This is a genomic window from Herbaspirillum sp. Her2 (genome assembly GCF_057961375.1).
Genome location: NZ_CM176331.1, coordinates 1,598,736 through 1,656,406, shown reverse-complemented (window position 1 = coordinate 1,656,406; position 57,671 = coordinate 1,598,736). Strand labels below are relative to the sequence as shown.

Below are 57,671 nucleotides of genomic sequence, written 5' to 3'. Positions count from 1 at the left end.
AAGGCTGGCAGTGGCTTCCATGGTGATGAGATCCCCCCGAATCGTTGGATGGTCAGAACAGTTCCAGCTCGCCCGTGGTATCGGCCTCTTCGCCCGGTGCCACGGCAAAGTCCAGCCGGTCGTAAGTGGAAAGAGCCAGTGAAACGTGCAGGCGCGGCGCGTCCGCCATGTCGATGGCGAAATGCCGCACGTGCGCGCAGTTGAGTTTTTGCAGGTAGGCCACGCACTGCGTATCGATCACGTTGGGCGTGGACATGCCCAGGTGCGGGAAGAAGCGCCCCAGTTCGCGGTTGAAAATGCCACAGCAAAGATTGCCGCATTCGGCAATCGCATCCATCAAGGCCTGCTCGCCCATCTCCCCTGCAGACACCCGCGTCAGGCGCGCAAAGTGGCCGCGCGTGGCGGCGTCCGGGGTGAAGTGGAACATCACCATCAGGCGGAACAGATAAGACGAGATGGTCAGCACCACCATCTTCTTCCCGGTGAGGGCGGCGATGTCTTCCACCACCGAGATCTCCGCACTGGCGTCCGACGGCACCAGGCTGCTGCGCAGCGCCTGCTGCAGGAGGGTATCGAAACCGTCGCGCGCGCTGGCGCTGATGCGCTCGTCGGCCACGACCTCGGCTACCGCCTGCAGCTCGTCCATGTCGTTGGCGCTCATGCCGCTTCGGCCAGGGCTTGCCGGGTCTTCTTGTTGATCAGGTCGAGGCCGATGACGGCGCCCATGATCATCTTGCCGCCGGCCTGCAGGTCCTGGAAGGTGGTGGTGGTGATCAGGTCGTTCTGGTACAGGTTGGCGCGATAGCTCTTGGAAAGCTTCTCGGCCCGCTGCGCCAGATCGCGCACTTCCTGCGCCACCACGGCAAAGCCACGGCCATGCACACCGGCACGCGCAGCTTCGATGGACGCATTCAGGGCCACGATGATGACCTGATTCACGATCAGCGCGAACTCGTCGTTCTTGCGATGCATCTCGCGGTTGTGCGCGATCAGCTCGTTCATGTCGTCATGCCAGCGCTCGAAGGTGCGCACCAGTCCCAGCAGCTTGCTGATGGTGTCCTGCGACTCGTCGCAACTCTGGCGCACGCGCGACACGTGATCGGACTGCTCGCTGGACAGGCGCGCCAGCATGGCCTCGCTCTCGCGGCGCATCTCGGCCATATGCTGCTGCGCGGCCAGCCGATCCTGTTCCAGCTGTTGCTGGTGCGCGCTCCATTGCTGCTGTTGCTCGGCGAGTGCGGCCTGTGCCTGGTCACGCACGCGTTCCAGCTGACCGGCATCGATCAGCTGGCGCGCGCGACGCTTCTGGCGCAGCCACAGCGCGGCCATCGGCAGGCCGGCCAGGGCAGCGCCCAGCGCCACCAGAAGAAGTGATTGAAACATGGCGTGCTATTCCTGCTGTCTTGATGAGATTGCGTGATCGCGCCAGGTGAATCAGGCGACCTGTGCATCGCCGCCCGGCGGCAGCACCGCCGGTGCAGCGATTTCCTGTCCCGCCACCCGATACGGCACGTCGATGCCATCGACTTCCACCGCCACGTTTTCCGGCAGCATCACGATGATCTGGAAGGCACGGAAGGCAGCCCCCTCTTCGCTATCCATGAAGCGGATCTCGATCTTGCCGTGTTCACGGGTGACGAAGTCCAGCACCGCATCCATGCCCACGCCGCGTCCCGACACCTCGGTCACTTCGCTGCGGGTGGAGAAGCCCGGCTGCAGGATCAGGCGCGCGATCTCGGCATCGGTGAGTACCTGGTCCACGCTGATGAGCTGCTTCTCGATAGCGATCTGGCGCACCTTGTGCAGCGCCAGGCCACGGCCATCGTCGGACAGGGCCATCTGGAACATGTCTTCCATCACGCCCATTTCCAGCTTGATGGTACCGGCTTCGGGCTTGCCTTTGGCCAGTCGCTCTTCGCCCGATTCCAGACCGTGATCCATCGCATTGCGGATCAGGTGCATGAATACGTTCTGCAGCAGCGGCGAAGCAAAACTGTGGACCACGTAGCCGTTGTCGTCGATCTGCACCAACGGGGCCGACTTGCCGAGGTCGCTGGCCAGCGCCGGCAGCGAATCGATGACCGGGGCCAGTACTTCCTCGATGGTCTCGGTGCCCAGCAGGCGCAGGGTACGGCGCACGTCGTTGCGCACGGCCACCAGCTCGTGCAGGTTGGCGGTATTGACGTTCTCCAGACGCAGCAGGCTTTCCTGGATGTGCTTGCGGTCGATGGTCAGGACATGGCGTTGGTAGCCCGGCAGCACCTGGTCGCCGCCGGCACTGGCGCTGGCACCGCGGCCCAGCGTGACGTCGTTGATGCGAGCGTAGCGGTCGATGATCTCGCGTACCTGGGCCAGTTGCAGCAGCAGCTCTTCCTGGTTCCAGACGGCACCGCTGTCCTGATGGCGCAGGTCGTCATAATGCTGCTCGGTGTGGTGGACCACGTTGGCCAGGTGCAGCAGGCCATAGGTACGGCCGTTGCCCTTGATGGTGTGCATGTTGCGGAACAGCTTGGCGATGGCGAAGGCCGTGGCTTGCGGGTTCTGGTGCACGATCTGCTCGTTCTCGTCCAGGAAGCGGCGGGCGCTGACGATGAATTCGGCGAACTTGGCCGGGGCCACGGCGAGGATTTCGCCGATCATTTCCAGTTCGCGCTTCTGCTCGTTGGCTTCGGCAGCCAGGTGGCGCAGCTCGGTCACATCGCGCACGCACAGCATCAGGCGGATCACCATGTCCTGCTCATCGGCGATGGGCGACCACGAGAGATCGAGAATCTTCACGCTACCATCGGCCATGGTCTTTTCGATTTCGCCGACCATCAGGTGTTCGTTGAAGCTGAAGTTCATCACGTCTTCGCCGATGCAGGCGCCGCCGATGACTTCGATCTGCGACAGCGTGTCGGCGCCGAGATTGGTGTTGGAGAAGACCAGTTCCATCAGGTCGCGGCCGGCGATGTCGGTGGTATCGAACACCGTTTCCAGGAAGGCCGAATACTCCGGATGCACCTTGTTGCCATCGACGATGGTGAGAATGCCCTGCGGAATGTTCTGCAACATGGCCTGCATGTCGGCAGTTTTCTGGCGCACCTGGGCCGAAGCTTCCTCGATCTTCTCGACCATGCCGTTGAAAGCGACGATGGAATGGCCCACTTCGTCCATGCGCTGCACCGGCAGGCGGCGGGTGAAGTCCTGGCTGGTGGCGATCTCGCCCATCATGGCCGCCATGCGGCTGATCGGACCGGTGATCTGGCGATACAGCAGGAAGCCCAGGCCACCCAGCAGCAATACTGCCACCACGGTGACAATGCTGATGGTGGTAGTGGTCTGCGCCAGCTTGCCGTTCAGCGAGGCAATTGCGTTGTCCTTGAAGCGGTTCTTCTCGATGCGCAGGGTGTTGACGATGCCTTCCAGCTCGGTCTGGTACTGCATCACGCCGCCGAAGAACTGCGCTTGCGCGATCTCGTTCTTGCCGGCCAGCTTGAACTTGGCGGTGGTATCGATGGCACCGAAGTAGTTGTCCAGGCTTTCCTTGGCCTGCTCGATCAGCCCGCGCTGCGCTACGCCCTCAGCCTGCTGCGCCTGCAGGGCCAGTGCCTTTTCCAGCACGGCCTTCTTCTCGGCCAGCTTGTCGTTTTCCTGCGCGACCAGTTGATTGTCGGTCTCGTTGACCATCACCATGGCGGCCAACTGCACATCCTTCAACTGCCCCATGAGATCGGCCGAGGCCAGCACGCTGGGCATCACGCCCTCGGTCACCGAACGCACCTCCACGGCGCTGCTGCGGGATTGCATCATCGCGTAGCCGCCGATACCGGCGATCGCGACAAAGGTAAGTATCACCAATAGCGTGATACGCATGCGGATGGTCATGGAATTCCCCTTGAGGTGGCGGTGAACCGGCGCGGGTTTGGTCATTTGCTTCAGCTTCTTCCCTGGAAACTGAACGAATGAACAGCCGGTCTGGATGCGGGGCGCATTGTTGCACTGAAGTATTACTGCTCCATGACAACAAAAAATTACACTTTTGCGTTTATCGGAGACTCGCATTTGCCCTCCCGAGGGCGATCTGCGACAGCATCTTCCTACATCAGCTTGGGGAGCTGTCCGATGGGCTGCCGCCGAGGAAGGGCCTAATGTGAAGCTTTTGGCGGCTTGGCCCTATGCGCCCTGCTGTCCTCACGCTTACCCATTTGCTTTGCCAGTTGAACAGGAGCCTCCCATGCCCAGCCTCAATCCCTCCCAATTGCAACGTTTCAAGGACAAGGTCGTCATCGTTACCGGGGCTGCCTCCGGTATCGGCGAAGCGACTGCGCGCCGCTTTTCGGACGAAGGCGCGAAGGTATTGCTGGCCGACCGCAATGCTGCCGCACTGACCAAGGTCTTCGATTCCCTGCCGGCCGAGCGCAGCGCCGCGCGCGAAACCGATGTGTCGCACCATGAAGACGTGCGCCAGATGGTGGCATTCGCCATCGAACGCTTTGGCCGCATCGACGTCCTGGTCAGCGACGCCGGCATCTTCGCCGAAGGCGACATCACCCAGGTCAGCCCGGAAGACTGGCACCACGTCCAGGCCACCAATGTCAACGGCGTGTTCTACGGGGCGCGCGAAGCCATGCCCCATCTGGAGAAGACGCGCGGCTGCATCGTCAACGTGGCCTCGGTCTCGGGACTGGGCGCCGACTGGAATCTGGCGGCCTACAACACCTCCAAGGGTGCCGTCGTCAACCTCACCCGCGCCATGGCCTTGGATTTCGGCCGCAAAGGCATACGCGTGAACGCCGTCTGCCCCAGCCTTACCTTCACCGGCATGACCGCCGATGTGGCGGAGGACCAGGAACAGCTGGCCAAGTTCGCCGAACGCATTCCGCTCGGACGCGGTGCGGACCCGGTGGAGATTGCTTCCGTGATCGCCTTCCTGGCCAGCCCTGATGCCGGCTTCGTGACCGGTGTGAACCTGCCGGTCGACGGTGGCGTCACCGCCTCCAACGGCCAGCCGCCGCAATGAACCACAAGTGATTGAAAGTGAAGAGGAGCCCATCGTGAGCGACAAGATTCCCCTGCCCGAAGAAACCACGGAATCCACCGAGACCGGCCTGGATCAGCGCAAGCCCAAGCCTCTGCCGCACCAGGCGGTGCAAGAGCGCAGCAACGGCGCGACGGATCCGTCCCGGCAATCGACCGACACGGATGAACATCCGATGTCTGTTGGCAAGCCCTGATCCCATTCATACCACAACGATCACAAAACTCACGTGTCGCCGGAGGCCATGATGTCGTCCACCCCTGTCCAGGAATCCCCCGCAGCGGGGCTGCTGCAGCCCGGCCGCAATTGCTGGCGGGTGGAACATGCGCAGCGTTTCAAGCTGCTCATCGACGCCGCCGATTATTTCCGCGCCTTGCGCATGGCCCTGCTCAACGCCCGGCGCAGCGTCTTCATTCTCGGCTGGGATATCGACAGCCGTACCGTCCTGGTACCCGATATCAATGACACCGACGATGGCTTGCCGCCGCAGCTGGGTGACCTGCTGCATGCGCTGGTCGAGCGCCAGCCCGATCTGCACATCCGCGTGCTGAACTGGGACTACGCCATGCTCTACGCGCTGGAACGTGAATGGATGATTGCCCGCAAGCCGGGCCGTGCGCGTAACAAGCGGCTGCATTTCCGTACCGATGCGCGCCATCCGGTCGGCGCTTCGCATCATCAGAAGATCGTGGTGATCGATGACAAGCTGGCGTTCGTGGGCGGCCTTGACCTGACCCGCTGCCGCTGGGATACGCCGGAACATCTCCCAGAGAACCCGCTGCGGCGCGATCCCGACGACAAGCCTTACGCCCCTTTCCATGACGTGCAGGCCATGGTCGACGGCGATGTCGCCCGTGCCTTGGGCGAACTGGCGCGTCGGCGCTGGAGCCTGGCCGGCTATGCCGAACGCCGTACCGCGTTGATGCAAGCCACCAGCTTGCCTGCCGATGATCCATGGCCACAGGGATTCGAGCCCGATCTGTGCGATCTGCGGGTCGGCATCTCGCGCACCGAACCTGCCTACGAAGATCGTCCGGGGGTGTTTGAAGTGCGCGAACTCTATCTTGATGCCATCGCCGGTGCGCAGCATCACCTGTTCTTCGAAAACCAGTACTTCACCTCGAACGTGCTGTCCGAAGCGATTGGCGCGCGCCTGCGCGAACCGCAAGGCCCCGAAGTGGCCGTCATATCTCCGCAGACCCAGAGCGGCTGGCTGGAGCAGGCCACCATGGGCGCGCTGCGCGCCCGCATCCATCACCGTCTCAAAAGCGCCCTGGAAAACCAGGGCGAGCAGGCCGCTACGCGCTACCAGATGTATTGCCCGCATCTGCCCGGGCTGGAGGATGGCTGCTGCCTGAACGTCCACAGCAAGGTCTTCAGCATGGATGACCGGCTGTTCTCGGTCGGCTCGGCCAACATGAGCAATCGCTCCATGGCCTTCGACACCGAATGCAACCTGACCATCGAATTGCAGGGCGATGCCGCCAAGCAGGACGAAATCCGCGCGGCCATCGCGCTCATGCGCAACCGCCTGCTGGCCGAGCATCTGGACGTCGCAGCTGCCGATGTGCAAGCTGCCCTTCAGCAGGACCAGAGCCTGCATGGCGCCATCGCCCGCTTGCGCAAGGCAGAACGGCGCGAACTGCGCCCCATGGATCCGCGCCTCATCCCGGAGCTGGATGCCTTGACCCAGGACAATGCCGTCTTCGATCCGGAACGCCCCATCAGCCCCGATGAAATCGTCGATGCCTATGTGCCGCACAGTGCCAGAAAGCCGGTCCCGCGCCGCATGATCGGCCTGGGCGTGCTGGCCGTGGCACTGGTGGTCTTTGCATTGGCCTGGCGCTTCACACCGCTGCGCGAATGGATCAATCTGAGCTCGCTGATTGCGCTGGCGCGCAGCGTCGACCAGATGCCCTTCACGCCGGCCATCGTGATTGCGGCCTTCGTGGTGGCGGGCATGCTGATGGTACCCATCACGGTGTTGATCGCGGTCGCGGGGGTAGTGTTCGGGCCGGTGAATGGCGGCCTGTATGCCACGGCGGGCGTGGGCTTGAGCGCCCTGCTCGGCTTCGGCCTGGGCCATTGGCTGGGGCATGACGCGCTGCGCGACATGCTGGGTCCGCGCATCAACAACCTGAGCCGACGCTTTGCCCAGCGCGGCATCGCTGCCATGGCCGTGGTGCGGCTGCTGCCGATTGCGCCCTTCACGGTCGTCAACGTGGTGGCGGGTGCGTCGCACCTTGGATTGCGCGATTACCTGCTGGGCACCCTGATCGGCATGGCCCCGGGTATCGCGTTGACGGTGGTGTTCTCGCACAATCTGGCCGAAGCCATTCGCCATCCGAGTTTGCAGACTGTGCTGATTCTGGTCGGCGTGACTGCCGCGCTGATGTTGATGGCGTTTGGCTTGCAGAAGCTGCTCAAGCCGCGCGTCGGGAAAAAATCGAAATCGTCCGCACCGTCCACCCGCAAGAGCCCTGCGCCGCACACTCCGGGCGATGAGGACATGGCGCGCGTCAGCGCCGAGCATGGCGTGGAGGCGAGGCAGGCCTGATGCGCTCCGGTAGCCTGTCCCATCGTGCCGCCGAGTACCAGCCGGCATCGACGGCGGAGGCGCGTTCCGATACGGAACTCGTCCTCACCGGCGATGTGCCCTTGCGCGACCTCGACCCATGGCCGCTCACCGTGGCGACGTACAACATCCATGGGGCGATCGGCACCGATGACGTATTCTCCCCGCAGCGCATTGTCCAGGTGCTCAAGGAAATCAATGCGGATGTGGTGGCCCTGCAGGAAGTGCCCCTGGGCGGCTCCTCGCAGCCGGATGTGCTGTCCTTGCTAAGGAAAGAGACTGGATTTTTCGCGGTCGAGGGACCGACCATGGAGAGTGCCGAACGCCGTTATGGCAATGCCGTCCTGAGCCGCTACCCCATTCTGGCCAAACAGAGCATCGACTTGTCCTTCGGCAGCCGCGAACCGCGCGGCGCACTGGATGCGGATATCGATTGCCACGGCCACATGCTGCGCGTGATCGCCACCCATCTGGGACTCAAGCCCGCTGAGCGGCGTGCCCAGATCAAACGGCTGCTGCAGGCCTTCGATACCGACCAGGCGCCGGTGATCCTCATGGGAGACGTCAATGAATGGTTCATGTGGGGGCGTGCCCTGCGCTGGCTGGTTTCCCACTTCGAGGCCGCACCCGCGCCGCGCACGTTCCCATCACGCTGGCCGCTGTTTGCGCTGGACCGCATCTGGATCAGCCCGCGTCAACGCCTGCTGCAGGTGCAGGTCCACCGCACCGCCCTGTCACGCGTGGCCTCTGACCATTTGCCGCTGGTGGCCCATATCGATGGCTGACCAGCTGATGACGCGGAGGATCAGCCTGCGCTGCGCTTGCCGCTCCACAGCTTGACTGCCAACGCGATCCAGATCAGCAGGAACAGCATGTTGCCCGGCAGCCAGATCATCTGCGTCCATACATAATCGCGTACCCACATCGAGACTGCCTCACGGCAATCGCAGACGTGATCGGCATAGAACAACTCGCCGCCGCTGCGCGCGGCGACGAACTGCAGCCAGAGAAATCCCAGCAAAAACGGAATGCCGACGAAGCCGGTGAGACACCAGCGCCGCATCTTGCGATAGCGGCGGCAGAATTCCTGGCCATCGCCGGAAGCATCACCGCCCCGGCATGACTGCATAGCGTTGCTGTGCATATTTCCCCCTTGCACTGGCATATGTTGCATGTGTGGTCTGCCCCTGGGTTGCCCACGCGCCGTCGTGACGACGCCCAAATGCGCGGCGGCAACCATGCGCCAGTCTCCCGTGAGGGATGCTGGCAATGTCTGTTCGGATCAACGTCGTCTGGAATTGCCCCGGCCTGCACCGGTGCATGGGAAGAAGCAGGTCACCCGCTGAACAGGTGGCTCGCATTTCCCGAGGGCTGTCCTCCGCGCCCTCTGCGGAGGAAGAGATGGATTCTTGTCGTCGAAAGCCGCCGTCTGCTGGCGCTTTCAGCGTATCCCGGTGGCCCGGAATGGCTGATTTTTGACGCAAAAGTTCACTTGCCCAGAACCAATACGATACGTTTCGTCTCGGATTCTAGGTGCAATCGGGGTACTGCTCAATAAAATTTACGTTTGTTGGCTCGAAATTTTACTTGGCGTCAAAAGGGGTTGGGACAGCGCAATGCTGCCCAGGACCAGTTTCAGTTGGGACTGGATCTGGCGTTCATCGATGTCGGCGCTGCCGGTCAGCAGACGCTGCAGTACGGGGGCGTACAGCAGGTCGAAGACCAGGTTGAGGTCGGCATCTTCCCGGAATTCGCCGCGCTGGGCGCCACGGCGCAGCACGTTGACCAGCGCCAGGCGGCGCGGCTCCAGGTAGTTGTCGTTGAAAATGCGGCGGCTCTCGGGCTCGAACTGAGCCAGCGCGATCATCTCGCGCACCACCCGGCCGGACTTGCCACGCAACAGTTGGGACAGTTGCAGCATGTGCTGTTCGATATCGTCGCGGGCCGAACCGCTGTCGCCCAGCGGCGGCAAGGGTTCGACCGCGCGCAGCAGGGCTTCCATGGCCAGTGCGCTCTTGTTGGGCCACCAGCGGTAGATGGTGGCCTTGCCTACGCCAGCGCGCGCCGCCACGCCCTCCAGGGAGAGCTTGTCGAAACCGATCTCCTCGAGCATCACATAAGTGGCATCGAGGATGGCGTCATGACTGACGGCATTCCTGCGGCGACCGGTGGCCGGATCGGAGATGAAGGTGAGAGAAATGATGTGCTCCAGATGACAAAGGCATGTTTTCCGTCATTGATAACGGCATGCTTTTGGACAACTTGAGCGATTGACAGCAAAAAAACGAAGATTTTTGTGACAAAAATCCCGGAAATCTCATTACCGCATCGTCACCGCGTCCAAGGGACGGCCGAAACGCTCCAGACGCGGCTTGTAGAACTGGTCGGCATCCAGTGAGAAGGCGATGCGACGGGTGCGCCCCATCAGCTCGCTGCGGGCAAAGAAGCCGAAGTAGCGCGAATCCATGCTGTTGTCCCGATTGTCGCCCAGCATCATGTAATGATCGGCCGGCACCACCACCGGGCCGAAGCTGCTGTGCAGGCTGGGATGGGCCTCCGACAGGCGCACCAGGTGATTCATCCCGTCCAGCTTTTCATCGCGGTAGCGCGCCTGGTCGACGCCATCTCCGCTTTCGGGACGCGCGTGCGCCGGGCCGTAGCTGGCGGGCTGGCCATTGATGAAGAGCACGTTGTCACGCAGCTCCACCACATCGCCCGGCAGCCCGATGATGCGCTTGAGCAGCAGTTCGCCGGCCTGCCGCGAATCGATGGTGACGATATCGCCACGCTGCGGTTCACCCAGGCGCAGCAGGCTGATGTGGGTGAGCGGCAGACGCAGGTCATAGGCCAGCTTGTCGACCAGGATGCGGTCGCCCACCATCACGGTCGGCAGCATGGAGCCGCTGGGCACCACGTTGTAGTCGGCGATGGCGCTGCGAAACACCACCATCAGCGCGATGAAGGCCAGCAGGCCCTTGTTGGCTGCTGCCAGTTGTTTGAGGGGGAAGCTCATGTTGCCGTCTCGTTGTTTGTTTTCACGAAGACCACCATGCTAAATGAAATCAGCTCCATGCGGGCTGGACGCTGCGCAAGGGCGAGGCCGGCCGGTCCCACGCCATCTCGGCCGCCCCCACGCTGAGCGGGCCTCGCAGGCGCCGGGCCGGGCCCCAGACGGTCATTTCCAGATGCGGATGCACATCGGCCATCGTTTCGGGGGCCAGCGGCGATTGGCCTGAGGCGGCCGGATAATCGGCCAGCAGGCGGGCAGTACGGGCCAGCGACAAGCGGTATTGGCTGCCGCCACCGGTCTGGCGCCGGGTGAGCCCGCGCACGGCGGCCGCCGCCATCAGATAACCGGTCGCATGGTCCAGCGCCTGCACCGGCAGCGGTACCGGCTTGTCGCTGCCGGCGGCGCGCATGCCGGCCTCGGCAATGCCGCTGCTCATCTGCACCAGGCTGTCGAAGCCGCGCCGCGACGACCACGGACCGCTCCAGCCGTAGGCATTGAGGGCCACATCGACCAGCCCGGGGTTCAGTTCGCGCCGCCGAGGCGCACCCAGCCCCAGGCGCTCCAGGGCATCGGCACGATACCCGTGCACCATCACGTCGGCCTGCCGCACCAGCGCTTCCAGCACGGCGCGCCCGGCTGGCTGGCGCAGGTCCAGTCCGGCGCAACGCTTGCCGAGCGTCATGTCGGGAACCACGCCGGGCTCCTCCCACGAGGCCGGGTCGATGCGCAGCACATCGGCCCCGAAAGCGGCGAGCAAACGCGTGGCAGTCGGGCCGGCCAGCACCCGCGTCAGATCCAGTACCCGCACCCCGGCCAGTGGCCGCACCGGGTCCACCGGGCGCGGCGCGGCCGCAGCCGCATCGAAGTAACGGCAGGCCACCAGCGGCTCGGCCGCCACGGCCGCGCCTTGCGGATGGCTTGCCCATTGCACCTGGCTGCGCATTTCGGCGGCGCAGCCACCGTGGGCTACCACGGCGCTTTCCAGTTCGCTGGCGCGCCAGCCCGAGACGGCACGACCCACGTCCTCGCGCGTGGCCTGCCCTGCATCCAGGCCCAGCGCTGCCAGGGCTGCAGCACGGTGATGGCTGGCGTTGGTGTGGAGGCGGATCCAGCCATCGGCGGCGCGGTAATCGCCCGCTACCGCATCCCACAAAGGCGGCGGCGCCCAGCCCTCGGGCCGCAGGCTGCTGCTGAACCACATTGCTGCAAGGCGGCGATCGCAGTTCACTTCGGGGAAGGCCCCGCCGGCACCGCTGACCAGCCCGGCCAACGCGAGTCCGGATGCCGCCACCGATGCCTGGGCCAGGTCGGTGGTGGCAAACACCGACGGCAAACCGCCCTCGCCCGTCAGGCCCACGGCGGCAAGAGCGTCAGGATCGCCGTCGAGGGCGTTCCACATCGTGGCAAGCATGGCTTGCGAGGGGGAAAGGGATGTCATGGCAATCCTCGGAATGAAAGGGCGATGACTGCAGGATACTAGCCTTGAATTAATCGTCAATATTGATTAATTTAATCAACTTGTCTGTCTTTCAGGGCCCCCATGAGCCGCTATCTTTCCTCTTCCGAGGCCGCCACCTTGCTCGGCGTATCCCGCCAGACGCTCTACGCCTACGTCAGCCGCGGCCTGCTGCACGCCCATCCCGGCGGGCAGGCCCGCGACCGCCGCTACCTGGCCACCGAGGTCGAGCGGCTGGCCGCCAGCCGTTCCCGTGGACGCAAGCCGCGCGAGGTGGCGCGGGCAGCACTGGACTGGGGCTTGCCGGTGCTGGAATCGGCGCTCACGCTGATCGAAGACGGCCGGCTCTATTACCGGGGCCATGATGCCGTGACCCTGAGCGCCGAGGCCAGCGTCGAAGAGGTTGCCGCCCTGCTCTGGGATTGCACGGTGGAGGATGCCTTTGGCCCGGTGGCGCCGGCCCGGCCGCCACGGATGGAGAGCTTCCAGTCCGAGTGGAGCGCAGGCCGCGCCGAGCAGACCTTGCTGCCGCTGTTTGCCCTGGCCTGCGCCGAAGACATCGGCGCCCAATGGCACCTGCCGCTGCCGCGCCAGCTGGCCAGCTGCGGCTTGCTGGTACGCCGCCTGGCGGCCTGCCTGCTTGGAACGGCGCCTTCCACCGCGCCCCTGCACCAGCAATGTGCCAGCGCCTGGGGACTGGATGCGGCCGGTGCGCAGCTGATACGCCGTGCCCTGGTGCTGTGCGCCGACCATGAACTCAATGCCTCGGGTTTTACTGCCCGATGCATCGCCTCGACCGGCGCCAACCTGCAGGCGGCCGTCATCGGCGGGCTGGCCGCGCTGTCCGGGCCGCTGCATGGCGGCACCACGGCGCGTGTCGAAGCCCTGCTCGAGACGCTGGATGAACAGGACGATCCCGCCGCCAGCCTGCGCCAGCGGCTGGCGCGCGGCGAAGAGCTGCCCGGCTTTGGCCACCATCTCTATCCACAGGGTGACGTGCGCGCTTCCGCCCTGCTGGCACCGCTGCTGCCGGTCCATCCGCGCTGGCAGCAAACCATCGACGTGGTCCGCGAACTGACCGGCCATCCCCCCTCGGTGGACTTTGCCCTGGCCGCAGTGCGGCGCCATCTGCACCTGCCGCCCGGCAGTGCCTTCGGCCTGTTTGCGCTGGGGCGTTCGCTGGGCTGGATCGCCCATGCGCTGGAACAGGGCCGCAGCGGCAGCCTGATCCGGCCGCGGGCTGCCTATGTCGGTGTACGTCCTGGCTGACAAAATTGTCATGTTGATGTCAGCCTCGCGTTGAGCGGCCGAGCTTACATTAGCGTCGTAAGCAGGGGTCGGCCTCGGGTGCTGAGGGGTGCCGCGTGGCCGGCCAGTCCTTCATCCGCAAGCCATCATCGTGAGCCCTATGGTCGTCCCGTTTCGCCGCGTCGCAGCCAGCGCCCGTCTTCGTCATTTCACTCATCCCCCACAACACTCCCCCTTCCGCGCCAAGAAGGGAATGACGGTACTGGTGCTGGCAGCGCTGCTGGGCGGCTGCGCGGTCGGGCCCGATTACGTGCGCCCGGCCATGGATCTGCCCCAGGCCTACAAGGAACAAGGCCCCTGGAAAGTGGCCGCGCCGCGCCAGGCCGATGACCATCAACGCTGGTGGGAAGCCTATGGCGATCCCATCCTCAACGACCTGATCAATCAGGCCAACGCCGCCAACCAAACCATCCAGCAAGCCGCTGCCCAGTATCGCCAGGCCCAGGCCACAGCCGCCGTGGCGCGCGCCAGCCTGTGGCCGACCGTCGGCGCGCAGGCCGGTGCGGCCCGGGCGCAGACCAATACCAACGGCGTGCAACGCCTGGGCGACAGCTACACCGTGGGCCTGAATGCCTCGTGGGAAGCGGACGTCTGGGGCCGCATCCGGCGCGGTGCCGAGGCCGGCGATGCCAGCGCCCAGGCCAGCGCCGCCAGCCTGGCCGCGGCCCGCCTGGCGATCCAGGCCACGCTGGCGCAGAACTACCTGCAACTGCGCGTGACGGACCTGCAAAAGGATTTGTACCGCCGCACGGTCGAGGCCTATACCCGCTCGCTGCAACTGACCACCCATCAATACGAAGCCGGTACCGCCCTGCGTTCCGACGTCGCCCAGGCGGAGACGCAGCTGCGCTCGGCCCAGGCCCAACTGATCGACCTGGACGCCACCCGCAACCAGCTGGAACACGCCATCGCCATGCTGATCGGCAAGGCACCGGCGGCCTTCAGCCTGGCTCCCCTGCCAGCGGCGGCGGCCACCGACAGCGGCATGGATGCCAATGCCCTGCGCCTGCAGGCCAGCCTGCCGCAGATTCCGGCAGGTTTGCCCTCCGACCTGCTGGAGCGCCGCCCCGACATCGCCAATGCCGAACGCCTGGCCGCTGCCGCCAACGCCAATATCGGCGTGGCCCGTGCGGCTTACTTCCCGACCCTGACCCTGTCGACCACCGGCGGCTACAACAGCGCCTCGTTCGCCGACCTGTTCAACACGCCCAGCCGCGTCTGGTCGCTGGGTGCAGCGCTGGCCGAGACGCTCTTCGATGGCGGCGCGCGCACTGCCCGCAACGACGCCGCGATGGCCGCCTATGACGCTGCCGCTGCGCAATACAAGCAGACCGTCCTGGCCGGCTTGCAGGACGTGGAAGACAACCTCTCCACCCTGCGCGTGCTGGATCAGGAAAGCGCGGCCCAGGCCCAGGCCGTCAGATCGGCGCAGCTGGCCGAACGGCTGGCGATGAGCCAGTACCAGGCCGGTACCGTGACTTATCTGTCGGTCGTCACCACCCAGGCCACCTCCCTGACCAACCAGCGCAGCGCAGTCACCCTGCTGGGCCGCCAGCTGGTCGCCAGCGTGGCGCTGATCAAGGCCACCGGCGGCGGCTGGCAGGTCGGACAGACCGATCCGGCCAGCGTGCAGGCACCGATGGCAGCGCGCTGATGTGCGCGGCCCATCTTCCGAATCCCATGTGCATTTTCCAGGACGAGTTTCAGGCATGACCACCTCACCCAACTCCCCCAAGACTTCCCCGACTCCGCAACGCTCCCCGCTGGCCATCGTCGTGGCGACGGCCCTGATCCTGGCCGCCGGCGTCGGCGGCTGGAGCGCGATGCAACGCGCCGCCGCAGCCGATCAGCCCGCAGCCAAGACAGCACCACCGGTATCGGTCTCGGTGGCCCGCGTGCAGGAGCGCGATCTGCCGCTGTATCTGGCCGGCGTGGGCACGGTCACCGCCAATGCCAGCGTGGTCGTCAAGACCCGCATCGACGGCCAGCTGGACAAGGTCGGCTTCGAGGAAGGCCAGGAGGTCAAGAAGGGACAACTGCTGGCGCAGATCGATCCGCGTGCGCTGCAGGCGCAGCTTGCGCAGGCCGAGGCGCAACGGGCAAAGGATGCCGCCACCCTCATGAATGCACGCCTGGACCTGCAGCGCTATACCACCCTGCGCAGCCAGGATGCGGCCACCCAGCAGCAGCTGGATACGCAGAAGGCGCTGGTGGCGCAGCTGGAGGCAGCGGTCAAGACCGATGAGGCGCAGGTGGCCTATGCCAAGGTGCAACTGAGCTACACCACCATCAATGCGCCACTCTCGGGTCGTGTCGGTGCGCGCCTGGTCGATCCGGGCAATATCGTACATGCGGCCGATGCCAATGGCCTGGTGGTCATCAACCAGATCGATCCGATCACGCTGGTCTTCACCCTGCCGGAAGAAGCCGTGGTCGGCATCAACCGGGCCCAGCGCAACAGCCAGCAGCCGCTGAAGGTGGTCGCCTATGCGCGCGACTCTCAGGAAGTACTGGCCACCGGCAAGCTGATCCTGCTGGACAACCAGATCAACACCACCAACGGCACTGTGCAGTTGAAGGCACGCTTCGACAATGCCGAACACAAGCTGTGGCCGGGCCAGTACGTCAATGCCCGCCTGCAGATGAACAGCCACGGCAACGCCCTGACCGTGCCCGCTGCCGCCATCCAGCGCAACCAGCAAGGCACTTATGTCTATGCCATCGACCAGGACGACAAGGCCAACATGCAGCCGGTCAAGGTCGACCGCATCCAGGACGGCGTCGCCGTCCTGGCCGCCGACAGCGGCCTGACGGCAGACCAGCGCGTCGTCATCGACGGCCAGTACAAGCTCAAGCCGGGCAGCCGCATCGTGGAAAGCAAGCCGCAGCCGGCCAAGGGCGCTGTTGCTGCTGCGCCTGCCGCCAACGCTGACGCGAAAGGAAGCACCAAGTGAGCGTCTCCGCCGCCTTCATCAAGCGCCCCATCGGCACCACGCTGCTGGCCATCGCCATCCTGCTGGTGGGCATCGCGGTGTGGCCGCTGTTGCCGGTCGCGCCCTTGCCTCAGGTCGATTTCCCGACCATCCAGGTGACCGCGCAATTGCCCGGAGGCAGTCCCGAGACCATGGCCTCCAACGTGGCACAGCCGCTGGAACGCCAGTTTTCGCTGATCGCGGGTCTCTCGCAGATGACCTCGCAGAGCACCCTGGGCAGTACCCAGATCACCCTGCAGTTCGACCTCAACCGCAACATCGATGCCGCCGCGCTGGACGTGCAGGCCGCCATCAACGCCTCCACCGGCCAGTTGCCGGCCAACCTGCCCAATCCGCCGACCTTCCGCAAGATCAATCCGGCCGATTCGCCCATCATGATCATGTCGGTGCAGTCCGATGCACTGCCGCTGACCGTGGTCAACGACTATGCCGACAACATCCTGGCCCAGCAGATCTCGCAGATCTCGGGCGTGGGCCTGGTGAGCGTGAACGGCCAGCAGAAACCGGCCGTGCGCATCCAGGTCGATCCGGCCAAGATCGCTACGCTGGGCATCAGCCTGGAAGACATTCGCGGCGTCATCGCCACCATCACGGTGAACCAGCCCAAGGGCACGGTCGATGGCGCGCGCCAGGCCTTCACCGTCTATACCAACGACCAGCTGCTCAAGGCCGAGCAGTGGAATGACATGGTCCTGGCCTGGCGCAATGGCGCGCCGATCCGCGTCAAGGACATCGGCATCGCCATCGACGGCCCGGAGAACAACAAGATCGCCGCCTGGGCCTTCGCCGGTGCGGCCAATACGGCCGATCACACCATCAGCAATGGCCGCTCCATCGTGCTGGCCATCACCAAGCAGCCCGGTGCCAACGTGATCGAGACCGTGGGCCGCATCAAGGCCGCCATGCCACGCCTGCGCGCGGCCATCCCGGCGGCGATCAACGTCAACACCCTGATCGACCGCACCCAGACCATCCGCGCCTCCGTGGAGGATGTGGAATTCACCCTGGTGCTCACCATCGCGCTGGTGGTGATGGTGATCTTCGTGTTCCTGCGCAATGTGGCGGCCACGCTGATCCCGTCGGTCACGGTGCCGCTGGCCATCATGGGCACGGCCGGGGTCATGTACGTGGTCGGCTACAGCCTCGACAACCTCTCGCTGATGGCGCTGACCATTGCGGTCGGTTTCGTGGTGGACGACGCCATCGTCATGCTGGAAAACATCTACCGCTACGTCGAGGAGGGCATGTCGCCGCTGGAAGCGGCCCTCAAGGGCGCGGGCGAGATCGGCTTCACCATCATCTCGATCTCGGTGTCGCTGGTGGCGGTGTTCATTCCGCTGCTGCTGATGGGTGGCATCGTCGGGCGGCTGTTCCGCGAATTTGCGGTGACGGTCACGCTGACCATTGCGGTCTCGGTCATCATCTCGCTCACGCTCACGCCCATGCTGTGCTCGCGCTTCCTCAAGAACGAGCATGGCCGTCAGCACGGCAAGCTGTATCAATGGTTCGAACGCTGCTTCGATGCCATGCTCAATGGCTACAAGCGCGGGCTCGACGTGGTGATGAAGCACCAGTTCATCACGCTGATGAGCTTCATCGCCACGGTGGCCCTGACGGTGGTGCTGTTCATCTTCATCCCCAAGGGTTTCTTCCCGCAGCAGGACAATGGCGTCATCGTCGGCTTTGCCGAGTCGGCCCAGGATACGTCTTCGGCGGCCATGCAGGAACGGCTGCTGAAGGTGGCCGAGGTGGTGCGCAAGGATCCGGACGTAATCGGCTTTGCCATGAGCGCCGGTTCCACCACCTTCAATACCGGACAATTCTTCATCGCACTGAAACCCAAGGATGAAGGCCGCACCACCAATGCCGACGAAGTCATCGCGCGCCTGCGTCCGCAGGTGGCCAAGGTGCAAGGCGTGAACCTGTTCATGCAGGCCAGCCAGGACATCAACGTCGGTGGCCGTCTCTCGCGCACCCAGTACCAGTACACCATCACCGACACCGACCTCGATGAACTGAACGTCTGGGCACCGCGCATGCTGGATCGCTTCCGCCAATTGCCGCAGCTGACCGACGTGGCCTCCGACCAGCAGAACCAGGCAGCAGCAGCGGTCATCACCATCGACCGCGCACGCGCCTCCAGCTTCGGCATTTCGCCTTCGCTCATCGATGCCACCATCTATGACGCCATCGGCCAGCGCCAAGTGGCGCAATACTTCACGCAGATCAACAGCTATCGCGTGATCATGGAGGTGACGCCACAGTTGCAGAAGGATCCTTCACTCTTCGACAAACTCTACCTGACCTCGCCCCTGACCGGCCAGCAGGTGCCGCTGTCGACCTTCGTGAAGGTCGATACCACCAAGACCTCTTACCTGTCGATCAGCCACCAGAGCCAGTTCCCGGCGGTGACGATTTCCTTCAACCTGGCCAAGGGCGTCTCGCTGGGCGAGGCGGTGGACATCATCCAGAAGACCAAGGACGAGATGGGCGTGCCGCAGACCCTGGTGGGCAACTTCCAGGGAACGGCCAAGGCCTTCGGTGATTCGCTGGCCTCGCAGCCTTATCTCATCGCGGCCGCCCTGATCGCGGTCTACATCGTGCTGGGCCTGCTCTACGAGAGCTACATCCATCCGCTGACCATTCTCTCCACGCTTCCCTCGGCCGGCGTGGGGGCACTGCTGATCCTGATGATCGGCGGTTACGACCTGTCGGTGATCGCCCTGATCGGCATCATCCTGCTGATCGGCATCGTCAAGAAGAACGGCATCATGATGATCGACTTCGCCCTCACCGCCGAGCGCACCCAGGGCCTGAAGCCGGAAGAAGCGATCTACCAGGCCTGCCTGCTGCGCTTCCGTCCCATCATGATGACCACCATGTGCGCCCTGCTCTCGGGCCTGCCGCTCATGCTCGGCCATGGTGCCGGCTCCGAGCTGCGCCGTCCGCTGGGTTATGCCATGGTCGGCGGCCTGGTGCTGTCGCAGGCGCTCACGCTCTTCACCACGCCGGTGGTCTACCTTTACCTGGACCGTGCGCACTACTGGTACGAACGCAAGAAGAAGGCAAGGCAGGAACGCAAAGCCGCGCGCCTGGCGCAGGAACATTGACTCCGTAGCCTGTTCATCAACAAGGGGAGCCGGGAAGGTAGAATCCGGCATGGGCCGGCGCCGGGGAATGTTCCCGGCGCGGCCAGTGGAGACCGAATGAAGATCCTGATAGTCGAAGACGAGCAAAAGATGTCCGAATACCTCTGCAAGGGCCTCACCGAGCAGGGATGCGCGGTGGATGTGGCCAGCAACGGCATCGACGGGCAGCACCTGGCGATCCAGCATGACTACGACGTCATCGTGCTGGACGTGATGCTGCCGGGCCTGGATGGCTTTGCCGTGCTGCGTTCGCTGCGTACCGTCAAGCAGACGCCGGTCATCATGCTGACCGCGCGCGACAGCGTGGAAGACCGCATCAAGGGCTTGCATGATGGCGCCGATGATTACCTCATCAAGCCGTTCTCCTTCCTGGAACTGCTGGCCCGCCTGCAGGCCCTGACCCGCCGTGGCCGCGTGCAGGAAGCGCCGCAGCTGCGCATCGGCGACCTGCAGATCGACCTGATCTCGCGCAAGGCCTTCCGGGGCGGGCTGCGCATCGACCTCACCGCCAAGGAGTTCGCCCTGCTGGCCGTGATGGCACGCAGACAGGGCGAGATCCTCTCCAAGACCGCCATCGCCGAACTGGTCTGGGACATGAATTTCGACAGCAATACCAACGTGGTGGAAGTCGCCATCAAGCGCCTGCGCGCCAAGATCGACGCGCCTTTCGAACAGAAGCTGCTGCATACCGTGCGCGGCATGGGCTACGTGCTGGAGCCGCGCGCCACCTCCGAAGCCGGCGATGAGTGAGACCGCTGCCACGCCGGTCAAGAAGCGCCGCCTGCCGCTGCGCCAATCCATCACCGCGCGGCTGGTGCTGATGTCGGCGGCGTCGGCCCTGTTGATCTTCGCGGTGGCCGGCGTGGTGCTCTACACTGTCCTGAAGGGGGAACTGCTGCGCCATGAGCGCGATGCCCTCTTCACCACCCTCAACGACATCAGCTACCAGATCGAGCGCGCCGGCAATACCGAGCGCTGGGCCCGCGTACAGTTGAAACTGTCGACGCTCTCGCAGGCCGACCAGCACGTGTTCTTCTGGATCGCCAGCGATGATCCCCGCTACACCTATGGCGACCTGACGCGGCTCGCGCCCTCGGCCATCAATCATGCCGACGGCAAACAGGTCGGCCGCCTGCACCTGCCGGGCCGCGCCTATCCACTGCACATCATGACGCGCACCCTGCCGGCCTTCGAGGATCGTCCTGAAGTGCGCGTGACGGTCGGTGTCGATGGGGCTCCCTACTTCGAGATGCGCCGCACCTTCCTGCTGGCCACCAGCATTTCCTCGCTGCTGGGCATCGTGCTGGCGGTCATCTCCAGCTACTGGATCGCCCGCGCCGGGCTGGCCCCGCTGCGCCGCATGTCAGCGCGCGCGCAGAGCTTTTCCCCGCGCAAGCTGTCGGCCCGCATGCCGGTGGAAGCCTTGCCGGAAGAATTGTCGGTGCTGGCCGATGCCTTCAACGGCGCGCTGGAACGCATCGAGCAGGCCTACACCCAGCTCGAGGCCTTCAATGCGGATGTGGCCCATGAGTTGCGCACGCCGCTGGCCAACCTGATCGGCGAGACCCAGGTGGCGCTGGCGCGCGAACGCAGTGCGGGGGAATTCAAGGACGTGCTGCAATCGAACCTGGAAGAGCTGGACCGCATCCGCTCCATCGTCAACGACATGCTGTTCCTGGCGCGCTCCGACCAGGGCGAAGCGGCCACTGCCCGGGTGCCGGTGCGGGTCGCCGAAGCGGTGCAGAAGACCGTGGATTTCTTCGAGTTCGTGCTGGATGACACCGGCATGTCCATCACCGTGGCGGGCGATCTGGAGGCCACGGCCACCATGGAAACGGCGCTCTTCAAACGCGCCCTCACCAACCTGATCCAGAACGCCATCCAGCATTCGCCGCAGGGCGCGCAATTGCGCATCGACATTTCCTGCGGCGAAGAGATGGTGCGCGTGGCCGTGACCAATCCCGGCCCGGCCATCGACGAGCAACACCTGCCACGCCTGTTCGACCGCTTCTACCGCGTCGACAGCGCGCGCCAGGACATCAACGGCAGCCACGGCCACGGCCTGGGGCTGGCCATCGTCAAGGCAGTGGCCCGCATGCATGGCGGGCGCGCTTTTGCCAGCAGCAGTGGCGGGCACAATACCATCGGCTTTACCATCGCGCGCCAGTGAACGCGCCGGTTGCACTCAATGGCGCGATGGCTCAATGGCTCAATAACCGCGCTTGAGATCGACATTGGCAGCGATCTCGCCGGTGTTGCGATAGCGGCGGATATTGGCGGCCACGATGGCTGAAGCGGTACCCGAATCGGTCGGTGCCGAACAATGCGGCAGCACCGTCACTGCAGGATGCGACCAGGGCCACGCCTCCGGCGGCAAGGGCTCGGTGGCGAACACGTCCAGCACCGCGTGACGCAATCTGCCTGCATCCAGCGCCTGGCGCAGCGCCTCATCATCGATGATCGGCCCGCGTGCGAAATTGATGAGCTGTGCCTGAGGAGGTAGCAGTGCCAGCCGCGCTGCATCCAGCAGTCCGTGCGTTTCGGCCGTCAAAGGCAGCAGGCAAACCAGAATGTCAGTCTGAGCCAGCATCTCCGCCAGCCCGTCCATGCCGCTGCAGGTCCGCACGTCCGGCACGTTGCGCGCACTGCGGCTCCAGCCCAGCACCGGGAATCGCGCTTGGCGCAATGCCACGGCTGCCGCTTCACCCAGCGCGCCCAGGCCGAGGATGCCGACGCGGCGCTGCTCCGGCAGCACATAGTCCAACGGCCTCCATTGCCGCGCCTGTTGCTGGCGCGCGTAATGCGGCATGTCGCGATGCAGATAGAGCGTCCAGGCCAGCACGGCTTCGGCCATGGTGGCGGCCAGGCGCGGATCGACCAGGCGCGTGATCTGCAAGTCGCTCTGTCCGAGATCGGCCACCAGCCGCTCGACTCCGGCCCAGACGCTATGCACCCACTGCAGTTGCGGCAGCAATTTCAGCTGCGCCGGATCAGGATTGGCGACGATGGCCACGCGGCATTGCGCGCGTTGGTCTTCGTCCAGCTCGCTGAAGGCGATGATCTCTTCCTCCGGCATGGCCGCGCGCAAAGCTTGCAACCACGACGCTACCGCAGCGGGATCACTCTGGCTGACGAAGGGGATCGGCGCGGGCGCACTCATTTCGCGTACACCGTCGCCAGATCGCGGAAGCCCTTGACTTCGATGGGGTTGCCCGAGGGATCGAGGAAGAACATCGTGGCCTGCTCGCCCGGTTCGCCCGCAAAGCGGATCTGCGGGGCCAGCACGAATTGCACCTCCCCGCTGGCGCTGAGGCGATCCGCCAGTTGCTGCCATTCATCCAGTTGCAGGATCACGCCCAGGTGCGGCATCGGCACCAGATGATGGCCGACATGGCCGGTGTTGCTCACGGCAAACGGCTCACCCAGGTGCAGCGAAAGTTGATGGCCGAAGAAATCGATGTCGACCCAGGTTTCGGTGCTGCGCCCTTCGGCGCAACCCAGCAGGTCGCAATAGAAGTGGCGCGACTGGTCGAGGTCGCGCACGTGGTAGGCCAGGTGGAAGATGGATGGCATGGACAGTCCCGGATCGGCAGGCAGGTTGCGAAAGCCGACAAGCATACCGCAACCATCGTGCTTGTATGGAAACAAGCCAAGGATGCTTCCCTACAAGAGGAGCGGGCTACGATTGACATGCGTCAAGCAGCCCGGGATTTGCGCTGGACGCATGGAGGTGCCCGGCCTAATCTGCCTGCATGGCATCCCGCCCCGGATGTCTTCCCCCACGAATTTCCGAGGAGCCACCATGAGCTACAAGTCCATCCTGGTCCACGTCGACCAGTCGCGCCACGCCGCCCAGCGCATCCGCATTGCCGCCGAGCTGGCCCGCGCACAGCAGGCGCACCTGATCGGCAGCGCCGTCAGCGGCATCTCCAGCTTCATCACCATGGAAGGCGCGGCCTACATCGCGGCGCAGATGGATGGTTTCCGCGACCGCGCGCTGGCCGCGCTGGAAAATTTCGACAAGATCGCCAACAGCGTGGGCGTGCCCTCCTGCGAAAAGCGTTTCGTCGATGACGACGCCGAGGGTGGACTGGCCCTGCAGGCGCGCTATGCCGACCTGGTAGTGGTGAGCCAGGCCGACCTGGACGATGCCGATGACAGTTTCCTCACCGACCTGCCCGAGTACGTCATGCTCAATTCACCGCGCCCGGTGCTCATCATCCCCAGCGCCGGTGAATTCAAGCAGGTAGGCAAGAATGCCCTGATCGCCTGGGATGGCAGCATGGAATCGACCCGCGCCATCACGGCCGCCCTGCCCCTGCTGCGCCAGGCCGACAACGTGACGGTGGTGCTGTTCAACTCCGACAAGCGCCTGGGCACCCACGGTGAACAGCCCGGTGCCGACATCGCGCTCTATCTCGCGCGCCATGGCGTGAAGGTGGAAGTGGCACAGGAACAGACCACGCTCGATATCGGCAATGCCCTGCTCTCGCTGGCTGCCGACAAGGGCTCCGACCTGCTGGTCATGGGCGGCTACGGACACACCCGCTTCCGCGAAGTGCTGCTGGGCGGCGTGACGCTGACCATCCTCAAGACCATGACCCTGCCGGTGCTGATGGCGCACTGACCCCGTCAGGATGCCTTGCGCGGCGTCAGCGCGCTTCCACCACCGGCCCCTCGCGGGCCGGTGTCTTTTGAGCGGCCAGGCGCTCGCGCTGCTGCAGGCGGGCACGGCGCTTGCGCACCCAGATGATCACCCCGGTCACCGACAACATCGCCACCAGCACGCCCATCAAGGAAATCAGCACGCGTCCCGTCAGCCCGAGGATACGGCCGGAATGCAGCGGGAATTGCGCCTGCAGGAAGATATCGCCTGCACTGCCGCGTCCCGGAATCTTGCCGCCTTCATAGGCGCCGCTCATGGCATCGAAATACAGCCAGGCATTGCCGAGGCCCACATCACCATGGTCATTGCCAGGCTGGAAGAAGCCCACGCCATAGACCCCGAACATTCCCGAGTAGAAGACCCCGCCGACCGGCTCCGTCAGGCCCAGCTTCTCGCCTTGCGCGCGTCCCAGCGCCACCGCTTCCTCGCGTGAAATACGCGGTTCCGGCACCTTCTCGGGCGCAATCGGCGTACGCGTGTCGAAGGGGCCCGCAGTCAGGGTGGAAACGCTTTGCAGAATCGGACGCATGACCTGCCGCTCCAGATTCATCGACACCGACGTCACCGCCAACACCAGCAGCAAGCCCCAGATCCAGACCCCGCCCGAGCGGTGCAGGTCGAAGTTGAGCTTGTGCCCGCCCTCGCGCCAGCGGAAGGCCAGCGACTTGCGCCAGCTGCGCCAGTTGGGGAAGGACAGATAGAGCGCAATGAAGCAATCCAGCGCCCACACGATCCCGATGATGCCCATCAGCCAGATGCCGGTCTCGATCCCGCCCATGTCCGGCAGGTGCATCGTGTAATGCAGTTTGTAGAGGAAAGGCAGCAGGTTTTCACGCGCCAGCGAAATCGCGCCCCACATGCGGCGGCCCTGTATTTCACCGGTCACCGGATCGACCGCGATCTGGTTGTAATCCAGGACCGGCAGCTTGCCGGTAGCCGGATCCAGGCGCGGTTCGACCATCATGCTGATGGTATGGCCGGGCTCGGCTTCGGTGAGCACATAGGTCACGCGCAGCTTGGGCTCGGCCGCTTCCACGCGCTGCGCCAGTTCCAGCCCGGGCATGGGCTGCCCGGCGTCCGGACGGTCGGCGCTGCGGGCATGGAACAGTTGCGGATTGAGCCAGGCATCCAGTTCGTGATCCCAGGAGATCAGCGCACCGGTCACGCCGGCGATGAACAGGAACACGGCCACGGCCAGGCCGAACCAGCGATGGAGGAGGACGAGAAGTGCGCGCATGGGCTGGATTACCTGGCTAATTGGCGGAGTGATTCAGAGACTGCCGGGAGGGCGACCATGACCACATCAGAAATCGACCTTGGCCGACACGCTGAAGGTACGCGGGTCACCCGGCTTGATGTAGTTCTCGTACTGGTATTGCCAGTAACGCTTGTCCAGCAGGTTGTTCACCGAGGCCCGGAAAGTCGTGTCGTGCTGGCCAATGCGCGTGGTGTAGCTGGCACCGAGGTTGAACAGCGTATAGCTGGCCAGCTCGATGTCGTTGGCCGCGCGCGCCATGGTGCTGCCGGTGAACTTGGCATCGGCCGAGAGCTTCAGGCCAGCGACTTGCGGCACCAGATAGGCGACCGATGCGGTCGCCATGTTGCGCGGCGCACCGGCCACGCGATTGCCATTGTAGGTATTGCCCTTGTCGTACTTGGCATCCAGCAGCATGAGGCTGCCGGCCACTTGCCACTGCGCCGTCGGACGATAGGCTGCGCCCAGTTCCAGCCCCTGGTAGTTGGACTGGCCATCCTGCACCAGCGCCCCGTTGAGCGTGTATTCCGAGGCGCGTTCGATACGGAACAGCGCAGCGGTGGCACTCCAGTTCTGCTGATCGGTCTTGGCCCCGACCTCGTACTGCTTGCTCTTGAGCGGCTTCAGCTGGCTGCCGTAGTTGGTGTTGGTCACGCCCGGTACGCCGCCCTGCTCCAGCGATTCCACATAGCTGGTGTAGACGGTGGTATTGCGCTCAGGCTTGAACATCAAGGCTACCGTAGGCGTCAAGGCCGACTTGTCGTAGCGCGAACTGAGGGTGCCGCTGGTGCTGAAATTATCCTGGCGGAACTGGTTGTAGCGGCCACCGGCCAGCAGCGACCAGCGCTCCGAGAAGTTCAGCGTATCGCTGGCGAAGACCGCCTGCTGGGTGATGATGGCGTTGTGATAGGTCTGCAGCTCGGTGCTGCTGTAATACGCATTGGTGTTCTGCGTATAGAGATTGCCGGTACCGATCTGCTTGTACACCGAGCTGATCGAGTAATCATTGACCTGCTTCTGCCACGAGGCCCCCAGCACCAGCTGATGATCGATGCTGCCGGTGCGGGCATTGCCTTCCAGCATGGCCTGCCACTGGTCGAAGGTGTGGCCTTCGCGGCTGTCCGAGCGCCAGTCGGTGTAGTTGCCGGCGGCATCCGAGAGCATCGCGATGTCCTCATTGCGGAAGCGCTTGGAGGTGCTGTGGCTGTAGCTGAGGTTGGCCTTCCAGTCCGGGTTGATGCGATAGGTCAGCCCGGTCTGGTAGAGCTGGAAGTTGGTATCGAGATGCTGGCCCGGACCGACCAGGGTCTTGTCGGCCCCGCTGACCACCGACGGCAGGCGGCTGCCGGTCAGGCTGCTGGTGACGACCGACGGCGTCTGGTCGGTGGAATTGCTGTTCTGCCAGATGGCCTGGAAATCCCAGGTCAGGTCGCGCGTGAGGCGTCCGTCCAGCGCCAGCGAAGCGGAATTGCGGCGGATGTGGCCTTCATTGAAGGTCTCGCCCTGGTCATGCGTGACATTGAGGCGATAGCCGAACATGTTGTCGTTGCCGAAGCGCCCGCCGAGATCGACGTGCTCGCTCCAGATGCTGTTGCTGGTATAGCCCACCGAGACGCTGCGCACCGGGGTGTCGGTCGGCTTCTTGGTGACGTAGTTGAGCACCCCGCCCGGCGAGCCGAAGCCATACATGAAACCGGCCGAGCCCTTGAGCAGGTCGACGCGCTCGAAGTGATCGTAGGGCAGCGTGATCCCATAGCCGAGGAAGGGCTTGCCATCGATGCGGAAGGAATTCTGCCAGTCCGCCGGCAAGCCGCGAATGGTGATGTACGAAGCCCAGGCACTGTAGCCACCGCTGTTGTCGCTGACCGAGGCCTCGTTGTAGAACAGATCGCCGAGCTTGTTGACCTGCTTGTCGGCCAGATCCGCAGCCGTGATGCTGGTAACGGAAAAGGGTGTATCCAGCAGCGAACGCGATCCGAGCGCACCGGCGCTGGACTGGCTTTGCAGGTGCTGCGTTCCCTCGCCTGCAGCAGGGGCCGAGACGGTCACGGTCGGCAATTGGCCGGCGCTACTGTCATTGGCGGCAGCGGCCGCGCTGTCGGTGGCGGACTGCGCCAGCACCAGCGCAGGAGAGCCGGCCAGCGCCATGCTGATGAATACCGGACGGAGAGCACGGGACATGGCGCTGGGGCGGGCGCGCAGGGACGACTGGAGCAAGGGATTCCTCTTCATATTCATTTTATTTAATACGAACGATAATAGTTCTTATTTATTTTATGGAATATGACAGAAAAAGGAAACCTTCCTTACAAAGTTTCTGAAGTCCCTGCCCTGACTTCTCGAAATGATTCGACGCAGTGCTGCAAAAATTACTGATTGTGATTGATCTCTTGCCGCCTATGCGCCACAGGCTGAGCGATGGCTTTATCTTCCCTGCTTTTCCTCCTGTGAAAGAGAGTGCATATGACCAGGGCCATCATCCGCCTCGACGATCCGACCTCGCATGGCGGCGTTGTCCAGCAAGGATTTGACAATGTGAAGCTGTACGGCAAGCCCATGGCCGGGGTGGGCCATCGCGGCTACTGTCCGAAATGCCGATGTGAATTCATCATCCTGCCAGGTGAAGAAAACTACGAATACCTGGGCCGACGGGTGGCCGTGGAAGGGATGAAAACTTCATGTGGTGCCCTGCTCATCGCGACCCAGCAGTTGGCCAGGATCGCGCCAACCAAAGACGACGAATGATCGCCACGAAAAAATGGCCCGCTCACCGGGATGAGCAGGCCATGTTCTGCGCGCGGCAGCAGGAAGGAACCCGCCCTGCCCCACGCGCTCTCGCCGGGCATCACGCTGCAGACATCACGCCGTCGCGATCTTCTTGAGTATCTCCTGCAGCTGGTCGATATCGTAGGGCTTGGGCAGCGCATGCGAGGCGAAGCCGACATTGCGCGCCACCATCGCGCCATAGCCAGAGGCGAAGATCACCGCCATTTCCGGGAAGCGCTCCAGCGCGCTCCTGGCCAGGTCCACGCCGGACATGCCGGGCAGATTGACGTCGGTGAAGAGCACATCGAAACTCTGCTCGCCCAGCGCCTGCTGCGCATCCTCCGCGCTGATCACGCCGCGTGCCTGGTGGCCCAGCGTTTCCAGCAATTCGCACACCAGTTGCTGGGAGTCGATGTTGTCTTCCACCACCAGCAGGCGCAGGCCGCTTGCTGACGCGGAGACGGATTCTGCCTCCGGCACCGTCACTACGCTGGCCCCGCTGCCTGCCTGGTCGAAATGCGCATCCTGACCGTCAGCCTGGCGATGGCTGCCGCCCACCGGAAGGACATGAAGCATGGCATTGGCGTCTGCACTGGCATTGGCCTGGTCGCGCTCGCGCGTCATCTGTGCCAGTTCGATGCGATGCGCCCGGCCCGACAGCATCTGCCGGATGCGCTGCGCCAGCTGGTTGATGCGATATGGTTTGGACAGCAGCTCCACGCCCGCATCCAGCCGCCCTTCATGGACGATGGCGTCGCGCGGATAGCCGGAGGTGAACAGGATCTCGATCTCCGGCAACAACTGCCGTGCCTGGCGCGCCAGTTCGGTCACCGGCACGCTACCGGGCATGACCACATCGGTGAACATCAGGTCGACCGGAATGCCGCTCTGCAGGATGGCCAGCGCGCGTTCGCCATTGTCCGCCTTGAGCACACGGTAGCCCAGCGAGGACAGGGTATCGATCACCGTCAGTTGCAGGTTGGGATCGTCTTCCACCACCAGGATGGTTTCGTCGCCGCCGCGCACTTCCATGTCGCGGTTGTCGTCGATCACCACTTCCTGATCGATGCAGCGCGGGAAGTAGATGCGGATCGTGGTGCCCTTGCCCGCTTCGCTGTGCAGGCTGATGTGGCCCTTGCTCTGCTTGACGAAACCGTAGGCCATGGACAGACCCAGACCCGTGCCCTCACCTTCGCGCTTGGTCGTGAAGAAGGGCTCGAAGGCACGCTCGCGGACCTCGGGCGACATGCCGGCCCCGTTGTCGGAGATCTGCAGTTCCACGTAATCGCCCGGCGGCAGGTCGGCCTGCGAGAGGAAGGCGGGATCGCTCAGTTGCACATTGTCGATCTGCAGCGTGAGCCGTCCGCCATTGGGCATCGCATCGCGCGAATTGATGGCGGTGTTGATGATGAGGTTCTCGACCTGATTGGGGTCGAGCATGGTATTCCACTGATCATGCGTGATGACGGTGGAGATTTCGATGTTCTCGCCCACGGCCCGGCGCAGCAGGTCATCCATGTTCAGCACCACGCGTTCCAGATTGATGCTGCGCGGCTGCAGCGGCTGGCGGCGGGCAAAGGCCAGCAACTGCGAAGACAGCTTGGCACCGCGATCGACCGCGCCAATGGCGATGCGCACGCGCTGGCGGCTGCGGTCATCCAGGCGCGGATCGGTCTGCAGCAACTGCAGGTTGCCGCCGATGATCTGCAGCACGTTGTTGAAGTCGTGCGCCACGCCGCCGGTCAGCTGCCCCACGGCTTCCATCTTCTGCATCTGGCGCAGCGCCGCCTCGGCGCGGCTGCGTTCAAGGATCTCCTCGACCACGCGCTGCTCCAGCGTGTCATTGAGTTCGCGCAGGGCGTCTTCGGCGCGACGCCGTTCGGTGATGTCGGTAGAGACCGCGATCATGGCCTGTGGCCTGCCCTCACCGTCGACGATGCGGCTGATGTCGCTGGAGACCCAGAACGCGCTGCCATCAGGACGCAGGTAGCGCTTTTCCAGCGTGAAGGAACTGCCGTCGGCAATGCAACGCTTGAACAGCGTCATGTTCATCGGCACGTCATCAGGATGGGTGACGTCGGCCAGGGTCATCTGCAGCATCTCGGCCTCGGTGCGGCCCAGCATGCGGCACAGCGCCTGGTTCACGCGCAGATAGCGGCCCTCCAGGTCCAGTTCGGAGAAGCACACCGAGGCCTGGTTGAAGATGGCGGTCAGGCGATTCTCGCTCCACGACAGCGCCTGCATGCCGCGCCGCCGTTCGGTCAGATCGATGAAGGTGCACAACGCACCTTGCAGCTCACCATCCTGCCAGACCGGATGGGCCTGGTATTGCACCGGGAAACTGCTGCCATCAACGCGCAGGAAATCTTCGCTCTCCACGTGCGTGGTCACGCCGTCACGGGCGGCCTTGAGCACGGCACATTCGCCGCGCGCGCCGCTGCCATCGTCGGCTGAGGTCAGGATCACCTGGTGGATCGAGCGGCCCAGCACATCCTTCTCGCCGGCATAGCCGAGCAATTTCAGGAAGGCCGCATTGCACAGCGTGACGATGCCCTCGCGGTCGATCGAGAAGAAGCCCTGGTGGGTGGAATCCAGCAGTTGGCGCACGAAGGCATTGTTGGCCCGCACGCTGGCTTCGGAAGCGGCTAGTGCCTGCTCCATCAGCTTGCGCGAGGTGACGTCGAACACCACCCCTACATAACGCGAACCGGCACGCGGATCGTCTTGCACCACCTCGCCTTTGCGCGCCAGCCAGCGCTGTTCGCCGTCGGGGCGGGTGATGTGGTATTCGGTATATTCCAGCGGATTGCGCGGACCGCCTTCCTTGATGCGCGAGGTGCCCAGGTTCGGGTGGAATTCTTCATCGATCATGTCCACCAGTTGCTGCGAGGTGACCTCGCCTTCGGCCGGCAGACCCCACAAGCGGCGGAATCGATCCGAGACCGCCAGCTTGCCGGAGACCGGGAACCATTCAAAGATGCCGATCCCGCCCGCGCGGTCGACGATGCGCAGGCGCTCTTCGGCCACGAAGCGTTCGGTGACGTCACTGCCCTCGATGAAGATCCCGGCCACCTGGCCATCGGCGCCCTTGATGGGCTGGAACACGAAATCCAGCACGGCCCCCTCGAAACCGGTCTCATGCGCGCGCCGCAGGAACAGGCGCGCACCGCGTTCGGTATAGGTCTGCCCGGTCTGGTAGACGCGGTCCAGCAATTCGTAGAGGTTTTCGTCCAGCAGCTCGGGCAGCGCTTCCCGCGCCGGCAGGCCCAACACCGGCCGGTCACCGAAGAGCTTGAAGTAGGCCCCATTGACGCGTTCGAATACGTGCTGCGGACCGCGCACCACGGCCTTGAAACTGGGCGACTGCTCCATCAGGTCGCGCAGCATGTCGGTGTGCGCCAGCGCGGCATCCAGACCGGTAGAGCGCACCAGCGTGCAGAGCACGCCGGCCACTTGCGCGGGCTGATCATCGGCCGCGTCTTCCCACACCGGCACGCAAGTCAGGTCCCATTGATCGGGTGTGCCCGCTGCTGCCGCGGTATCGGCAAACAGCGATACCCGGCCCAGTTGCTGTTGCTGGCCCTTGAAGGCCGCACCGATCGCCGCTTCGCAGAGGCGCGCGGCACCCCGCCACAGCGCGGACTCGCTCAGGCGCGCACCGAAGGCCGCCGGATGGGCCGTACCGATACAGGCCGCGAAGGCATCGTTGTAAAGCATCTGGCGTGCTGTGCCCCAGACCAGCAGACTCGGCAGGGGTGAATGCAGTGCGATGTTGAGAGAGGTGCGCAGGGTCGGCGACCATTGCGCCGGCGCACCCAGGGGACTTGTGGTCCAGTCGGTTGCCGTGACGATCTGCGCGGCCAGGCCTGTGCCGCGCAACCAAGAAATGTCTGCCATGTCGTGAAACTTACCTTTAAGCCTAGCTTTGAGCACCGAGGTCGGTCTCGCGAGAGACGAGGCTTGCGCCGTCATGCTCCCGCGGGTCCCTTCATTGTTGTTCGCATCCGCTTGGAGCAGGCCCGTGAAGACGGGCGCAAGCACCCGGCGCGCCTGCTGCGTGCCGCCGATGATTATACGGGAAGCCGGTGCCGCTTCCGGGGCCGCTCTCAGCCCACGGAAAAACATCCACCGGCCGCAACGGCGCATGGCACAGGCATCTGCGCAGTCTTCCTGTTTTCCTACATGAAATTGCGCCGCGCACCTACGCGCAACCCTCCCGCAGGACGGCGCGCGAAGGGAATATTCAACTGATGCAATTGGCGCAAGGCGCGCTCAGCTGTCGGGCTGGCTTTTCTTTTTCAACGCCCGCTCCTCACGCAGCAGGCGGTTGAGTTCGGCCAGTTCCTGTACCGCTTCCTGGGTCAGGATCACGGGCTCGTTGGGCCGGTAGGCACGGCCGCCGAGACGGCCGTTCATGCCGATGTAAGCCCGCGCACAGCGCCGCCGGTAGGCGAGGATATCTTCCTCGCCGTGCAGTGGCTGTCCGGCGGTGTCCTGCGCCGGTTCGGGGTAAGCCGGCATCGCCAGTGGTTCGGGCTCGGCATCCGCCGCGGCGTGGCCCTGCGAGGCGATATGGTTGCGGTAGGCCGTCCAGTCGCCTTGGGCAATGGCGATCAGCGGATCATAAGGATGGGTGGAATCAGACTTGTCCATGAGGCTACCCTGCTCAAAGATCCGGCGCTGACCACTTGCGCCGGGCTGGTTGCAACGTCAGCTTGTCCTGTGCGGCATCGCGAAGGACCTGCGCATGCAGGCGCTCGCGCTGCCACTGATCGACCAATCGTGTCGTCTGGCCGACACTGCGATCGATTTTTTCCCTGTGTTTCATCGACAGCATGGGGTGTTCGCTCCCTGATGGTTCACCGGCTGCCCTGCTGCCTCCCGCTTCCGATGACAATTCATTTTAGCCGCGTCCGCCCAAACTGGAAGAGGCTGATGCAGCCGTTGTCCACGAATTGTCACTGCAAAAGTGCTCACAGCGCAGGACCGGAATTTTCTTTTCCCATGTGGCATCAATCGGATCCGATCATCCTGCAGGAAGACCGACCTTGCCGCGTTGTTTCTGCGAGTTTTGAGGATCTTAGAACCTCGCACGGATGAGTCCTATCGGACTGCGCCCGATTGATTTGTAGGACAAAGTGGAAGAACCCCCTTGACGGCGATACTGCCCGGATCGACACTTGTCGCGCGGTGGAATTAAATGTTGTTCAGCCTGCACGCAACTTTGCGATGACGCCTATAATTGGGATTTCCCGAAGCCAAGAATGCGCATCATTTGCCATCGCAGCCACTGGTCATGAGCCAGCATCTGCCGGACGTGAGACCGGGGTCTCCCGGATGCCCTTGCTTTCGCCCCCCCACCTTGCCGACGCGCGCGCATCGGCAGTTCGACGTCCTGCAGTGCAGGCATCGAGAAAGTAGTGAATGAGCAATCCGTATCACGCAAGCCGCCGGCGACCGGTCGACCTGAGCAATTGTGATCAGGAGCCGATCCACATCCCCGGATCCATCCAGAATCATGGTGCCCTCCTGTGCTTTACGCCCGAGGGCAAGCTTGCCACGCGCAGCGCCAATGCCGCTGCCTTGCTGGGCGACTTGCCGGAGGTGGGACAGCCCCTGGAGGAGGCCCATCTCAACGCTGCGGCCCGCGCCGTGATCCAGGCGGCACTGGAAGACCGCCATGGCTACGTCGACTCGCGCATGATCACGCTGGCCTCCGGTGCCTTCGACCTGGTCACGCACAAATCCGAAGGCGTGCTCATCGCCGAATTTGAACAGCGTCCCGCCGATGCCCTGTCGCTGGAGTCGTTCGCCCTGGCCGCGCATCAGGCCATCCAGCGCATCCAGCGCCAGCCCGGCGTGGAAGACCTGCTGACGCTGGCGGTCGACGAGATCGCCCGCATCACCGGCTTCGACCGCGTGATGGCCTATCGCTTCCTGCATGACGACAGCGGCGAAGTGATCGCCGAGCACAAGCGCGAGGACCTCGAACCTTTCCTCGGCCAGCGTTATCCGGCCAGCGACATCCCGGCGCAGGCACGCCGCCTGTACGTCATCAATCCGATCCGCCTGATCGCCGATGTGACAGCCTCCACCGTGGCGCTGGAACCGGATCACAATCCGCTCACCGGCCGTCCGCTGGACCTCAGCCACAGCATGCTGCGCAGCGTCTCGCCGGTGCACATCGAATACCTCAGCAACATGGGCGTGGGTGCCTCCATGAGCCTGTCGATCGTGATCGGCGAACGCCTGTGGGGCCTGATCGCCTGCCATCACATGAGCGCGCACCTGGTGCCGCATGCGGTGCGCATGTCATGCCAGCTGCTCTCGCAATTCGTGAGTGCCCTGGTGGAACGCAATCTCAACGGCGAGCGCGCCCGTGCGCTGGAGTACAGCGCCGACCTGCGCCGCAAGATCGTGGCCCAGGTCACCGACCGGGAAGACATCGTGCTGGCCCTGGCGGCTGACCATGAGGGCTTCCTGCGTCTGATGAATGCGCACGGTGGCGCCATCTCCATGGAGCGCAAGACCCAGGTCTTCGGCAAGGCTCCCTCGCGCGAAGGCGTCAACGCGCTCATCAACTGGCTCAACGAAAACGAGCCGGGCGACTTCTTCTCCACCAGTGCGCTGGGGGCCGATGTGCCGGCACTCAAGGCGGCGCTGGGCGATATCTGCGGCGTGCTGGCCGTGCGTTTCTATCGCGAACAGGATGGCTACGCCTTCTGGTTCCGCACCGAGCAGGTGGAAGACGTCCGCTGGGGCGGCAATCCGGAAAAGAAATACAGCATCGGTCCGCTCGGTCCGCGTCTGACTCCGCGCGGCTCCTTCGCGGTCTGGAAGGAAACGGTACGCGGCAAGAGCCTGCCGTGGGCCAAGACCGAAACCGAAATCGCCAACCAGTTGCGAATGGACTTCCAGGAAGTGGCGCTGTCCAACGAAAACATGGTCAAGCGCGCCCGCGAAACCCTGCTGGCGACGCTGGGCCATGACCTGCGCGATCCGCTGCAGGCCATCATGATGGCCGCGCGCATGATCGAGGTGCGCGAGCATTCGCCATCCAGCTCCAACCTGAGCAAGCGCATCTCGTCCTCGTCAAGCCGCATGCATCGCCTGATCTCCCAGGTGCTCGACATCAGCCGCCTGCAAAGCGGCATGGGGCTGGACATCCAGCGCCGTCCGGTGGATGTGCGCAAGATGGTCACCGAGATCGTCAACGAAGCGCGCATGGCCTACCCCGACAACGAGATCATCCTCGAAGCGGAAGACTGCGGCGAAATCGAACTCGATGGCGACCGCATCAGCCAGGTGGTCTCCAACCTGCTGTCGAACACCCGCCATCATGGCGAGATCGGTACGCCCTCGACCCTGATCGTGTTCCGCCGCGACGACGTACTGACGCTCTCGGTCTCCAACCACGGTCCGGCCATCCCGATGGCGGTGCGCGAGCACATGTTCAAGCCCTACAAGAAGGAATCCATGGGCAATCAGCGCAATGCGCGCGGACTGGGACTGGGCCTGTACATCGTCAGCGAGATCGTCAACGGCCACGGCGGCAAGATCGACCTCAACTGCGATCACCACATCATCACCTTCACCGTCACCTTGCCCATCCTGCCGGCCTGAACCGGCTGGATGGCGCATCAAGGCCAGTCCCGCTCCTGCTCCGGCAGTGCGCCGGAGAGGACGCGGTGCCGGGCAAGCAGGTCTTCCACCCACTGCGACTGCGCCCGCGCATGGCGCTCGATCACCTGCAAGCCCTTGTGCAGGTTGGCGGCATCCGTCCCGCCTTGCAGCAGGTAATCGGTCCAGCCGAGGATGGCATTGAGCGGCGGGCGCAGTTCCTGTGACAGCGTCCGCAGGAAGGCATCGCGTGCGCTGCGCAGGCGCTCGATCTCGGCCTGCGCCGCCTGCACCTCAGCCAGCAGCGCGTCGCGCTCGGCCTGCAGCTGGCGCAGCCGCTCATCATTCTGCCCGGCATCACCGGCCTGCCGCTGCTGCGCCAGCACGCGCTGCACGCATTGCGGCAAGTGGTCGAGGTAATCGCTGGTCTTGGGCAGTACATCGGCTACACCAGCCCGCAAGGCTTCGATGATGCGCATTTCATCCGACATGCCCGAGACCATGATGGCCGGGATCCCCATGCCCGCAGCCCGCAGGCTGCGGAAGAAATCCAGGCCACTGTCCAGCGCCTGCAGGTTGTAGTCCACGATCAGCAGGTCGGGCCGATCCTGTTGCACGGCCGCCTGGGCGGACTCGGCATCGGCCACGGCGGTGACACGGTATCCCTGCTTCCTGAGCACACGGCCGGCCAGAGCCAGCAGGCCTTCGTCATCCTCCAGTACCAGCACATGGACGGTCGCACCGCTCATCGGGAATCGCTCTCCCGCACCGGCGCGCCCGGCGGCGGCAGCTTGACCACCTGCAGGAAGAAGCCCAGCCGCCGCACCGCTTCGATGAAGTCGTCGTATTCCACCGGCTTGGTGATGTAGACATTGCAGCCCACTTCATAGCAATGGGCGATCTCGCGCGGATCGTCGGTCGTGGTCAGCATGATCACCGGAACGGCTGCCGTGGCCGCGTCCTGCTTCATTCGCCGCAGCACCTCTACGCCATTCACGCGTGGCATGTTAACGTCCAGCAGCACCACCACCTGCTGCAGGTCGGTCCGCCCCAGCTCGCCCCCGAAAAAATGGTCCAGCGCTTCCTGCCCGTCGCGCAGGCGCTGGAAGCCGTTGACCAGCCCGGCGCGCCGCAGGTTCTTCTCGACCAGCACGGCATGGCCGTCGTCGTCTTCGACCAGGATGATGTTGACGCTCTGCTCTGTGGCCATCTCGTTCCCCCTTGTCCGTTGTTGATCCCTGTTTTGTCCGATACGGTTCGAATGCCTTCAGAACACCGGCGGGCGGGCCGGCAGGGCGACGTAGAAACAGCTGCCCTGCCCTTCGACCGATTCCACCCAGATGCGGCCGCCGTGCCGCTCCACCACCCGCTTGACCAGTGCCAGGCCGATGCCTTCCCCCTTGGCGGCGTTGCCGTGCAGGCGCTGGAAAGCGATGAACATCTTGTCCATGTAGGCGGCGGGAATGCCGAGCCCGTTGTCGCGCACGAAATAGGTCACCAGACTGGGTGCCGCCACCACGCTGTCGGCCTGCGGCACGTGACCGATGGTGATGTGGCCCGGACGGCCCGGATCAAGATAGTTGACGGCATTGCCCACCAGGTTGCCGAGCACCTGCTCTACCGAGGTCGGATCGCCATAGGCCGGCGGCAGGTCCGCTTCGATCTCGACCCGGGCGGATTTGGCGCGGATGCTGCCGCTCATGGCGGCGACGATGCGGGTAACGATGGCATGCATGTCCAGCATGACTGGCTGGTATTCAACACGGCCAGCACGGGACAGTCGCAACATGGCGTCAATAATCCCGGCCGAGCGTGTCACGGCATTCTGGATGAAGCGCAGCGATGTATGGATGTCCTCTTCGACAAGCGTGCGCAGGCGTTGCCGGTCCGGTTCGGGCAGGGCCAGGCGATCCACCTCGTCCAGCAGATCCCGGGTGGCATGGGTGATCTCCTTGCTGAAGCCCTGCAGGTTCACCAGCGGCGAGCGCAGGTCATGCGAGACGCTGTAGATGAACATCTCATTGTCCTGGGTCTGCTGGCGCAGGTCGGTGTTGACGTCGGCCAGTTCGCGCGCGCGCTGCTCCAGTTCCTCGCGGTAACCCTGGCCCTGGCGCGCGGCTTCGGCCAGGCGCTCGCTGCTGCGATGCAGGGCATCGTCGAGCAGGGATATCTCATCATGGCCACCTACCCGCGCCGCCAGCGGCTGGCCATCGGCCAGGCGGCGGGCATTGCCGGTGAGCACGCCGATGCGGGTGCTGATATTGCGCGTAAACGCCAGCGAGGCCAGTGCGGCCGTCACGATGGAAACCAGCACCGCCAAGATCAGCAGCCAGGTCTGCGAGCGGCGTGCCGCCTGCAGGCGCTCGCTGCGTTCGGCACCCAGACGCCGCTCTTCGGCCACGAAGTTGTCGAGCAGATTGAGGAAGGTGGAGAGCCGGTGTGCGCCCTGTTCGTCGCGCAACTGGCGGATCAGGTCGTCGCGCTGGCCGCGCATGAGGCGCTCGCGGGCACCGTCGTCCCAGCTGCGGTAACTGGCAATGGACTCATGCACCGTGCGTACCGCCGCGCTTTGCGACGCGTTGTCGGCAACCAGACGCGCAAGCTCGCCGGTCTTGACCTCGATGTCGGCCCACAGGTCGCCCCGGCTCAGGGTGTCAGGCAGGTCCAACAGAACCGCATTGCGCACGCGCACTGCCTCCAGCAGCATCGGCTCCCGCAGTTCGGCGGCCTTGTTCATCACCTGCAGGGAATGCGAGGCCCAGCCCTCGGCATCCCCGGCATCGGCCTGGACCTTGAACAGCGCTCCCAGCAGCAGCACTTCAAACAGGCTTGGGATGGCAACGATCAGCAAGCCCTTGGTCAGCAATCTCATGTGCATTCGCCCGCTTCATGATCATTCTTACGGTGCAAAGCCACCGGTCCAGCGCTGCCACCACTCGCTGCCCGGCGAATGCCAGGCTGCATCGGACGGCATCGGGCTTGACCTGCAGTGCGCCCCCTTCGGCGTTTCCTTGTTGTTCTGTCCTGCGCACGTCCCGGTTTGCTTGCGGACCATGGGTCACGTTGATCCGGCCCCGCAGGCGTGCGTTTCTGGTAATCAATTGTTACGCACGATTATAAACTCACAATATGCCCGCACGTGTGCGCGATGGCAAGCGTCAATGCAAAAGCCCGGCAGGACACTGCCGGGCTCGGATGAAACGAGGCTATTCGGCGCCTGGGCCGTGGAGCCCTGCGCCCCTACGCATTGACGGGCTGCGGCTGGGAAAGCGGATCAAAGTCGGTCCAGTCGCCCGCGCGGATGTTGCCCTCGGCGCGTTCCAGATCGCTGCCGTCCACGCCTTGCAGCAGGCGGATGACCTGCAGGCATTGTGGTTCGTCCTCCACGGCGACTGCTACCAGCATCCCTGCCAGACGCCGCGGCGGCGTGACCTCATCGGTCGCGGCCAGGCTGCCGACCAAGCCACCGAGATGGCCGCCGACCAGACCGCCCAAGGCGGGGCCGAGCGGGCCCGTCACTGGGGCGGTGGCCAGACCGGCAGCCGCTCCCGCACCGGCGCCCGCTGCAACACCGACGGCGGCACCGCGGTCGGTATCTTCGGCACCGGGTGATTTGTCGCGATCGCCGCCGACCGCAAAGCGGTCATGCTGGCCCGCCGGGTTGACGAAAAAACTGCTGATCCGGTCTCGTGCAAAGCCGGCCTCTTCCAGCACCGAGACCGCATGCGTGGCGTCTTCCTGCAAATCGAAACGGGCGGCGATGATGGTGCTCATGGTCTCTCCTGCGCAAGGGCGGGCAGCGCGGCTCAATCGTTCTGATCGGACCAGGCGCTGCGATAACGGCGAATCAGGGCGTTGGTGGAACTGTCATGGTGCAGCGGTTCAGCAGGATCGAGCAACTGGCGCGCGGTACGTTTGGCCAACTGCTTGCCCAGCTCGACGCCCCACTGATCGAAGGAATCGATGTTCCAGATCACGCCCTGAGTAAAGACGCTGTGCTCGTACAAGGCCACCAGCGTGCCCAGGCTGTGGGGCGTGAGCCGCTCCACCAGCATGCTGTTGCTGGGACGGTTGCCAGGGAAGACGCGATGCGGCGTCAAGGATTCCGGCGTGCCCTCTTCCCGCACCCGCTGCGCATTCTTGCCGAAGGCCAGTGCCTCAGCCTGGGCAAACATGTTGGCCATCAGCAGCGCATGGTGGTCGCCAAGCGCTTCCACCGGCTGGCAGAAGCCGATGAAATCACAGGGAATCATCTGCGTGCCCTGGTGCAGCAACTGGTAGAAGGAATGTTGGCCGTTGATGCCGTTGTCGCCCCAGTAAACCGGCGAGGTCTGGTAGTCCACGGCATCGCCCTGCAGGTTCACCTGCTTGCCGTTGCTCTCCATGGTCAGCTGCTGCAGGTAGGCTGGCAGGCGCTTCAGGTACTGGCTGTAAGGCAGCACCGCCTGACTCGTGGCACCGAAGAAATTGGTGTACCAGACGGTGAGCATGCCGAGGATGGCCGGCACGTTGGCTTCCAGCGGGGCGGTACGGAAATGTTCATCCATGGCATGGAAGCCGGCCAGCATCTCGCGGAAATGTTCAGGCCCGATGGCGATCATGGTGGACAGGCCGATGGCACTGGTCATCGAATAGCGGCCGCCGACCCAATCCCAGAAACCGAACATGTTCTGCGGATCGATACCGAAGCGGCTGGCCTCCTCGATGTTGGTCGTCACCGCGACGAAATGACGGGCCACCGCCGCTTCCTCGCCCAACTGCCGCACCAGCCAGTCGCTCGCCGCGCGCGCATTGGTGGTGGTTTCGAGCGTGGTGAAGGTTTTGGAACAAACGATGAAGAGCGTCTCCTCGGCAGGCAGGTGGCGCACCGTTTCCAGCAGCGCGGCACCGTCCACGTCCGAGAGGAAGTGAAGAGACAGGTCCGGTTGCGCATAGGGTCGCAATGCCTCGTACGCCATCATCGGGCCTAAGTCGGAGCCGCCAATGCCGATGTTGACGACATGGCGAATGCGACGGCCGGTGTGGCCTGTCCATGCACCGCTGCGGACCTGTTCGGCGAAGGCCTCCATGCGGGAAAGCACCTCTTGCACCGATGCGATCACGTCCTCGCCTTCGACCACCAGGCGTGCGTCGGCAGGCATGCGCAGGGCCGTGTGCAAGACCGAGCGCTGCTCGGTGGCATTGATGCGGTCACCGCGGAACATGGCCTCGATGCGATCCTGCAGGTCGCACTGGCGGGCCAGGTTCATCAGGAGAGTCATGGTCTCGGTGGTGACCAGGTTTTTGGAATAGTCGAGATAGACACCGGCGGCTTCGGCCACCAGTTTTTCACCGCGTTTGTCATCGGCAGCGAAGAGACGCTCCAGCCGGAAATGGCGGGCGCTGTATTGATGGTGTTCCTGCAGGGCGATCCAGGCGCTCTTCTCGGTCAGCGACTGGCGCTGGCCATAGGTGAACAGCGGCAGCTGCAGATCGGCGGCGGGCAACTTGGTCATGCGCAAACTCCTTGTACAACATGGCGGGGCCGGCGGAGATGCCGGTATCGCATCATGGTAGTGGCCGGAGACGAATGCACGACATCGGACGGCGGAACATTTCCATGTAGGAAAAGAGGAAGTCATGCGTGACGACGCACACAAGCACAGCGCCATCCGTGAAACTCAGAGCCCCCGAACAATCGGTTGTTCGGGGGGCTCTTCACGCTACGGCTCAATTCACACGCAACGCCAGCAATTCCACCGGCAAGCTGCCCAGAATGTCAGCCACCACAATGCTGCCGCCGCGTTCGCCATCAGGCATGGCGCACTCCTCCAGCTCACCCTGGCCACTGGTGAGCACGCTGCGCCAACGGCGCATGCCGCCGCCAGCATGCGACAGGACCTGCGGAATGGCGATGCGCGTATCGCCCCACGACTCGGCGGAGACCAGCGGCAAGGCCTCTTCGCGGCGTCCCTCGAAGGACAGCAGATGACCGGCCAGGCGCGTGCAGATCACCAATGTTGCCTCAAGCGCGTGCTCGCCCCCTTCCTGCACCGGCAATAGCCGGGCAAAGGCGATCACGTGCCGCGCCAGCTTGCCGTGGGTGGTCAACGGAACATAAGCACCCTGCGCAAACAGGAGCGCATGATCGCGCCGGTACTGCAGCACCGCGTGAATCAATTGCTGCTTGGCGCTGCCGCTCTGCCAGTCGCGCAGCGATACCGGGCGGCTGACGGCATCGGCCAGACGCCGTTCACGCAAGGCGAAATCCACCGGACGACGATTGTCGGGATCGACCATGCTCAAATCCCACAACTCGCTGCCCTGGTAGAAATCCGGTACGCCCGGCGAGGTCAGCTTGAGCATCGTCTGCGACAGGCTGTTGACCGTGCCCAACGGTGCCAGCCGGCGCACGAAATCTTCCAGCTCGGTGAGGAAAGGATGATGGCGCGGATCGAGTCCCGGATCACACAGCAGCGCGCGCGTAAAGCGCCCGCAGGCCGCCTCGTAGTCAGTCTGCGGCACCACCCAGTCGCTGCGGCGCTTGGCTTCGCGCAAGGCCTTGCGTTGCCAGGCGATCACGCGCTCGGCCAGTTCGCCCAGTGCACTGAGGTCATCGTCACCGGCACGCATGCCGTCGGGCCAGGCACCGACCAATGTCTGGTACAGCATGCATTCATCGACTGCATCGATGCCGCCCTGCTGGCCCGCCGTCGCCGCCACGATGGGCGCGTTCAATTGGTGCCAGTGACGCAGCACCGTGGACCATTCCTCGGCAATTTCGGAGAGCGCGGCCAGCCGCATGCGGGCATCCTCCCCGCGCTTGTGATCGTGGGTGCCGGTGGCCAGCAGGCTGCCCGGCGTCTGCTCGGCGCGTCTGGCCGCGAGCCGGTGGAAGTGCGACACCGACAGTGACAGATGGGCCGGCTCGGCACCGACTTCATTGCGCGAGAGCAGTCGGCCAAAGCGATAGAAGGCCGTGTCCTCCATCGACTTGGCCGTCAGCGGTGGCGTCAGTTGCTGGAATCGCGCCATGGCACGCAGCTGCAGGGCGCGGCGATGCGCATCGCGGCTATCCAGCAACAGGTCCCCGCCCAGCCAGCCTTCCACCACATGCAGCGTGGCATGGTCGGCCGCATGCAGCGTGGACTCGGCCTTCTGCACGGTAGCGGCCAGCAGCTCGCGCTCCCCGGCCGGCATGCCCTGCTCGTTGGCGTAGGTACGGTAGACCGGGAAATGCACCAGCAGCTCGGCCACTGCACGGCGGATGGACATGAGCGTCAGGTCGCGCGTCTGCGTGACGCTGCGCGCCAGCTGGTGCAGGCACAGCGTCAGGGCATTGAATTCCGCAGCAAAATTGCGCACCAGGAAGCTGCGCCGCGCCTCCTGCACGATGGTAGGGAAATGGCACAGCTCGCCCGGACCGTGGCTCTGCAGCTGATCGGCTGTCACCGGCAATTCGCCGACGATGTCGCGCCAGAGTTCGTCCAGCACAGGCTCGCCTTCGCCATCGTGCAGCACCGCTGCGCATTGGTCCATGAACTCGTAACCGGTGGTGCCGTCGAGTTGCCAACCGGGTGGCAGGCTTTCGTCGCCGGCCAGAATCTTCTCGGCGATCAGATAGGGTTCGTGACCGGCGCGCAGCGATCGCAGGCGCTCACGCAGACGCAGGCAATAGGTAGCAGGATCGGTCAGGCCATCGATATGGTCCAGCCGCAAGCCATCGATGATGCCCTCGGCATAAAGCCGGAAGATCTCTGCATGCATGGCCTCGAAGACGTCTTCGCGCTCCACGCGCATGCCCACCAGTTCGCTCACTTCGAAGAAGCGCCGCCAGTTGATCTCATCGGCGGCATTGCGCCAGTACGCCAGACGATAGTGCTGACGCTCCAGCAATTGATGCATGGCACTGCGGCCATGCGGCTGGCTGGCCGAGAACGCAGCGAGCGCGGCATCGATGTCTGCCAACGCCTCGGAATCGGCGGCCAGGGCGCGCAATTGCGCGCGGGCGGAATCGGCGCGGCCATCCTTGCCCTCCTGCGCGGGATCGATGGCGGCAAAGGCAGCGATCACATCCTTGAGTCGCGCACTGCCTGCCGTCTCCAGTACGGCGGCGTAATCCGCGGGCGTCAGCGGGAACACATTGTCGTGATGCGCAATCTGCAGCTCGCCGTGGTCGGCGTCAAAGCGCAACACCAGCTCGCCCGCCTCCAGCGCTTCCGCGTAGGGTTGTCCCAGGAAAGGCAGCAGGACCTTGCCGCTCAGGGCCGGATCGGGGCTGTCCCAATGGATGTCGAACCATTCGGCGTGGCGGCTGTGGCGGCCCCAGCGCAGCACGTCCTGCCACCACGCATTGTGATGGCCCACGGCCATGTGGTTGGGCACGATGTCGACCACGATGCCCATGCCCTGTGCGTGCAAGCGCTGGTGCAACTGGCGCAGTCCGGCTTCGCCCCCCAGTTCGGGATTGATGCGGGTGGCATCCACCACATCATAGCCATGGGTGGAACCGGGGCGCGCCACCAGAATGGGAGAAAGATAGAAGTGGCTGATGCCCAGGCGGTGGTAGTAGTCCACCGTCGCGGCCGCCTGCTCGAAACGGAAATCACGGTGCAGCTGCAGCCGCGCGGTGGCGCGCGGGATGCTGCTGTGCGCCGCAGGGTCTGGCGATACGGAAGGGGCTGGCATCAAATCTCCTTGGCGGTGCCGCCGCGCACGCGGCGCAGGCGCTCCAGCCTGGCCTTGGCGGCGTAGGCGGAAAACAGTTGCGGCGTGTCTTCCGGCAAGCGGCGACGCCAGTTGGGGTGGGGCTCGGTCATGCCGGGCAGATTGGGTTGCTGGGTCAGGCCGAGGATGTCTTCCACCGGCACCACGGCCAGCGAGGCAGGCGTGGCGGCGACGTAATCCAGTGCGGCATCGACCACCATGGCACAGTCGTCCAGCGCAACGGGCAAGGCGGACTCTTCGTCGCCTTCCTTGAGGGCCGGCGCAGCTTCGGGCAACGGACCGCTCGCGCAGCCCTGCTGCACCAGTCCTTGCCAGAGCTGGCTGCGCTCTTCGCGGCGCTGCTCACGCGCGGCCGGCAAGCCGTCCTCCAGTTGGCCGAGACGCTCGCGCCAAGCCAGATCAGCACCGGACCACCAACCGGCCACCGTCGGCAGATCGTGCGTGGTCGTCACGGCAATGGCCTGGCGCGACCAGTCCGAGGGCGGCAGGAAACTCGTCTTCTCACGCTGGAACCAAAGCACGCGAATACCCGAGACACCCGCCTCATCCAGCACGGAATCGAAGCCGGGCGGCACGGTGCCCAGGTCCTCGCCGATGACAATGGTCCGATAGCGCCAGGACTCCAGCGCGATCAGGCGCAGCATGTCCTGCTGGGGGAAGGATACATAGGCCCCGGCATCGGCCTCTCTCCCCTGCGGCACCAGCCACAGGCGGTTCAAGCCGAGCACGTGGTCGATGCGGACCCCACCGCCCTGCGCGAAGGTCGCGCGCAGCATGGACAGGTAAGCACGATAGCCGGTGCGGCGCAGGGCCAGTGGCGAAAACGCGCCCAGCCCCCAGTTCTGGCCCTGCGGGGCCAGGCGATCCGGTGGCGCGCCGACGGTCAGGCCGGCGGCGATCTCGTCCTGATGGCTCCAGGCCTGGCTGCCGCCATTGTCGGCACCGACGGCCAGATCGGCGATGAGACCGATGGCCATGCCCGCCACCCGAGCGCTGTGCTGGGCCTCTGCCAGCTGGCGTGCCGCCTGCCATTGCAGGAACAGGTGAAAATCAATCTCGCCCGCATGCTCGGCCGCAAAGGCTTGCATCTCGGGGGTATCGGGATGGCGGCCAGCCTCGCCCCATTGCCGCCAGTCGCAGCAACCGGCAACACCCTGGCTACTCAGGTGGTGGCTGTAGGCTTCAAACAAGGCATGGGCGCGCAGTGCGGCACCGCCTTCGAGCTGAAAGGCGGCGAAGGCGGCCTGCTGCGTGGCATCGCCGGCATGTTCAGTGCGGAACAGCGCATGAAGCCGGCGCAGCAGCGTCATGCGATGCGCACCGGCGCGCGCCCAGTCGATCAGGTTGGATTGTTGCAGGCGTTCATGCGCGGCGATCATTTCCGAGCCGCCCTCGGCCAGCACCTGGGCCTGGGCATCCGCACCGAGAATGCCGGCCGGATCGATCAGAAACGGATTGAGGAACAGACGGCTGGACGGCGAATACGGGCTGCTGCGGCCGGGATCGGCCGCAAACATGGCATGCACCGGCGACATCGCCAGCGCGGCGGCACCATAGCGCGCGGCCATCGGTGCCAGTTCGGCCAGCGCGCCGAAGTGGCCGATGCCGCCGTCGCCATAGACCTTGCGCGCCTCCTTGAGGCTGTCGCTGCGCAAGCCATAGACCTGCGCAGCCAGCGCCCAGCCGCGCTCGCGGCCCTGCTCGGCCAGTGCATCGGCAATGGTGTAGCAACGCGGCGGTGCGATGGCCAGCGTCAGTATGTGACCTGCCACCAGCAGGCGGTGATAGCCGGGGACATCGATGGGCGGCAAGGTTGGCGGCGCGTTCAGATCGGAGGAGATCAGCAGGGTCAGGCGGGCGCCGTTGTCCAGCTCCACGCGGCAGGACAGTCCATGCAAGCGCGAATGCGCAGGCAGTGCAACCGGCTGATGCTGTACGCCCGTCAACAGCGGAGGCAGGTAGCCTACCGCGTGCTCGCGGTCGAGCTGCGCCAGGCTGTCACGGCAGTCGCTGGCCGTAGCGCAGGGCAGGCCCAGCGCTTCCAGGATGGCCTGCAAAGCCTCATCGGCCACGACCTGCGGCTGGTCGTAAGCGTCGATCCAGTGGACCGCAATGCCGGCACGTTCTGCCAAACGATATAAATCGTTTTCAGACGAGGACGAATTCACCGGGGCAATGAGTTCGGGGGCCGCTGACGCAGCCGGCTGGCGCAGGGCGGCGTTCATGCTGCGCTCCCGGCCTCGGCGGCGGCCGGAGGTTCGCGCAGTGCCAGGATGGCATGGCCCGGGAAGCTGCCGGCGGCCAGCGCCTCCAGTGCGCCGCCACTGTCGAAGAGCACGTCGGCTCCGGCCGGCCGGGCCAGATCGTCCAGGGCTTCCTGCAGCGGCGCTTCGTCGAGATTGACCGTGATGTTGAGGACGCTGCCATTGGCCAGTTGCCAGCGCGCATGCACGGCCTTGGGACCGATGGCGCGCGCCTCCAGCGACTTGGCTCCACGCAGGTAGGGCACGATGTGCAGCTTGCGGATGTGCAGCAGTTCGGCGACGCGCCGCAGGCAAGCCGCCGAACCGGGTGCCGGACCGGGCTCCGGAATGGAGGACACGAAGGTGGCAAAACTGTTGGGATCCGGAATCTGCTCCAGCAGCTTGGGATCGGCAAATTGCGGGAAGCGCGCGAACTCGCGTCGGCGCCCTTCCCGCACTGCCTTCACCAGTTCCTCGTCGCGATGGCTGGTGAAATACAGGAAAGGCTGCACCGCGCAGAATTCCTCGCCCATGAACAGCATCGGCACCTGCGGTGCCAGCAGGATCAGGGCCTGTGCGGCGTGCAAGGCCAGCGGATGGGCCAGCACGGTCAGGCGCTCACCGAAGGCGCGATTGCCGATCTGGTCGTGGTTCTGCAGGAAATTGACGAAGGCCGTGGGCGGCAGGTCCGCACTGGGCTCGCCACGCGGCTCACCGGAATACGGCGAAACCTCGCCCTGATAGACGAAGCCCTGTTGCAGGCAGCGCGCCAGTTTCTCGGCGGGGGCCTCGGCATAGGCGCTGTAGTAGCCGCTGCCCTCGCCGGTCAGCAGCACGTGCAGGACGTGATGGGCGTCATCATTCCACTGCGCATCGTAGACATGGCTGGAGCGCTCGCGCACCTGGCCGATCTCGGCCACTTCCGCCTCGGCCTCGACGGCAGCGGTATAGCCCAGCAGATGCGCGGCGTTGCCGTCATGCTCCAGCACCAGATGCACATGGCGTTCATTGCCGATCTCGGCACGGACGCGCTGGCCCAGCGCCACCAGCCAATCGGGCTCGCAGATGGCGTGCACGGCATCCAGGCGCAGGCCGTCGAAACGATATTCCTGCAGCCAGTACAGCGCGTTCTGGGTAAAGAAGTCCGCCACTTCCGGCCGGCGGAAATCGATGGTCGCACCCCACAGGGTATTCATGTCATGACGGAAGAAATCCGGCGCATAGCTGTGCAGGTAGTTGCCATCCGGCCCGAAATGGTTGTAGACCACGTCGAGGAAGACCATCATGCCCAGTCCGTGCGCGGTATCGATCAGCGCCTTGAGCTGGTCCGGCGTGCCATAGCTGGCATCGGGCGCGAACGGCAGCACGCCGTCATAGCCCCAGTTGTGGGCCCCGGGGAATTCGGCCACCGGCATCAGTTCGATGGCGGTGATGCCCAGCTCGGCCAGTTCGGCCAGGCGCTGCTGGATGCCGGCAAAGCCGCCCATTGCGCCCGGGTGCAATTCGTACAGCACGGTCTCTTCCCACGGACGGCCCTGCCAGTTAGTGTGCTGCCAGAGGAAGGCTTCCGGATCGACCACCACGCTGGGATCGAAGACATCGCCGGCCTGGCCGCGCGAGGCCGGGTCCGGTGCGCTCACTTCGCCCTGCTCGCGGGTCTGGAACACATAGCGATACAGGGTGCCCGGATCACACTCGGTCTCGAGCACGTACCACGCCGGGGAGGCCGCATCCTCGGCGCTCATGGGCAGGCGGCCACGGCCGGTGATGTCCACCGCGACCGCGTCGGCACCGGGTGCCCAGACGCGGAAGCGCACCTGGCCGGGCGCGGTGACCTGCGCGCCGAACGGCAGCTTCACGGAAAAGCGGGCACTCATGCGCGTTCTCCCCATTCGTTGCGTTTGATCCATTCATTGGCGGCCAGCGGATAGATGGCCGAAGACAGATGCAGGGGCCGGTTGGCAAACACCTGCAGGGTGTGCGCCTGGACCTGCACGGAGGCGCTGCCGTCGACCTTGACCTGGCCGCCCTCGCCTTCCGGCATGCCGGTCGGCTGGGCGCAGTCGAGCAGCAGGAAGTACTCGCCCTCGGTGCGCGGGAAGCTGAATTCGATGGGCTCGTGACCGGCATTGACGAAGATCATCAGCACATCCGGCGGCACTTCCTGCGCCTCGCCCGGCCCGTCCGCGCCCACGTTGGCGGCGTCGTACAAGCGTGAGCTCAGCTGTTTATGGGGCTCCAACCGCTTGCCCGCCAGTTGCAGGGTAATGGCGCGCGCCACCGGGTTGTTCCAGTCTTCGCTGGTGACCGGTTGCGCCGATTCATCGAACCAGGCCACATCCGGCAAGCCATCGGCCACCATCTGGTTGCCATGCAGGAAGTAACTCGCACGCAGGACGTCGAAGTCGCGCCGGATCGCGGTCACGCGGCCGACGAAGGCGGTCAGCGCTGCACCCTCTGGCGAGCGGGCCTGTTCCCAGTTGATCCAGGAAATGTCGTTGTCCTGGCAATAGGCATTGTTGTTGCCGCCCTGGCTGCGATTGAACTCGTCACCGGCCAGCAGCATCGGCGTGCCCTGCGCCAGCAGCGTAGAGGCCAGCATGGAGCGCTGCACACAGGCGCGGGTGGCCTGGATGGCGGGATCATCGGTCTCGCCTTCAGCGCCCCAGTTGTAGCTCGCGTTGTCATTGTGGCCGTCGTTGTTGTTCTCGCCATTGGCGTCGTTGTGCTTGCCGTTGTAGCTGACCAGATCGCGCAGCGTGAAACCATCGTGCGAAGCGATGAAGTTGACCGTCGCCCAAGGCTTGCGGCGATTGTGCTCGAACAGTTCGGCCGAGCCCATCATGCGCTGGGCAAAGCCGCCGCGCATGGATTCGTCGCCCTTCCAGAACTTGCGCATGTCGTCGCGGAATTTGTCATTCCACTCGCCGAAGCGCGCCGGATGATTGCCGAGCTGGTAGCCGCCGGGGCCGATATCCCAAGGTTCGGAGATCAGCTTGAGCTTGGACAGGACCGGGTCCTGCAACAGCGCATCGAAGAAGCCCGAACCCGGATCGAAGCCATGCGGCTCGCGTCCCAAGGTGGAACCCAGATCGAAACGGAAGCCGTCGATATGGAAGGACTGCGCCCAGTAGCGCAGCGAATCCATCACCATCTGCAATACACGTGGATGCGACAGATTGAGCGTATTACCGCAGCCGGTATCGTTGATGTGATAGCGCTCCTGCCCCGGCAGCAGACGGAAGTAACTGGCGTTGTCGAGGCCACGGAAAGACAGCGTGGGTCCGAGTTCGCTGCCGCAGCTGGTGTGGTTGTACACCACGTCGAGAATCACCTCGATCCCGGCGCTGTGCAGGCGGCGCACGGCCATGCGCAATTCGTTGGGATCGCCCATGGACATGTAGGACGGCTCCGGGGCGAAATACGACAGCGTGCTGTAGCCCCAGTAGTTGGAGAGGCCGCGTTCGATCAGGAAGCTGTCCTGCAGGAAGGCGTGCACCGGCATCAGTTCCAGGGTGGTGACACCCAGGCGCAGCAGGTGATCGATGAAGGCCGGATCGGACAAGGCGGCGAAGGTGCCGCGCTCATGCGGCAGCAGATCATCGCGCATCTTGGAAATGCCCTTGACGTGGGCCTCGTAGATCACCGTCTTGTTCCACGGCACCTGCGGCAGGCGATCGTGTTCCCACACGAAGGCATCATCGGTGACCATGGCCTTGGGCATGGCGGCGGCACTGTCGCGACGATCGAAGGACAGGTCGGCACGTGCCGAGTGCAGGCGATAGCCATAGAGCGCATCGGTCCAGCGCACCTGGCCGACCAGGCGCTTGGCGTACGGATCCAGCAGCAGCTTGTTGGGATTGAAGCGATGGCCCTTGGTCGGCTCGTAAGGACCGTGGGCACGGAAACCATAGACCAGGCCGGGCGCGGCACCGGGCAGGTAGCCGTGCCACACTTCATCGGTACATTCGGGCAGCGTGATGCGCTTGAGTTCGCGCTTGCCGGAGGGGTCGAACAGGCAGAGGTCCATGCGGGTGGCATTGGCCGAGAACACCGCAAAATTGACCCCCAGGCCGTCGGAGGTGGCACCGAGGGGGTAAGGCAAGCCTGGCATCAGGCGATCAGGAAAGGCGACGCTCATTATCAGGACTCTCTACGCAGGATCAGGGTGGATAGCGGGGGCAGGTTCAGTTCGATGGAAGTCGGCTGGCCATGCCAGCCGAAATCCTGCACTTGCACCTGGCCCATGTTGCCGCTGTTGCTGCCGCCATAGACCGCGGCATCGGTATTGAGCACTTCGCGCCAGACGCCATGATGGCCGGGCGCAATCGGTGGCACGCCGATACGGTAATGGGTGCGCGGTACCGGGGTCAGGTTGACCACGATCAGCACTGGCGGACCGTCATCGGCATAGCGGAAATACGCCAGCACGCTGTTGACGCTGTCGTCGCCCACCGCCCAGGAGAAACCGTCGGCGCGGCAGTCGCGCTGGTGCAAGGCGGGCTCGCTGCGATACAGATGGTTCAGGTCGCTGACCAGCTGGCGCAACTGGCGATGGCCGGCAGGATGGTCGCCGTGTTCGTTGAGCAGGTGCCAGTAGGGCGACTTGTCGTGGTCGAACTCGTCAGGCTGGCCGAACTCGCTGCCCATGAACAGCAGCTTCTTGCCGGGATGCGTCCACATGAATCCGTAATACGCACGGACGTTGGCGAAGCGGCGCCATTCGTCGCCGGGCATCTTGTTGAGCAGCGCGCGCTTGCCATGGACCACCTCATCGTGCGATATCGGCAAGATGAAGTTTTCCGAGAATCCATATAGCAAACCGAATGTCATGTCGTGATGGTGATAGCGACGGAACAGCGGGTCATGCTGCATGTAGCGCAGGGTGTCGTTCATCCAGCCCATGTTCCACTTGTAGCTGAAACCCAGGCCGTGATGGTCGGCCTCGTTGCTGACCTCGGAGGTCACGCCGGGCCAGGAGGTCGATTCCTCGGCGATCATCAGCACACCGGGGCAGCGCTGCGCCACCACGGTATTGAGTTCACGCAGGAAGGCCACGGCCTCCAGGTTCTCGCGGCCGCCGTGGATGTTGGGCACCCATTCGCCGGACTTGCGGCTGTAGTCGCGATACAGCATTGAGGCCACCGCATCCACACGCAGGCCGTCAACGTGGAAGTGTTCTATCCATTCCAGGGCGCTGGCGATCAGGAAGCCGCGCACTTCATTGCGGCCGAGGTTGAAGATCAGCGTATTCCAGTCCTGATGGAAACCTTCGCGCGGATCAGCGTGCTCATACAGCGCGGTACCGTCGAATTGCGCCAGACCATGCTGGTCGCTGGGGAAATGCGCCGGCACCCAATCCAGCAACACGCCGATACCGGCCTGGTGGCAACGGTCGACGAAGGCCGCAAAGCGCTCCGGTTTGCCGAAGCGGGCACTGGGGGCAAACATGCTGATGGGCTGGTAGCCCCAGGAACCGCCGAAGGGGTGTTCCATCACCGGCATCAGTTCGATATGGGTGAAGCCCATGCCGACCACATAGGGGATCAGCTCATCGGCCAGCTCATCCCAACTGAGGTTGCGGTGCGCCTGTTCGGGGATACGCCGCCACGACGCAGGATGCAGCTCATAGATGGACATCGGTGCCGACAGCGACTGGCGCTGTGCACGCTCGGCCATCCACTGCTGGTCTTGCCACAGGTAAGGACGGGCATCCGCCACGACCGAGGCGGTGGCCGGCGGGGGTTCGGTAGCGCGCGCGACGGGGTCGGCCTTGAGCGGCAGCAAGGTACCATCGCGGCCCAGGATTTCGTACTTGTAGACATCGCCGGGGCCGATGCGCGGGATGAACAGTTCCCACACGCCGGATTCATGGCGCAGGCGCATGACGTGGCGGCGGCCGTCCCACTGGTTGAAGTCGCCGACCACCGAGACACGCTCGGCATTCGGTGCCCACACCGCGAAACGCGTGCCGGGCACGCCGTCGATGTCCATCGGACGTGCGCCCAGACAATCAGCCAGCTGGCGATGCCGGCCTTCGCGCAACAGGTGCAGGTCGAGCTCGCCGAGCAGGAGGCCGAAGGCATAGGGGTCTTCCGTGCTTTGTACGCTGCGGCTGCCGTCCGGGATTAGCCAATCCACTTCAAATACATACGGCACTTGATGGCGACGCTGGTCGAGACCAGTGGCCACGCCGCTGAAGAAACCGCTGGGCTGGCCATGCAGCTCGAACTGCTGCAACTCACCCAGCAGCGCGCCGCTGTGCCGGCATCGCACACGTACCGCCGCGGCCCCGGGATGGAAGGCGCGGATGGCAGAAACGCCACTGGACTGGCTGGCATAGCGCGGGCCGAGCAAGCCGAAGGGCTGTGTCAGGCGACCGGCCAGCAAGGCTTCGAGCAGGCCCTGCTCTTCAAGGGAAAGGGACAAGGCGGTTTGTTCCGGGAATTCAGGGGGATGAGAGGAATGAGAAGAAGACGGCGGCTGCGCCGAAGCGGAACCGGGGGCGGCCGAGCTGGCGTCGGAAGTCTCTTCCTGGGGCGTCGTGGACGCCCTATATGCCGTGACAGACATGCCGGACATGCACACTCCTGTTGTTGTTATCGGGGTTGATCGAAACATCGCAAAACAGCGGAATCAAAACAGCGGAATCAAAAACCGGCGCGCTGAGGGCGGCGCGCCGGCAAACACTCTCCCTGCCCGGTCCATGCGGACCGGGTAAGGATCAAAACAGAATCACAAGGGGCGCAACGCCGGCGCAATCGCCCCGGCGCCTCGTCGTTCAGGCAGCCGCCACGGCGGCCGGTACGCCGACCACGCCGGCCAGTGCCGCAGCGATGGCGGCCGCCGGACTGACCTTGCGCTCCGGCTGGGCGTGCGCCTGGGCAGCAGGACGATCCACCGACAATGGACGCGGTGCGAACAACGGGCGCACCGCCATGTCGGCCACGTGCGCATAGGCGTCGATGTAGGCGCGGGTCGGGCCAGCCCAATCGCAGTCGATGCTCATGGCATTGCGCTGCACGCTCTGCCAGCGCTCGGTGTCGTTGTACAGTGCGAAGGCACGGGCCACGGCGTGCTGCATGTCGGCGGCGCTCTCGCCTTCGAACAGGACGCCGGTGGCGCGCTGTGGATCGCGGTCGGCATCGCACACGGTGTCGACCAGGCCACCGACGCGCGAGCCGATGGGGATGGCACCGTAGCGCATGGCATACAGGGGAGTAAGGCCGAAAGGTTCAAAGCGGGTCGGGTGCAGCAACATGTCGCTGCCCGCATGCAGGGCGTGCGCGCGGCGCTCGTCATAGCCGATGTGGACCGCGATGCGGCCGCGATAACGCTCGGCCAGATCAAGGAAGGCGGCTTCGTAGTCGTGATCACCACAACCCAGGATCACCACCTGCAGGCGCGGATGGCGCTCCATGATGCCGGGCAGCGCTTCGATGACGACATCGGCCATCTTCTGATGCGAGATGCGCGAGCCCAGGCCCATGACAGGTGCGAAGGGATCCACGGGCAAACCGAAGAGCTTTTGCAGGTCGCGCTTGCAGGCAGCCTTGCCCTTCATGTTGCCGATGCTGAAGTTGCGGGCGATGAGCGGATCATCGGCGGGATTCCACAGTTCAGCATCGATGGCATTGGGAATGGCGCGCAGATCCAGCTTGCGGAAGGAAAGAATGCCGTCCATGCCGCAGCCGAAGCGCGGGGTCATGATCTCTTCCGCGTAGTTCTTGCTGACGGTGGAGACGCAATCGGAGAAACGAATGCCGGCCTTGAGGAAGGACAGCTTGCCCCAGTATTCAACGCCGTCGCCGGTCAGCAGATGCTGGGGAATGCCGATCTGCTCGGCCGACTCCAGCGCGAAATTGCCCTGGAAAGCCAGATTGTGAATGGTCAGCATGGTGCCGATGTGATCCAGCCCGCGCAGTTTCAACAGGCAGGGAATCAGACCCGCGTGCCAGTCGTTGGCATGCACCACGTGCGGCACCGGCAGGCTGGTTTCACCAGCGCAGATGGCCACAGCGGCATGCGACAGATCGGCGAAGCAAAGCGCGTTGTCGCTGAACTCTACGCCGTCGGTATCTACGTAAGGATTGGCCCCGCGCTGGCGGAAGCGCGCCGTATCCAGCAGCAGCGCCGGCACGTCGGTACCGGGGATGGAGCCGCGCAGAATCCGGCCGGCACCGCCGGGCAGGCCGTGCTTCAAGCCGATCTGCACCGTGTCGCCGAGATTGCGGACCGCCTCCGGATAGGCGGGCATGAGGATGCTGGCATCGATGCCGACTTTGCGCAGCGATACGGCCAACGCGGTAATCACGTCGGCCAGGCCACCGGTCTTGACGAGCGGTACGGCCTCTGAGCTGACTAACAGAACTCGAGCTTGCAAGATGGACCCCTAATGTGTGAAAGCACCTGAGATGGAAAGCACCCTTGGCTCGTCGCATCGCATAGGTCTTCGTCCTGGCCGTGGCTTGATCCGGGGGCCGGGGCGAAAACACGTCCTTGTTGTTGTGTTGGACTGGACAGTCTTTTGAGCGCCGATGATTACGTTATACGGATCGGCAGATCCGCTCACTATCGGACAGCGGCCTGAGATGGCGTAGGATGAATCCTACTGTTGCAGCGCGGCGAAAATGCCCACACCTCAATGCATCGACGATCACCATAAAGCAACAAGCCGGCATCGCACAGCCGGCTTGCGCTCTTCGATCACGGAAGAGCTCGCCACGCTGCACTGCCAGACGAGCTACCTGAATGGCTAAATGATGTACGGGAAAAAGCGGCGCGAGGTGCCGTCATTGAGGCGCCCTGAACCCTCGATTCAGGGCGTTGACTTCGAAGAGCCTTCAGCTTAGCGAGCCGATGCCGCAGGCGCAAATTGAACATCGCTATCCGGTGGCGATGCGCATTGCCTGCCTGTATCCCTCATCCATGGCATCGGCCTTGATCGCTCAGGATTCGACGCGGAAACCGATCTTCAAGCCCACCTGGAAATGGCCGATGCTGCCATTTTCCACATGGCCCCGGCATTGCGTGACCTCGAACCAGTCCACGTTCTTGACGGTCTTGCCCACGTCGGCAAGGGCATTGCGGATCGCTTCATCCGTGCCGTTGGGCGAGCTGCCGACGACTTCGATGATCTTGTAGGTGTTGGAATTGTCTTGCTTGCGTTCGGTCATGGGGACTCCTTCCTGATGGGGATGGGCTCATCGGACGATGAGGCGAATCCATAGGCTAGCCGGCCCATTGGGCGGACGGCATCGGCCAACGCCAGCAGCTTGCGTAGGACAGCAGGCGGGAAAGCCATCCCGCGCACGACAGACGACCGATCAGATGAACTCGTTTTTTGCTCCGCAGCAAATTTGCCCGGAGCCGCCCTGCCATTGCCGGAAAACAAGGATTGCCGGTCTTCAACAGTGCGTGTCTTCCTACAAAAATTTAAGCCGCTCAATACCTGTTGCACCGCAACCAAACCGGCTAATATTGCATCATCTGGCTTGCCAAAACGTTCATATGCGTTGCGACGCTACGCATGATCGATGGCAGCCCTGCCCGCCCTGATTCGTTCCGGCGGGCCTGCACGAGATTTTCATCCCTTGGAGATCATCATGTCGCAACTCAACCCCGGCGTTACCGTCACTGCACCCGCAGGCGCACCCGTGAAGGTCATCAGCGCACCGCCCGAAGACCTGCAACACGTCAACGACGATGCCGCTGCCGCCCGCAACCTGACGGCCATCCGCATTCGCGGCCAGCTGGCAGAACTGGATGTGGAGCGTCAAGACGCCTGAGGCTGTTCTCCGCTCTGGCTTTTTGACACCAGGCTTCACGCCGCCACGGCCGGAATCATGATGGGCAGCCTGTCCTGACGGATTCCGGCCGTTTTCTTTTCTTTTTCTTCATATCGACCGTAAACCACCCTCCCCTCGGCTCAACGCAGTCCGAGACGTCTGGCCAGCCGGTTCAGGTTGGCCCGGTCCACCCCCAGCTCCCGCGCCGTCGCGGCCAGGTTGCCGCCATGGCGTTCGAGACACTCACTGACCAGCTTGCGCTCGAAGCGCTCGACGGCTGCACGCAGGCCTTCGCCCGGCTGCGCGGGTTCAGCTTGTGCGCTGGCCGCAGTGTCAGGCGAGGCTAGCGGGCGGGCGGAATGCCCCAACTCCAGCGCCGCCGCATCCAGCGTCAGGATGGCGGGTCGTTTTGGCTGCGATGCCAGGGCGCGCAGGGCGCTGCGCCCGATCAGGTGTTCCAGTTCGCGGACGTTGCCGGGCCAGGCGTAGTCCAGCAGCGCGCGCTGGGCATCGGCTGCCAGGCGCAGACTGGACAAGCCCAGCCGCGCCCGGTTCTGCTCCAGGAAATATCCGGCCAGCAGCAGCACATCGCGTCCGCGCTCGCGCAGCGGCGGCACGCGGATCGGGAACACCGACAAGCGGTGATAGAAATCCGCGCGGAAATGGCCGCGCTTCACTTCCCCGGCCAGGTCCCGGTTGGTGGCAGCGATCAGGCGCACGTCCACGCGGTGCTCGCGATCTGAACCTACCCGCTGCAGCTGCCCGCTCTGCAGCACCCGCAGCAGCTTGGCCTGCACCGCCAGCGGCAGCTCCCCGACCTCATCCAGAAACAGCGTACCGCCATCGGCCATCTCGAACTTGCCGCGACGGTCTGCAACCGCTCCCGAGAAAGCCCCGCGCACGTGGCCGAACAATTCACTTTCGACCAGCGTATCGGGCAAGGCTGCGCAGTTCAGGCTGATCATGGGCTTGTGCGCACGGGGTGAGGCTGCATGCAGGGCGTGGGCCACCAGTTCCTTGCCGGTGCCGGTTTCGCCGGTGACCAGCACCGTCATGTCGCTGGGGGCGGCCATGCGGATCTCGTCCAGCAGCTGTTGCTGGGCCGGACTCTGGCCG

General features: G+C 64.4%; 42 protein-coding genes (2 of these 42 cut by a window edge). 14 read left to right on the top strand and 28 right to left on the bottom strand.

All coding sequences use genetic code 11. The annotated features are described in order from the left end of the window. The 4 genes in view from ACWHXP_RS07535 to ACWHXP_RS07520 are tightly spaced (at most 51 nt apart) and all read right to left on the bottom strand, a layout consistent with a single transcriptional unit that may run on beyond the window. Window positions 1-21: the 5' end (the start) of a chemotaxis protein CheX gene (locus ACWHXP_RS07535; RefSeq protein WP_489634115.1), read on the bottom strand. Its footprint begins 933 nt before the window's first position; 21 of the gene's 954 nt are visible here — the first part of the coding sequence; it begins with the start codon at window positions 19-21; its stop codon lies beyond the left edge, outside the window. A gap of 31 nt (window positions 22-52) precedes the next feature. Further along, window positions 53-661, bottom strand: a complete 609-nt coding sequence (locus ACWHXP_RS07530; protein ID WP_489622937.1) for a hypothetical protein — start codon at window positions 659-661, stop codon at window positions 53-55. Then, window positions 658-1,383, bottom strand: coding sequence for a methyl-accepting chemotaxis protein (locus tag ACWHXP_RS07525; RefSeq protein ID WP_039787064.1), 726 nt, complete (start codon window positions 1,381-1,383; stop codon window positions 658-660). The genes ACWHXP_RS07530 and ACWHXP_RS07525 overlap by 4 nt, the downstream gene beginning before the upstream one ends. A gap of 51 nt (window positions 1,384-1,434) precedes the next feature. Continuing rightward, the gene (locus ACWHXP_RS07520) at window positions 1,435-3,867 is read right to left on the bottom strand and encodes an ATP-binding protein (RefSeq protein ID WP_489634116.1); all 2,433 of its coding nucleotides are present in this window, start codon (window positions 3,865-3,867) and stop codon (window positions 1,435-1,437) included. A 349-nt stretch (window positions 3,868-4,216) separates the two neighbouring features. Here ACWHXP_RS07520 and budC point away from each other — a divergent pair, with 349 nt between their 5' ends. Genes budC through ACWHXP_RS07500 form a run of 4 tightly spaced genes read left to right on the top strand, consistent with a single transcriptional unit; the run spans window position 4,217 to window position 8,380 of the window. Next, window positions 4,217-5,002: a meso-2,3-butanediol dehydrogenase gene (gene budC, locus ACWHXP_RS07515; RefSeq protein ID WP_489622939.1), complete on the top strand. Its 786-nt coding sequence runs from the start codon at window positions 4,217-4,219 to the stop codon at window positions 5,000-5,002. A 34-nt stretch (window positions 5,003-5,036) separates the two neighbouring features. Further along, window positions 5,037-5,216 carry a hypothetical protein gene (locus ACWHXP_RS07510; protein WP_489634117.1) on the top strand — a complete coding sequence of 60 codons (180 nt, stop codon included), beginning with the start codon at window positions 5,037-5,039 and terminating at the stop codon, window positions 5,214-5,216. 51 nt (window positions 5,217-5,267) lie between these two features. After that, on the top strand, window positions 5,268-7,577 hold the full coding sequence (locus tag ACWHXP_RS07505; RefSeq protein ID WP_489634118.1) for a VTT domain-containing protein: 2,310 nt from the start codon (window positions 5,268-5,270) through the stop codon (window positions 7,575-7,577). Further along, complete coding sequence (locus ACWHXP_RS07500) at window positions 7,577-8,380, top strand: endonuclease/exonuclease/phosphatase family protein (protein WP_134222495.1); 804 nt, start codon at window positions 7,577-7,579, stop codon at window positions 8,378-8,380. Before ACWHXP_RS07505 ends, ACWHXP_RS07500 begins: the two co-directional genes overlap by 1 nt. Before the next feature lie 20 nt (window positions 8,381-8,400). Here the strand turns inward: ACWHXP_RS07500 and ACWHXP_RS07495 are convergent, their stop codons facing one another. The 4 genes from ACWHXP_RS07495 to ACWHXP_RS07480 all read right to left on the bottom strand — a co-directional run bounded on the left by ACWHXP_RS07495 (window position 8,401) and on the right by ACWHXP_RS07480 (window position 12,043). After that, window positions 8,401-8,835: a hypothetical protein gene (locus ACWHXP_RS07495; RefSeq protein ID WP_227022714.1), complete on the bottom strand. Its 435-nt coding sequence runs from the start codon at window positions 8,833-8,835 to the stop codon at window positions 8,401-8,403. A 321-nt stretch (window positions 8,836-9,156) separates the two neighbouring features. Beyond that, entirely contained in the window at window positions 9,157-9,729 is a 573-nt protein-coding gene (locus tag ACWHXP_RS07490) for a TetR/AcrR family transcriptional regulator (protein ID WP_286869235.1), read from the bottom strand. A gap of 186 nt (window positions 9,730-9,915) precedes the next feature. Beyond that, entirely contained in the window at window positions 9,916-10,608 is a 693-nt protein-coding gene (gene lepB, locus ACWHXP_RS07485; RefSeq protein WP_489634119.1) for a signal peptidase I, read from the bottom strand. Between the two features lie 49 nt (window positions 10,609-10,657). Next, window positions 10,658-12,043 (bottom strand): CoA transferase, encoded by a 1,386-nt coding sequence (locus ACWHXP_RS07480; protein WP_489634120.1) that lies wholly within the window; start codon window positions 12,041-12,043, stop codon window positions 10,658-10,660. A 102-nt stretch (window positions 12,044-12,145) separates the two neighbouring features. On the opposite strand from ACWHXP_RS07480, the gene ACWHXP_RS07475 reads away from it, so the two are divergent. The 6 genes from ACWHXP_RS07475 to ACWHXP_RS07450 all read left to right on the top strand — a co-directional run bounded on the left by ACWHXP_RS07475 (window position 12,146) and on the right by ACWHXP_RS07450 (window position 21,681). Then, entirely contained in the window at window positions 12,146-13,330 is a 1,185-nt protein-coding gene (locus ACWHXP_RS07475) for a citrate synthase family protein (protein ID WP_489634121.1), read from the top strand. 232 nt (window positions 13,331-13,562) lie between these two features. Further along, window positions 13,563-15,023, top strand: a complete 1,461-nt coding sequence (locus ACWHXP_RS07470; RefSeq protein ID WP_489622944.1) for an efflux transporter outer membrane subunit — start codon at window positions 13,563-13,565, stop codon at window positions 15,021-15,023. 55 nt (window positions 15,024-15,078) lie between these two features. Beyond that, complete coding sequence (locus tag ACWHXP_RS07465) at window positions 15,079-16,323, top strand: efflux RND transporter periplasmic adaptor subunit (protein WP_489634122.1); 1,245 nt, start codon at window positions 15,079-15,081, stop codon at window positions 16,321-16,323. Beyond that, window positions 16,320-19,472 carry an efflux RND transporter permease subunit gene (locus ACWHXP_RS07460; protein ID WP_489634123.1) on the top strand — a complete coding sequence of 1,051 codons (3,153 nt, stop codon included), beginning with the start codon at window positions 16,320-16,322 and terminating at the stop codon, window positions 19,470-19,472. Before ACWHXP_RS07465 ends, ACWHXP_RS07460 begins: the two co-directional genes overlap by 4 nt. Before the next feature lie 96 nt (window positions 19,473-19,568). Next, window positions 19,569-20,261 (top strand): heavy metal response regulator transcription factor, encoded by a 693-nt coding sequence (locus ACWHXP_RS07455; RefSeq protein WP_134222503.1) that lies wholly within the window; start codon window positions 19,569-19,571, stop codon window positions 20,259-20,261. Beyond that, window positions 20,254-21,681 carry a heavy metal sensor histidine kinase gene (locus tag ACWHXP_RS07450; RefSeq protein ID WP_489634124.1) on the top strand — a complete coding sequence of 476 codons (1,428 nt, stop codon included), beginning with the start codon at window positions 20,254-20,256 and terminating at the stop codon, window positions 21,679-21,681. The genes ACWHXP_RS07455 and ACWHXP_RS07450 overlap by 8 nt, the downstream gene beginning before the upstream one ends. A 39-nt stretch (window positions 21,682-21,720) precedes the next feature. Here the strand turns inward: ACWHXP_RS07450 and ACWHXP_RS07445 are convergent, their stop codons facing one another. Beyond that, a complete protein-coding gene (locus tag ACWHXP_RS07445; protein WP_489634125.1) occupies window positions 21,721-22,671 on the bottom strand; it encodes a 2-hydroxyacid dehydrogenase in 951 nt (316 codons plus the stop codon). After that, the gene (locus tag ACWHXP_RS07440) at window positions 22,668-23,084 is read right to left on the bottom strand and encodes a VOC family protein (RefSeq protein ID WP_034341547.1); all 417 of its coding nucleotides are present in this window, start codon (window positions 23,082-23,084) and stop codon (window positions 22,668-22,670) included. The genes ACWHXP_RS07445 and ACWHXP_RS07440 overlap by 4 nt, the downstream gene beginning before the upstream one ends. A 229-nt stretch (window positions 23,085-23,313) precedes the next feature. Between ACWHXP_RS07440 and ACWHXP_RS07435 the strand changes: the two genes are divergently transcribed. Then, a complete protein-coding gene (locus tag ACWHXP_RS07435; RefSeq protein WP_121045592.1) occupies window positions 23,314-24,138 on the top strand; it encodes a universal stress protein in 825 nt (274 codons plus the stop codon). Window positions 24,139-24,163: 25 nt separating this feature from the next. On the opposite strand, the gene ACWHXP_RS07430 is transcribed toward ACWHXP_RS07435, so the two are convergent. Next, the gene (locus ACWHXP_RS07430; RefSeq protein WP_134136444.1) at window positions 24,164-25,414 is read right to left on the bottom strand and encodes a PepSY-associated TM helix domain-containing protein; all 1,251 of its coding nucleotides are present in this window, start codon (window positions 25,412-25,414) and stop codon (window positions 24,164-24,166) included. A gap of 66 nt (window positions 25,415-25,480) precedes the next feature. After that, window positions 25,481-27,649, bottom strand: coding sequence for a TonB-dependent siderophore receptor (locus ACWHXP_RS07425; protein WP_489637765.1), 2,169 nt, complete (start codon window positions 27,647-27,649; stop codon window positions 25,481-25,483). A 246-nt stretch (window positions 27,650-27,895) separates the two neighbouring features. Between ACWHXP_RS07425 and ACWHXP_RS07420 the strand changes: the two genes are divergently transcribed. Continuing rightward, the gene (locus tag ACWHXP_RS07420; protein ID WP_134136447.1) at window positions 27,896-28,177 is read left to right on the top strand and encodes a PAAR domain-containing protein; all 282 of its coding nucleotides are present in this window, start codon (window positions 27,896-27,898) and stop codon (window positions 28,175-28,177) included. A gap of 114 nt (window positions 28,178-28,291) precedes the next feature. Here the strand turns inward: ACWHXP_RS07420 and ACWHXP_RS07415 are convergent, their stop codons facing one another. The 3 genes from ACWHXP_RS07415 to ACWHXP_RS07405 form a co-directional block, all read right to left on the bottom strand. After that, on the bottom strand, window positions 28,292-32,095 hold the full coding sequence (locus tag ACWHXP_RS07415) for a hybrid sensor histidine kinase/response regulator (RefSeq protein ID WP_489634126.1): 3,804 nt from the start codon (window positions 32,093-32,095) through the stop codon (window positions 28,292-28,294). A 375-nt stretch (window positions 32,096-32,470) separates the two neighbouring features. Next, the gene (locus ACWHXP_RS07410; protein ID WP_039787088.1) at window positions 32,471-32,851 is read right to left on the bottom strand and encodes a hypothetical protein; all 381 of its coding nucleotides are present in this window, start codon (window positions 32,849-32,851) and stop codon (window positions 32,471-32,473) included. Window positions 32,852-32,864: 13 nt separating this feature from the next. After that, a complete protein-coding gene (locus ACWHXP_RS07405) occupies window positions 32,865-33,035 on the bottom strand; it encodes a hypothetical protein (RefSeq protein WP_157845750.1) in 171 nt (56 codons plus the stop codon). A 587-nt stretch (window positions 33,036-33,622) separates the two neighbouring features. Between ACWHXP_RS07405 and ACWHXP_RS07400 the strand changes: the two genes are divergently transcribed. Then, window positions 33,623-35,821 (top strand): ATP-binding protein, encoded by a 2,199-nt coding sequence (locus ACWHXP_RS07400; protein ID WP_204726463.1) that lies wholly within the window; start codon window positions 33,623-33,625, stop codon window positions 35,819-35,821. 17 nt (window positions 35,822-35,838) lie between these two features. Here ACWHXP_RS07400 and ACWHXP_RS07395 read toward each other — a convergent pair whose 3' ends face one another. From ACWHXP_RS07395 to ACWHXP_RS07340, 12 genes are all read right to left on the bottom strand, one after another. Then, a complete protein-coding gene (locus ACWHXP_RS07395) occupies window positions 35,839-36,567 on the bottom strand; it encodes a response regulator (RefSeq protein ID WP_489622950.1) in 729 nt (242 codons plus the stop codon). Beyond that, window positions 36,564-37,028 (bottom strand): response regulator, encoded by a 465-nt coding sequence (locus ACWHXP_RS07390; protein ID WP_489622951.1) that lies wholly within the window; start codon window positions 37,026-37,028, stop codon window positions 36,564-36,566. The genes ACWHXP_RS07395 and ACWHXP_RS07390 overlap by 4 nt, the downstream gene beginning before the upstream one ends. Before the next feature lie 57 nt (window positions 37,029-37,085). Then, the gene (locus ACWHXP_RS07385) at window positions 37,086-38,690 is read right to left on the bottom strand and encodes a sensor histidine kinase (RefSeq protein ID WP_489634127.1); all 1,605 of its coding nucleotides are present in this window, start codon (window positions 38,688-38,690) and stop codon (window positions 37,086-37,088) included. 368 nt (window positions 38,691-39,058) lie between these two features. Further along, the gene (locus ACWHXP_RS07380) at window positions 39,059-39,592 is read right to left on the bottom strand and encodes a hypothetical protein (protein WP_489622953.1); all 534 of its coding nucleotides are present in this window, start codon (window positions 39,590-39,592) and stop codon (window positions 39,059-39,061) included. Window positions 39,593-39,624: 32 nt separating this feature from the next. Further along, window positions 39,625-41,313: a glucose-6-phosphate isomerase gene (gene pgi, locus ACWHXP_RS07375; RefSeq protein WP_489634128.1), complete on the bottom strand. Its 1,689-nt coding sequence runs from the start codon at window positions 41,311-41,313 to the stop codon at window positions 39,625-39,627. A 214-nt stretch (window positions 41,314-41,527) separates the two neighbouring features. Then, the gene (gene treY / locus ACWHXP_RS07370) at window positions 41,528-44,485 is read right to left on the bottom strand and encodes a malto-oligosyltrehalose synthase (protein ID WP_489634129.1); all 2,958 of its coding nucleotides are present in this window, start codon (window positions 44,483-44,485) and stop codon (window positions 41,528-41,530) included. Next, the gene (gene malQ / locus ACWHXP_RS07365; protein ID WP_489634130.1) at window positions 44,485-46,749 is read right to left on the bottom strand and encodes a 4-alpha-glucanotransferase; all 2,265 of its coding nucleotides are present in this window, start codon (window positions 46,747-46,749) and stop codon (window positions 44,485-44,487) included. Before malQ ends, treY begins: the two co-directional genes overlap by 1 nt. Next, window positions 46,746-48,644 (bottom strand): malto-oligosyltrehalose trehalohydrolase, encoded by a 1,899-nt coding sequence (gene treZ / locus ACWHXP_RS07360; RefSeq protein WP_489634131.1) that lies wholly within the window; start codon window positions 48,642-48,644, stop codon window positions 46,746-46,748. The genes malQ and treZ overlap by 4 nt, the downstream gene beginning before the upstream one ends. After that, the gene (gene glgX / locus ACWHXP_RS07355) at window positions 48,641-50,908 is read right to left on the bottom strand and encodes a glycogen debranching protein GlgX (RefSeq protein ID WP_489634132.1); all 2,268 of its coding nucleotides are present in this window, start codon (window positions 50,906-50,908) and stop codon (window positions 48,641-48,643) included. The genes treZ and glgX overlap by 4 nt, the downstream gene beginning before the upstream one ends. Before the next feature lie 2 nt (window positions 50,909-50,910). Further along, a complete protein-coding gene (glgB, locus tag ACWHXP_RS07350) occupies window positions 50,911-53,349 on the bottom strand; it encodes a 1,4-alpha-glucan branching protein GlgB (protein ID WP_489634133.1) in 2,439 nt (812 codons plus the stop codon). 199 nt (window positions 53,350-53,548) lie between these two features. Beyond that, on the bottom strand, window positions 53,549-55,150 hold the full coding sequence (glgA, locus tag ACWHXP_RS07345; protein ID WP_489634134.1) for a glycogen synthase GlgA: 1,602 nt from the start codon (window positions 55,148-55,150) through the stop codon (window positions 53,549-53,551). Between the two features lie 565 nt (window positions 55,151-55,715). After that, complete coding sequence (locus ACWHXP_RS07340; RefSeq protein WP_489634135.1) at window positions 55,716-55,943, bottom strand: dodecin; 228 nt, start codon at window positions 55,941-55,943, stop codon at window positions 55,716-55,718. Between the two features lie 429 nt (window positions 55,944-56,372). Between ACWHXP_RS07340 and ACWHXP_RS07335 the strand changes: the two genes are divergently transcribed. After that, window positions 56,373-56,555 carry a hypothetical protein gene (locus tag ACWHXP_RS07335; protein WP_034330630.1) on the top strand — a complete coding sequence of 61 codons (183 nt, stop codon included), beginning with the start codon at window positions 56,373-56,375 and terminating at the stop codon, window positions 56,553-56,555. 140 nt (window positions 56,556-56,695) lie between these two features. Here the strand turns inward: ACWHXP_RS07335 and norR are convergent, their stop codons facing one another. Continuing rightward, window positions 56,696-57,671, bottom strand: partial view of a nitric oxide reductase transcriptional regulator NorR gene (norR, locus tag ACWHXP_RS07330; RefSeq protein ID WP_489634136.1) — the 3' portion only. 602 nt of this gene lie beyond the right edge of the window; the window shows 976 of its 1,578 coding nt (coding positions 603-1,578); its start codon lies beyond the right edge, outside the window; it ends in the stop codon at window positions 56,696-56,698.

What these genes read in the sequence shown, in the direction of transcription:
- ACWHXP_RS07465 (WP_489634122.1), top strand. Translation starts at nt 15,079, where the DNA reads ATGACCACCTCACCCAACTCCCCCAAGACTTCCCCGACTCCGCAACGC.
- ACWHXP_RS07380 (WP_489622953.1), bottom strand. Translation starts at nt 39,592, where the DNA reads ATGAGCACCATCATCGCCGCCCGTTTCGATTTGCAGGAAGACGCCACG.
- ACWHXP_RS07455 (WP_134222503.1), top strand. Translation starts at nt 19,569, where the DNA reads ATGAAGATCCTGATAGTCGAAGACGAGCAAAAGATGTCCGAATACCTC.
- ACWHXP_RS07530 (WP_489622937.1), bottom strand. Translation starts at nt 661, where the DNA reads ATGAGCGCCAACGACATGGACGAGCTGCAGGCGGTAGCCGAGGTCGTG.
- lepB (WP_489634119.1), bottom strand. Translation starts at nt 10,608, where the DNA reads ATGAGCTTCCCCCTCAAACAACTGGCAGCAGCCAACAAGGGCCTGCTG.
- budC (WP_489622939.1), top strand. Translation starts at nt 4,217, where the DNA reads ATGCCCAGCCTCAATCCCTCCCAATTGCAACGTTTCAAGGACAAGGTC.
- ACWHXP_RS07520 (WP_489634116.1), bottom strand. Translation starts at nt 3,867, where the DNA reads ATGACCATCCGCATGCGTATCACGCTATTGGTGATACTTACCTTTGTC.
- treZ (WP_489634131.1), bottom strand. Translation starts at nt 48,644, where the DNA reads ATGAGTGCCCGCTTTTCCGTGAAGCTGCCGTTCGGCGCGCAGGTCACC.
- ACWHXP_RS07435 (WP_121045592.1), top strand. Translation starts at nt 23,314, where the DNA reads ATGAGCTACAAGTCCATCCTGGTCCACGTCGACCAGTCGCGCCACGCC.
- pgi (WP_489634128.1), bottom strand. Translation starts at nt 41,313, where the DNA reads ATGACCAAGTTGCCCGCCGCCGATCTGCAGCTGCCGCTGTTCACCTAT.
- ACWHXP_RS07410 (WP_039787088.1), bottom strand. Translation starts at nt 32,851, where the DNA reads ATGGACAAGTCTGATTCCACCCATCCTTATGATCCGCTGATCGCCATT.
- ACWHXP_RS07395 (WP_489622950.1), bottom strand. Translation starts at nt 36,567, where the DNA reads ATGAGCGGTGCGACCGTCCATGTGCTGGTACTGGAGGATGACGAAGGC.
- ACWHXP_RS07440 (WP_034341547.1), bottom strand. Translation starts at nt 23,084, where the DNA reads ATGCCATCCATCTTCCACCTGGCCTACCACGTGCGCGACCTCGACCAG.
- glgB (WP_489634133.1), bottom strand. Translation starts at nt 53,349, where the DNA reads ATGTCCGGCATGTCTGTCACGGCATATAGGGCGTCCACGACGCCCCAG.
- ACWHXP_RS07470 (WP_489622944.1), top strand. Translation starts at nt 13,563, where the DNA reads ATGACGGTACTGGTGCTGGCAGCGCTGCTGGGCGGCTGCGCGGTCGGG.
- ACWHXP_RS07340 (WP_489634135.1), bottom strand. Translation starts at nt 55,943, where the DNA reads ATGACCGAACGCAAGCAAGACAATTCCAACACCTACAAGATCATCGAA.
- ACWHXP_RS07445 (WP_489634125.1), bottom strand. Translation starts at nt 22,671, where the DNA reads ATGAGTGCGCCCGCGCCGATCCCCTTCGTCAGCCAGAGTGATCCCGCT.
- ACWHXP_RS07505 (WP_489634118.1), top strand. Translation starts at nt 5,268, where the DNA reads ATGTCGTCCACCCCTGTCCAGGAATCCCCCGCAGCGGGGCTGCTGCAG.
- treY (WP_489634129.1), bottom strand. Translation starts at nt 44,485, where the DNA reads ATGCCAGCCCCTTCCGTATCGCCAGACCCTGCGGCGCACAGCAGCATC.
- ACWHXP_RS07450 (WP_489634124.1), top strand. Translation starts at nt 20,254, where the DNA reads ATGAGTGAGACCGCTGCCACGCCGGTCAAGAAGCGCCGCCTGCCGCTG.
- ACWHXP_RS07415 (WP_489634126.1), bottom strand. Translation starts at nt 32,095, where the DNA reads ATGGCAGACATTTCTTGGTTGCGCGGCACAGGCCTGGCCGCGCAGATC.
- ACWHXP_RS07495 (WP_227022714.1), bottom strand. Translation starts at nt 8,835, where the DNA reads ATGGTTGCCGCCGCGCATTTGGGCGTCGTCACGACGGCGCGTGGGCAA.
- ACWHXP_RS07335 (WP_034330630.1), top strand. Translation starts at nt 56,373, where the DNA reads ATGTCGCAACTCAACCCCGGCGTTACCGTCACTGCACCCGCAGGCGCA.
- ACWHXP_RS07400 (WP_204726463.1), top strand. Translation starts at nt 33,623, where the DNA reads ATGAGCAATCCGTATCACGCAAGCCGCCGGCGACCGGTCGACCTGAGC.
- ACWHXP_RS07420 (WP_134136447.1), top strand. Translation starts at nt 27,896, where the DNA reads ATGACCAGGGCCATCATCCGCCTCGACGATCCGACCTCGCATGGCGGC.
- ACWHXP_RS07385 (WP_489634127.1), bottom strand. Translation starts at nt 38,690, where the DNA reads ATGAGATTGCTGACCAAGGGCTTGCTGATCGTTGCCATCCCAAGCCTG.
- glgX (WP_489634132.1), bottom strand. Translation starts at nt 50,908, where the DNA reads ATGAGCGTCGCCTTTCCTGATCGCCTGATGCCAGGCTTGCCTTACCCC.
- ACWHXP_RS07500 (WP_134222495.1), top strand. Translation starts at nt 7,577, where the DNA reads ATGCGCTCCGGTAGCCTGTCCCATCGTGCCGCCGAGTACCAGCCGGCA.
- ACWHXP_RS07430 (WP_134136444.1), bottom strand. Translation starts at nt 25,414, where the DNA reads ATGCGCGCACTTCTCGTCCTCCTCCATCGCTGGTTCGGCCTGGCCGTG.
- ACWHXP_RS07475 (WP_489634121.1), top strand. Translation starts at nt 12,146, where the DNA reads ATGAGCCGCTATCTTTCCTCTTCCGAGGCCGCCACCTTGCTCGGCGTA.
- ACWHXP_RS07390 (WP_489622951.1), bottom strand. Translation starts at nt 37,028, where the DNA reads ATGGCCACAGAGCAGAGCGTCAACATCATCCTGGTCGAAGACGACGAC.
- ACWHXP_RS07480 (WP_489634120.1), bottom strand. Translation starts at nt 12,043, where the DNA reads ATGACATCCCTTTCCCCCTCGCAAGCCATGCTTGCCACGATGTGGAAC.
- ACWHXP_RS07405 (WP_157845750.1), bottom strand. Translation starts at nt 33,035, where the DNA reads ATGCTGTCGATGAAACACAGGGAAAAAATCGATCGCAGTGTCGGCCAG.
- malQ (WP_489634130.1), bottom strand. Translation starts at nt 46,749, where the DNA reads ATGAACGCCGCCCTGCGCCAGCCGGCTGCGTCAGCGGCCCCCGAACTC.
- ACWHXP_RS07525 (WP_039787064.1), bottom strand. Translation starts at nt 1,383, where the DNA reads ATGTTTCAATCACTTCTTCTGGTGGCGCTGGGCGCTGCCCTGGCCGGC.